Origin of the sequence: Arsukibacterium sp. (genome assembly GCF_036735525.1) — a bacterium.
GTDB lineage: Bacteria > Pseudomonadota > Gammaproteobacteria > Enterobacterales > Alteromonadaceae > Alishewanella.
Genome location: NZ_DAINOE010000005.1, coordinates 22,881 through 68,979, shown reverse-complemented (window position 1 = coordinate 68,979; position 46,099 = coordinate 22,881). Strand labels below are relative to the sequence as shown.

General features: G+C 46.4%; 49 protein-coding genes, 1 tRNA gene and 1 riboswitch. Of the genes, 24 read left to right on the top strand and 26 right to left on the bottom strand.

All coding sequences use genetic code 11. The annotated features are described in order from the left end of the window. Nucleotides 1-167: 167 nt before the first annotated feature. On the bottom strand, nt 168-869 hold the full coding sequence (locus V7D78_RS02135) for a DUF3581 family protein (protein WP_333606775.1): 702 nt from the start codon (nt 867-869) through the stop codon (nt 168-170). A 183-nt stretch (nt 870-1,052) separates the two neighbouring features. Between V7D78_RS02135 and V7D78_RS02130 the strand changes: the two genes are divergently transcribed. Together V7D78_RS02130 and V7D78_RS02125 are read left to right on the top strand one after the other, a co-directional pair. Beyond that, the gene (locus V7D78_RS02130; protein ID WP_333606774.1) at nt 1,053-1,496 is read left to right on the top strand and encodes a SulA-like leucine-rich domain-containing protein; all 444 of its coding nucleotides are present in this window, start codon (nt 1,053-1,055) and stop codon (nt 1,494-1,496) included. A gap of 88 nt (nt 1,497-1,584) precedes the next feature. Beyond that, on the top strand, nt 1,585-2,058 hold the full coding sequence (locus V7D78_RS02125) for a YchJ family protein (RefSeq protein WP_333606773.1): 474 nt from the start codon (nt 1,585-1,587) through the stop codon (nt 2,056-2,058). Nucleotides 2,059-2,086: 28 nt separating this feature from the next. Here the strand turns inward: V7D78_RS02125 and V7D78_RS02120 are convergent, their stop codons facing one another. Next, a complete protein-coding gene (locus tag V7D78_RS02120) occupies nt 2,087-2,554 on the bottom strand; it encodes a VC2046/SO_2500 family protein (protein WP_333606772.1) in 468 nt (155 codons plus the stop codon). Nucleotides 2,555-2,664: 110 nt separating this feature from the next. Between V7D78_RS02120 and V7D78_RS02115 the strand changes: the two genes are divergently transcribed. Next, nucleotides 2,665-2,749 (top strand) — tRNA-Tyr (locus V7D78_RS02115). A gap of 145 nt (nt 2,750-2,894) precedes the next feature. Then, nucleotides 2,895-4,526: a response regulator gene (locus V7D78_RS02110; protein ID WP_333606771.1), complete on the top strand. Its 1,632-nt coding sequence runs from the start codon at nt 2,895-2,897 to the stop codon at nt 4,524-4,526. A gap of 7 nt (nt 4,527-4,533) precedes the next feature. Here the strand turns inward: V7D78_RS02110 and deoC are convergent, their stop codons facing one another. Together deoC and V7D78_RS02100 are read right to left on the bottom strand one after the other, a co-directional pair. Further along, nucleotides 4,534-5,280 (bottom strand): deoxyribose-phosphate aldolase, encoded by a 747-nt coding sequence (deoC, locus tag V7D78_RS02105; protein ID WP_333606770.1) that lies wholly within the window; start codon nt 5,278-5,280, stop codon nt 4,534-4,536. 241 nt (nt 5,281-5,521) lie between these two features. Continuing rightward, nucleotides 5,522-6,217, bottom strand: a complete 696-nt coding sequence (locus tag V7D78_RS02100) for a M48 family metallopeptidase (protein ID WP_333606778.1) — start codon at nt 6,215-6,217, stop codon at nt 5,522-5,524. Nucleotides 6,218-6,318: 101 nt separating this feature from the next. Here V7D78_RS02100 and xthA point away from each other — a divergent pair, with 101 nt between their 5' ends. Beyond that, a complete protein-coding gene (gene xthA / locus V7D78_RS02095) occupies nt 6,319-7,131 on the top strand; it encodes an exodeoxyribonuclease III (RefSeq protein WP_333606769.1) in 813 nt (270 codons plus the stop codon). Here xthA and yfbV read toward each other — a convergent pair. Then, nucleotides 7,128-7,574 (bottom strand): terminus macrodomain insulation protein YfbV, encoded by a 447-nt coding sequence (gene yfbV, locus V7D78_RS02090; RefSeq protein WP_333606768.1) that lies wholly within the window; start codon nt 7,572-7,574, stop codon nt 7,128-7,130. The two genes, xthA and yfbV, sit on opposite strands and share 4 nt — an antisense overlap. A 301-nt stretch (nt 7,575-7,875) precedes the next feature. Here yfbV and V7D78_RS02085 point away from each other — a divergent pair, with 301 nt between their 5' ends. The 3 genes from V7D78_RS02085 to V7D78_RS02075 are packed head-to-tail and all read left to right on the top strand — an operon-like array spanning nt 7,876 to nt 10,082. Then, complete coding sequence (locus V7D78_RS02085) at nt 7,876-8,223, top strand: ArsC family reductase (protein ID WP_333606767.1); 348 nt, start codon at nt 7,876-7,878, stop codon at nt 8,221-8,223. Nucleotide 8,224: 1 nt separating this feature from the next. Next, nucleotides 8,225-9,394 carry a succinyl-diaminopimelate desuccinylase gene (dapE, locus tag V7D78_RS02080; protein WP_333606766.1) on the top strand — a complete coding sequence of 390 codons (1,170 nt, stop codon included), beginning with the start codon at nt 8,225-8,227 and terminating at the stop codon, nt 9,392-9,394. Further along, complete coding sequence (locus V7D78_RS02075; protein ID WP_333606765.1) at nt 9,381-10,082, top strand: M15 family metallopeptidase; 702 nt, start codon at nt 9,381-9,383, stop codon at nt 10,080-10,082. The genes dapE and V7D78_RS02075 overlap by 14 nt, the downstream gene beginning before the upstream one ends. A 129-nt stretch (nt 10,083-10,211) precedes the next feature. Here the strand turns inward: V7D78_RS02075 and yejK are convergent, their stop codons facing one another. After that, nucleotides 10,212-11,249, bottom strand: a complete 1,038-nt coding sequence (gene yejK / locus V7D78_RS02070) for a nucleoid-associated protein YejK (RefSeq protein WP_333606764.1) — start codon at nt 11,247-11,249, stop codon at nt 10,212-10,214. Between the two features lie 70 nt (nt 11,250-11,319). Between yejK and V7D78_RS02065 the strand changes: the two genes are divergently transcribed. Both V7D78_RS02065 and V7D78_RS02060 read left to right on the top strand, forming a co-directional pair. Continuing rightward, nucleotides 11,320-11,544, top strand: coding sequence for a DUF1414 domain-containing protein (locus tag V7D78_RS02065; RefSeq protein WP_333606763.1), 225 nt, complete (start codon nt 11,320-11,322; stop codon nt 11,542-11,544). A 5-nt stretch (nt 11,545-11,549) separates the two neighbouring features. Next, a complete protein-coding gene (locus tag V7D78_RS02060) occupies nt 11,550-13,052 on the top strand; it encodes a DUF3413 domain-containing protein (protein WP_333606762.1) in 1,503 nt (500 codons plus the stop codon). 2 nt (nt 13,053-13,054) lie between these two features. Here the strand turns inward: V7D78_RS02060 and V7D78_RS02055 are convergent, their stop codons facing one another. Further along, on the bottom strand, nt 13,055-13,345 hold the full coding sequence (locus V7D78_RS02055) for a hypothetical protein (RefSeq protein WP_333606761.1): 291 nt from the start codon (nt 13,343-13,345) through the stop codon (nt 13,055-13,057). A 145-nt stretch (nt 13,346-13,490) separates the two neighbouring features. Here V7D78_RS02055 and V7D78_RS02050 point away from each other — a divergent pair, with 145 nt between their 5' ends. Together V7D78_RS02050 and V7D78_RS02045 are read left to right on the top strand one after the other, a co-directional pair. Then, nucleotides 13,491-14,324, top strand: a complete 834-nt coding sequence (locus V7D78_RS02050) for a CvfB family protein (protein WP_333606760.1) — start codon at nt 13,491-13,493, stop codon at nt 14,322-14,324. Further along, nucleotides 14,314-15,450 (top strand): DUF5924 family protein, encoded by a 1,137-nt coding sequence (locus tag V7D78_RS02045; protein ID WP_333606759.1) that lies wholly within the window; start codon nt 14,314-14,316, stop codon nt 15,448-15,450. Before V7D78_RS02050 ends, V7D78_RS02045 begins: the two co-directional genes overlap by 11 nt. A 45-nt stretch (nt 15,451-15,495) precedes the next feature. Here the strand turns inward: V7D78_RS02045 and V7D78_RS02040 are convergent, their stop codons facing one another. The 14 genes from V7D78_RS02040 to dapA form a co-directional block, all read right to left on the bottom strand. Continuing rightward, the gene (locus V7D78_RS02040; protein WP_333606758.1) at nt 15,496-16,749 is read right to left on the bottom strand and encodes a cyclopropane-fatty-acyl-phospholipid synthase family protein; all 1,254 of its coding nucleotides are present in this window, start codon (nt 16,747-16,749) and stop codon (nt 15,496-15,498) included. A gap of 3 nt (nt 16,750-16,752) precedes the next feature. Further along, on the bottom strand, nt 16,753-17,496 hold the full coding sequence (locus tag V7D78_RS02035) for a DUF1365 domain-containing protein (RefSeq protein WP_333606757.1): 744 nt from the start codon (nt 17,494-17,496) through the stop codon (nt 16,753-16,755). Continuing rightward, nucleotides 17,496-18,749 (bottom strand): NAD(P)/FAD-dependent oxidoreductase, encoded by a 1,254-nt coding sequence (locus tag V7D78_RS02030; RefSeq protein ID WP_333606756.1) that lies wholly within the window; start codon nt 18,747-18,749, stop codon nt 17,496-17,498. Before V7D78_RS02030 ends, V7D78_RS02035 begins: the two co-directional genes overlap by 1 nt. A gap of 13 nt (nt 18,750-18,762) precedes the next feature. Continuing rightward, the gene (locus V7D78_RS02025) at nt 18,763-19,203 is read right to left on the bottom strand and encodes a nuclear transport factor 2 family protein (RefSeq protein ID WP_333606755.1); all 441 of its coding nucleotides are present in this window, start codon (nt 19,201-19,203) and stop codon (nt 18,763-18,765) included. 1 nt (nt 19,204) lies between these two features. Continuing rightward, entirely contained in the window at nt 19,205-20,671 is a 1,467-nt protein-coding gene (gene phrB, locus V7D78_RS02020; RefSeq protein ID WP_333606754.1) for a deoxyribodipyrimidine photo-lyase, read from the bottom strand. A gap of 1 nt (nt 20,672) precedes the next feature. After that, nucleotides 20,673-21,614: a YbgA family protein gene (locus tag V7D78_RS02015; protein ID WP_333606753.1), complete on the bottom strand. Its 942-nt coding sequence runs from the start codon at nt 21,612-21,614 to the stop codon at nt 20,673-20,675. A 224-nt stretch (nt 21,615-21,838) separates the two neighbouring features. Then, complete coding sequence (gene ihfA, locus V7D78_RS02010; protein ID WP_333606752.1) at nt 21,839-22,135, bottom strand: integration host factor subunit alpha; 297 nt, start codon at nt 22,133-22,135, stop codon at nt 21,839-21,841. A 2-nt stretch (nt 22,136-22,137) separates the two neighbouring features. Further along, complete coding sequence (gene pheT, locus V7D78_RS02005; protein ID WP_333606751.1) at nt 22,138-24,525, bottom strand: phenylalanine--tRNA ligase subunit beta; 2,388 nt, start codon at nt 24,523-24,525, stop codon at nt 22,138-22,140. A gap of 15 nt (nt 24,526-24,540) precedes the next feature. Beyond that, nucleotides 24,541-25,521, bottom strand: coding sequence for a phenylalanine--tRNA ligase subunit alpha (pheS, locus tag V7D78_RS02000; RefSeq protein ID WP_333606750.1), 981 nt, complete (start codon nt 25,519-25,521; stop codon nt 24,541-24,543). A gap of 122 nt (nt 25,522-25,643) precedes the next feature. After that, a complete protein-coding gene (gene hda, locus V7D78_RS01995) occupies nt 25,644-26,342 on the bottom strand; it encodes a DnaA inactivator Hda (protein WP_333606749.1) in 699 nt (232 codons plus the stop codon). After that, nucleotides 26,343-27,416, bottom strand: a complete 1,074-nt coding sequence (locus tag V7D78_RS01990; protein WP_333606748.1) for a DUF2066 domain-containing protein — start codon at nt 27,414-27,416, stop codon at nt 26,343-26,345. It lies immediately after the preceding gene. A 91-nt stretch (nt 27,417-27,507) separates the two neighbouring features. Then, the gene (gene purC / locus V7D78_RS01985) at nt 27,508-28,224 is read right to left on the bottom strand and encodes a phosphoribosylaminoimidazolesuccinocarboxamide synthase (protein ID WP_333606747.1); all 717 of its coding nucleotides are present in this window, start codon (nt 28,222-28,224) and stop codon (nt 27,508-27,510) included. Between the two features lie 87 nt (nt 28,225-28,311). Beyond that, a complete protein-coding gene (bamC, locus tag V7D78_RS01980; RefSeq protein WP_333606746.1) occupies nt 28,312-29,373 on the bottom strand; it encodes an outer membrane protein assembly factor BamC in 1,062 nt (353 codons plus the stop codon). Between the two features lie 5 nt (nt 29,374-29,378). Next, the gene (gene dapA, locus V7D78_RS01975; protein WP_333606745.1) at nt 29,379-30,266 is read right to left on the bottom strand and encodes a 4-hydroxy-tetrahydrodipicolinate synthase; all 888 of its coding nucleotides are present in this window, start codon (nt 30,264-30,266) and stop codon (nt 29,379-29,381) included. 199 nt (nt 30,267-30,465) lie between these two features. On the opposite strand from dapA, the gene V7D78_RS01970 reads away from it, so the two are divergent. From V7D78_RS01970 to V7D78_RS01960, 3 genes are all read left to right on the top strand, one after another. After that, nucleotides 30,466-30,987: a glycine cleavage system protein R gene (locus V7D78_RS01970; RefSeq protein WP_333606744.1), complete on the top strand. Its 522-nt coding sequence runs from the start codon at nt 30,466-30,468 to the stop codon at nt 30,985-30,987. Nucleotides 30,988-31,037: 50 nt separating this feature from the next. Continuing rightward, nucleotides 31,038-31,508: a thioredoxin-dependent thiol peroxidase gene (gene bcp, locus V7D78_RS01965; RefSeq protein WP_333606743.1), complete on the top strand. Its 471-nt coding sequence runs from the start codon at nt 31,038-31,040 to the stop codon at nt 31,506-31,508. Nucleotides 31,509-31,632: 124 nt separating this feature from the next. Further along, complete coding sequence (locus V7D78_RS01960; RefSeq protein WP_333606742.1) at nt 31,633-32,760, top strand: PQQ-dependent sugar dehydrogenase; 1,128 nt, start codon at nt 31,633-31,635, stop codon at nt 32,758-32,760. A gap of 70 nt (nt 32,761-32,830) precedes the next feature. Here V7D78_RS01960 and V7D78_RS01955 read toward each other — a convergent pair whose 3' ends face one another. Next, nucleotides 32,831-33,907 carry an AI-2E family transporter gene (locus V7D78_RS01955; RefSeq protein WP_333606741.1) on the bottom strand — a complete coding sequence of 359 codons (1,077 nt, stop codon included), beginning with the start codon at nt 33,905-33,907 and terminating at the stop codon, nt 32,831-32,833. 210 nt (nt 33,908-34,117) lie between these two features. Here V7D78_RS01955 and V7D78_RS01950 point away from each other — a divergent pair, with 210 nt between their 5' ends. From V7D78_RS01950 to V7D78_RS01935, 4 genes are read left to right on the top strand one after another with little or no spacing between them, the layout of a single operon-like run. Continuing rightward, nucleotides 34,118-35,566: a M48 family metalloprotease gene (locus V7D78_RS01950; protein WP_333606740.1), complete on the top strand. Its 1,449-nt coding sequence runs from the start codon at nt 34,118-34,120 to the stop codon at nt 35,564-35,566. Between the two features lie 15 nt (nt 35,567-35,581). Next, nucleotides 35,582-35,929: an arsenate reductase (glutaredoxin) gene (gene arsC, locus V7D78_RS01945; protein WP_333606739.1), complete on the top strand. Its 348-nt coding sequence runs from the start codon at nt 35,582-35,584 to the stop codon at nt 35,927-35,929. Then, entirely contained in the window at nt 35,926-36,519 is a 594-nt protein-coding gene (wrbA, locus tag V7D78_RS01940; protein WP_333606738.1) for an NAD(P)H:quinone oxidoreductase, read from the top strand. Before arsC ends, wrbA begins: the two co-directional genes overlap by 4 nt. 2 nt (nt 36,520-36,521) lie before the next feature. Beyond that, on the top strand, nt 36,522-36,962 hold the full coding sequence (locus V7D78_RS01935; protein ID WP_442886490.1) for a DUF2069 domain-containing protein: 441 nt from the start codon (nt 36,522-36,524) through the stop codon (nt 36,960-36,962). On the opposite strand, the gene V7D78_RS01930 is transcribed toward V7D78_RS01935, so the two are convergent. After that, nucleotides 36,940-37,728, bottom strand: a complete 789-nt coding sequence (locus V7D78_RS01930) for a substrate-binding periplasmic protein (RefSeq protein WP_333606737.1) — start codon at nt 37,726-37,728, stop codon at nt 36,940-36,942. The genes V7D78_RS01935 and V7D78_RS01930 overlap by 23 nt on opposite strands. Before the next feature lie 177 nt (nt 37,729-37,905). Here V7D78_RS01930 and V7D78_RS01925 point away from each other — a divergent pair, with 177 nt between their 5' ends. After that, nucleotides 37,906-38,487: an LON peptidase substrate-binding domain-containing protein gene (locus tag V7D78_RS01925; protein WP_333606736.1), complete on the top strand. Its 582-nt coding sequence runs from the start codon at nt 37,906-37,908 to the stop codon at nt 38,485-38,487. 20 nt (nt 38,488-38,507) lie between these two features. Here V7D78_RS01925 and queE read toward each other — a convergent pair whose 3' ends face one another. Continuing rightward, the gene (gene queE / locus V7D78_RS01920; RefSeq protein ID WP_333606735.1) at nt 38,508-39,176 is read right to left on the bottom strand and encodes a 7-carboxy-7-deazaguanine synthase QueE; all 669 of its coding nucleotides are present in this window, start codon (nt 39,174-39,176) and stop codon (nt 38,508-38,510) included. A 110-nt stretch (nt 39,177-39,286) separates the two neighbouring features. Between queE and queC the strand changes: the two genes are divergently transcribed. The 3 genes from queC to V7D78_RS01905 all read left to right on the top strand — a co-directional run bounded on the left by queC (nt 39,287) and on the right by V7D78_RS01905 (nt 43,312). Continuing rightward, nucleotides 39,287-39,949 carry a 7-cyano-7-deazaguanine synthase QueC gene (gene queC / locus V7D78_RS01915; RefSeq protein WP_333606734.1) on the top strand — a complete coding sequence of 221 codons (663 nt, stop codon included), beginning with the start codon at nt 39,287-39,289 and terminating at the stop codon, nt 39,947-39,949. A gap of 185 nt (nt 39,950-40,134) precedes the next feature. Beyond that, complete coding sequence (locus tag V7D78_RS01910) at nt 40,135-41,358, top strand: dicarboxylate/amino acid:cation symporter (protein ID WP_333606733.1); 1,224 nt, start codon at nt 40,135-40,137, stop codon at nt 41,356-41,358. 109 nt (nt 41,359-41,467) lie between these two features. Further along, entirely contained in the window at nt 41,468-43,312 is a 1,845-nt protein-coding gene (locus V7D78_RS01905) for a DUF885 domain-containing protein (protein ID WP_333606732.1), read from the top strand. A 59-nt stretch (nt 43,313-43,371) separates the two neighbouring features. Here V7D78_RS01905 and lysC read toward each other — a convergent pair whose 3' ends face one another. Further along, the gene (gene lysC / locus V7D78_RS01900) at nt 43,372-44,721 is read right to left on the bottom strand and encodes a lysine-sensitive aspartokinase 3 (protein WP_333606731.1); all 1,350 of its coding nucleotides are present in this window, start codon (nt 44,719-44,721) and stop codon (nt 43,372-43,374) included. Between the two features lie 101 nt (nt 44,722-44,822). After that, nucleotides 44,823-44,996: riboswitch (Lysine riboswitch) on the bottom strand. A gap of 195 nt (nt 44,997-45,191) precedes the next feature. Then, the gene (locus V7D78_RS01895; RefSeq protein ID WP_333606730.1) at nt 45,192-45,464 is read right to left on the bottom strand and encodes a DUF3081 family protein; all 273 of its coding nucleotides are present in this window, start codon (nt 45,462-45,464) and stop codon (nt 45,192-45,194) included. Between the two features lie 125 nt (nt 45,465-45,589). Between V7D78_RS01895 and V7D78_RS01890 the strand changes: the two genes are divergently transcribed. Beyond that, the coding region (locus tag V7D78_RS01890) for a hypothetical protein (protein WP_333606729.1) at nt 45,590-46,099 on the top strand (510 nt) is incomplete at its 3' end.

Here is a 46,099-nt window from a genome sequence, read left to right as displayed (position 1 = left end):
GCTTAGCAGACTCAACTTCGTTACCGTTGTCGCCGTCTGTGGATGCGCATTATAGGGAGATTTAAACACTGTGCAAGCGCTAATTTGCTTTTCGCAATCGACTGCCTGTTTTTTGCGCAAAACGCTTAGTAAGGATGCACGGTTAGCCAGCTGACTATAGACGAGCGCTAAATATGCCTTGCTTTACGCTGGTTATACTCGTCTACCATCTGCTGCATGATCTGCTGATCGTAAGGCTGCAGGTTACTTAAAATCATTCGTTTTTCACCGGCACCAATGGTCTGTCCTTGTTGGCTGACAATAAAATTCAATAAAACAGAACCGCGCTTACCCTCAACTTTTAATGAAGATGACGCCAGGCTAATCTGCACAGCCGCAGTAGGCAGCTGAGTAAAGTGTAATGCCATGCTTTCATAGATCACTAAGGGACGCAGCGGATTGATCATCACCTGCTGTTGCTGCATTAAGGGTTGTAATATATGAGGGAAGTTTTGCCCGGAAAATTGCACATAGTCTTTAATCAGCGGTTCGATGATATTTAAGTCTTGCGTGAGCGCGCCTGAACGCTGCAAGGTTAAATACACTTTGTCATTGCTATCACAAATTTGGATGTGTTCTGCTGTTTCGCGACAATATAAACTGACATCCGCACTGACCATGCCGGCAAAATGACAACTGATAGACGCATTCAAACCATAATGACTGAGCAAGTAGGCAAATAATAAATCGCCAGGCACGCAAAAGCGTTTAGCGTCTTCATCATGAATAGGATTAAAGTCTGTCGCAACCTGTTTGGCAAAGCGGCAAGATTGCAGTCGGCTAAAGCTAAAGGACTCTGCATTCTTAGTTATAAAATCATCTAACAACATCTGATTACTGCTCAGTTAACTGACGAACTGGCTATTCTAGCCTAATTTGCACTAAAGATGGTCTAGCCAGTGTTAAATGCTCAGCTAAAAAAACCGGCTTGCCCTTAAAAAAAGCTTGCGTAAAATCCCAACAGCAACTACTGTATATCTATACACTGTATATAAAGCCAGTTAGGAGCAAGCATGAAAGTCTCAACCAACAATAAACAACATGGTTATTCGGCTAACGCCTTAGTTAAGCGTGCTATTAAAGCAGATTTTCGGCCTGGCACTGCCTTATACCAGCTGGTACAAACTGCCGGACAAGACAGTACTGAACTGGCATTAATTAATATTCTAAAACAACATCAATACAGTACAGGCTGGATAGTACTGGTTGCGCCGCAACAGTTACCTGATAAGTTTTTAGCGGAGTCATACCAATTACCCGTGGATCGTATTCTGGTTATTCATCCAACAATAAAGCTGACTGCCGCCGATTGTGTACAACAAGCCTTAAAGGCAGATACCACTTCAGTGGTGATTTGTTTTAGCTCAGAACCACAGCCGCAGCTGACTCAGTTAGCCGAACAAACACAAACGACCTTATATCAATTGCAGCCTGCAGCGGGCAATCTGACTCACTAAGCTAACAACAAACGCGGTTAACAGATTATAATAGCCAACGAAAAACGCGGTAACTTATGTATTTACCGCCTTTATACGAGAAGCTGCTATGTCTTTAAATTGCTATTGTTGCTCTAAGCTGTCTTTTGCTGAATGTTGTGAACCTGTATTAACAGCCAAACAGTATGCTACTAGCCCACTACAGTTAATGCGTTCGCGTTATAGCGCTTATTGCCTGAAGCAGATTGATTATCTGGTACAGACACAACATGCAAGCGGGCGCACAGTAACGATAAAGGAAGAAATCACTGCTTTTGCTGAGCAGGTTCACTTTGTGGCACTGGATATCATCAAGGTTAATGAAACCAACCACACTGTCAGCTTTATTGCCCGCTATATAAGTGGCAATAAGCTAGAGACCTTAGCCGAAACGTCAAATTTTGTATTTGAGCATCGCTGGTATTACACCGCGGGAGTAACCGAATTTAGCAGTAACAAGATTAATCGTAATGACACTTGCCCCTGCGGTAGTGGTAAAAAATTTAAACAATGTCATCAGCATCTGGCCTCAGCTCAGGCCTGAATCTCCGGCAGGACCGGACTGAAAGATTTTATGCGGTCTGATGCAGTTGTTGTAATACCTCATAAAGCCCTGTGGCATCAGCCGTAGGCTTTTGCAGCGCTGGGTCCGTCAGCCTGCGCCTGGCATGATGATTTAAATTCTGCCAGACACTGTCAGACAGTTTACGTTTATTGTCCTGCATAACAACAGGCCCAGGCTGTAAATAACTCTGTAACTTTAATTGCCCAAGCCCACCGCTAATAAGTGCTTCACTATGTAATTTACTCAGCGCTATATCTGTATCTTGCCAATCAAAGCGTCGTGCTTTTGCTACCGCCAGCGCCTGATATAGATCCGCTTTCGTCTGCGATTGCTCAACCTCAAGCGTAAAAAAAGGCGCCATCTCATCGACCGCAGCTGACAACATGGCTAACCATAGCGAAAAATCTGCCCGCTGCGCTTCATTCAGGCAACGACTTAGCCGATTATCTAACTGCCATTCATTGGTTATTTGCATATATTGCTTAGTTTTTAGCACTGTTGCTGGCTTTATCGGCAGACAAACAAAAAAGTTAAGTAAAATGCTTTACATCAAAAGACAGTTTGATAATATGCGCCTGCACTTGTGGAGGGGTTCCCGAGTGGCCAAAGGGATCAGACTGTAAATCTGCCGGCACTGCCTTCGAAGGTTCGAATCCTTCCCCCTCCACCATTTCATTACTACACTTCATTTTTCAATAAATATAAAAGTTAATTAATTCTGCCCATCCTTTTATATCTCTATTTTAAACCTTGATAATCTCCAGCATATTGCCGACACTTGCACTATGTCGCTAAGTTCTTGTCAGTAAAACAAAATGGATAATAAGACACTCGAAAATCAACGGGTATTGATTGTCGATGACCAACGCGCCTTTCAGCTGATGCTCAAAGGCATTTTGTATTCTATGGGCGCGACAAATGTGGCTTTTGCTCCGAGTGGCGAGCAAGCGCTGGCCAAGTGTCACCATAACGACTTTGATATTTTATTTGTTGATTATCATCTGGGGATTGGTAAAAACGGCAAACAGTTACTCGAAGATCTGCGTGAAAAAAAACTCCTAAAACCCAGCAGTATTTTTATGATGGTGACCGGCGAAAATACTGTGCCTATGGTGGTCAGCGCCGTGGAGTTAGAGCCGGATGATTACCTGATGAAGCCTTTTTCACAAAGTGTGCTTCGCAATCGAATTGTTCGCTTGCAGAATAAAAAGTCTCACCTTAGCGCCATGTTTCAAGCGCTACATGATGAACTGCCAGAGCGTATCGTTGAATTATGCCAACAAGAACTTAGCCAAAATAGCCGCTATCAACAGTTTTGCAAGAGAGTACTGATTGAAAACTTGCTAAAGTTGCAGCGCTTTGATGAAGCGAAACAACTACTGGCTATTGAGTTAGAGCAGCGCCGCAGTGGCTGGGCACTTATCCTGCGTGCCAAAATCAGCTTATCACAACGCCATTTCACTGACTGCCTGGCGCTGTGCGAAGAAGCTATTAATGAGAATCGTTATTTTGCTGAAGCCTATGATTTAATGGCGCAATGTTATGTGGCTAAGCAAGAACCTGAGCAGGCGTTTAGCTGTATTAAAGCAGCAGCTGACATCGCTCCCTACTCTTTAAGCCGACAATATTTGATGTTGAAAATTGCCCATGCGCTGCATGATGTTCCTGCTCAAGTACAAGCCAGTAAGCAATTGTATGAAATCACCCGCCGTTCCATGCGTCAGGATATTATTCACCTGTTAAACTATATTCGCTCTGTAATTGACGCCGCCAGCCAGGCAGACGAGCCGCAGTTGCGTAATCGTTATCAACAAGAAGCCCTGCTGGCATTACAAAGAGCACGTCGCGACGAGCAATTGGTACGGGAAATTGATTTTGATGTGTTTGAATCGCTGTGTCAGGCCAGATTAGAGTCGGTCAGTGGCCAGCAGTTTCAGGCCAAAAAAAGCTATGCCGTCGTGGCAGAGCAGGCTCAAGCGCAAGCCGATACCATTCCTGATACCGTCATGTTGTTAAACCAAATCGGCGAATATGAACAAGCGTCATCGCTACAACAACTGATCAGTACTGATATGCAAAACAATCCGGTTCTAAAGCACTTGCTGACAGAGCAAAACCGCCATGCCGAGCAGCTACAACAGCGTTTTAAAGCATTAAATAAAGAAGGAATAGCCTTATATAAAACCGGACAATTCTCTGCTGCCCTGCAACGTTTTGAACTGGCCCTGGAGTTGGCGCCGATGAATACCGGCGCCGCGTTAAACTATATTCAAAGTGCACTGCAAATACTCTACAGCCAACAAAAATCACGCCCGCATGAGCTATATGAAAAGTGCAAAAAAACGTTCAGAATTGTTGATAACATGCCGTTACCAGAGCATCACCAGCAACGCTATCAGGAATTAGTACAACAGTTTGAAAAAGTGCGAAGCGGCTTTAAACGCTGAGCGCTACTCACTTCGCTCGGGCCTGACTGCTGATAGCGTCTGCCAATTCAGTTAATATCGCACTGGCACCGATACGCATCCTTTGAGCAGTAGCTTGTTTGCCGGTGACACTTTCGTATAATTCGGTCAATGCCTCAGCTTGCTGCAAAGTCCTGACGCCGCCAGATGCTTTAAAGCCCACCGGGCGCTCACTGGCGGCAATCACGGTTAAAATAATACGTGCCGCTTCCATAGTGACACCTACGGGTACCTTGCCAGTAGAGGTTTTAACAAAGTCAGCCCCCCCGTCGATCACCAGCTCGCTGGCTTTGGCAATTTGTTGTGCTGTGACTAACTCACCCGACTCAATAATAATTTTTAAGCATTTGCCGGCACAGGCCTGTCGAATATCATACAAAAAATGTTTAACAAAACCATGCTCCCCCCTCAGCAATGCCTGATAAGGTAATACACAGTCAATCTCCTGAGCACCCAGTGCTAAAGCCTGCTCAATTTGCTGCAACACCAGATCTACCGGTAGATTTCCGGAGGGGAAATTGACCACTGTTGCCAGGGCCGCAGTGAAACCCTTCTTGGTAATGTAGGATGATGTTTGCGCTAAAAACTGCGGATAAACACAATAGGCCGCTACAGACGTCGGTAGCAAGGGCAAGTCAGTCAGCCATTGTTCGACCTCAGCCGAGCTATCCTCATCCGTTAAGCGGGTAACATCAAGTAAGGATGCAATCTGTAATAATCGTGCTGGATTAGCCATCTCGCTATACTCCATAGGCGGGTCTGGTAAGACTGGTGACAACAGCGCACCAGCATATTTGGCCAGAAGCTTAAACCAGTTAGCCTTTAAATTGCAAAAACTAAAAATAAATTGAAAATAATCTATTTGTCATGGAATCTTTTCAATATATGCCGGTCAGAGTTTATAGTTGTGTTGATGTTGTGTTTCTCTCCCGTTCGAAGTCCTTGTGTGTATTGCCGGCCATTGTGCCGGCTTTTTTTTACCAATACAGCTCTGTCTGATGTTGTGTTAACCAATCACTGGCGGCTTTATGTAATGGATATAGCTGCTGTACCCACAACCAAAAAGCGGCTGAGTGATTAAGGTGCCGCAGATGAGCCAGTTCGTGCACGACAACATAGTCGGCAACCCAGGCTGGCGCTTGCAATAAACGCCAATTAAACCCCACCCGGCCTTTACTGTCACAATACCCCCATTTACGACGCCAGTTACCCAGTTGTAACTGAGTCGGTTTAACCTGCATCACCTCTTGCCAATGCTGCACACGCTCTGCAAACCAATCGGTCGCTTGTGACTCTAGCCATTGCCTTAACAATTTGGCTAAATAGGCGTCAAGTCGCTCTGCGGTAACCGTTTTTGGCACCGTGAGTTGTATATGCTGATGTTGCAGGCTTAGTCCCCCCTTAGGGGCATATTGCCAGCTTAGTGACAGCTGCTGCCCGGCAAACCAAAGCTCTGTTCGCTTTGATAACTCAGGCAGTAACTGAGCCTGTTGTCGTTGCAAGTGCTGCATCACCCAATGCTGCTTATCGGTAAGTAACGTCAGTAGTTGCTGCTGACAATACCCCTTGGGCGCCCTGACTGTGACGGCTGCTTGCTGCACACTGATTGCCACAGTGCGCCGACGCGCACTAAACACGGTTTGATAAGTAAAAGGAAGCGCCTGTTGTCGCATCAACACAATATCTCCTGTTCTCTTGGCCTGGCTGGCTTGCCCTGTTTCAGGTTTTCCATGTTATGATCCAGCCTTTAGTGGTAAATAACCGGACCAGCTTAATGAAAATTATTTCTTTTAATATTAACGGCATCCGTGCCAGGTTGCATCAGTTGCAGGCACTTCTTGACAAACATCAGCCCGATATTGTTGGCTTGCAAGAGATTAAAGTACATGACGATGAGTTCCCGTTGGCACAAGTGCAAGCTATGGGATATCAGGTGTATTACTTTGGCCAGAAAGGCCATTATGGCGTGGCTATTCTTAGCAAGCAAGCCGCCACTCAGCTGCAATATGGCTTTCCCGGCGATGCTACTGACGCGCAACGACGCATGATTATCGGCAAATTTGCACTGGCAAATGGCAGCAGTCTGACTGTACTTAACGGCTATTTCCCGCAAGGTGAAAACCGGGAGCATCCTACTAAGTTTCCTGCAAAAGCCAAATTTTATGATGATTTACAGCATTATTTGCTGCAACATCACCAGCCTGACGAGCTGTTAGCGGTGATAGGCGACATTAACATCTCCCCAGAAGATGTCGATATAGGCATCGGCGAAGCCAATGCTAAACGCTGGTTGCGTGAAGGCAAAACCTCCTTTTTGCCAGAAGAACGCGCCTGGTTAGCACGCTTAAAAGACTGGGGTTTAGTGGATACCTTTCGCAGCTTGCACCCGACAACCACAGAACGCTATAGCTGGTTTGATTACCGCTCTAAAGGCTTTGATGATAACCGCGGCCTGCGCATTGACGTGGTGTTGGCCACGAAAGCACTGGCAGCATGCTGCATAGCATCTGATATTGATTACGAACTCAGAGGCATAGAGCGACCGTCAGATCATGCTCCGGTCTGGTCAGAGTTTAACTTATCTTAAAACCACTGCCGGATAAAAGCCTTGTCAAGTTGTTGATATGCTTGTTTGAGCAGCTGCGCCAAATCCAAGTAACTTTTTGGCGCCTGCTCTGATTTAAGCTCAATACCCTGAGTCTGCATTTTTTCACGCAGTTGCTGACACCAGGTTAGTAATGCGGGCGGTAAAGGCGTACTGGCACGCACTCCCAGCCAGTACCAACCTTGTAATGGCAGGCTGATCAGAAAAAACATCATTGCCATAATAGTCCCGAGCTGCTCAGCGCCTAGCAATTTTAACTGAAACATTGCTGTAATTACCGCAAACACCGGCAAAAAGCGAAATGAAAAACGGGTGAGTTGAATGATTTTATTTTCCGGAAATAACGCATTCAGCTCAGGCTTTACCGGCCAAACCTGACTATAGTCACGCCCGGTTTGTAACACTCTAAACATATTCATTTGCATCGTTATTCCCCTGACAGCCTGATGCGCAGTTGCTTTAACTGTAGCATAGTACGCTGTTAATTACTTTGCCACAGCTGCTCAAAAACAACACCGTTAAAACAAAATCCTATATTTCAAATAATTAGATGCTTTATTCCCGCTTCTTAACAAGGTTACCCACAGCTTCTGTGGACAACCTTAAAGCTCTCTGAAACAAAACAGATTTTTGTCTGAAATGCCAGCAGCGCTATTTTAGAAACTGTCAGTCTGCGGTAGACTCTAGGGCTGTTTTTCTCAGCAATACCCGGAGTTTGCCGCCACCATGATTACGCTTTATGGCATCAAAAATTGCGACACCATTAAAAAAGCCCGTAAGTTTCTGGAGCAACACCAGGCTCCTTACCAATTTATCGATTACCGCCAGGATGGCCTATCGGCCGCATTACTGGCCAGTTTTAGTCAGCAACTTGGCTGGCAGAATTTACTTAACACCCGCGGCACCACCTTCAGAGCCCTGCCCGCTGAGCAAAAAGCTGATCTTAACGAGCAAACAGCGCTGGCATTGATGCTGCAACAACCGGCAATGATCAAACGCCCGCTGTTATTTAAAGACAGCACCTACTTGCTAGGTTTTAATGCCGAACAATATCAACAATTATTGGAACAATAACATGACCCTGTTGGACCCTCTGCACAACCCTGTTTTAGCGTTAGCCATGGACTTAATCAGCCGCCCTTCAATTTCGCCAGAAGATGCAGGTTGCCAAGCCCTGTTTGCCGGGCGTTTAGCGGCTATTGGCTTTGACATTGAAATGCTGCCATTTGAAGATACGTTAAATATGTGGGCGCGGTTTGGAAAAAACAAACCGCTATTTTGCTTTGCCGGGCACACTGATGTGGTGCCTACCGGGCCAGAAGCACAATGGCATACCCCGCCTTTTCAGCCGACTATCATTGGCGACACCTTATTTGGCCGCGGTGCGGCGGATATGAAAGGCAGCCTGGCCGCGATGTTGGTGGCCACTGAACGCTTTATCGCTCAAACACCAGAGCCGGCTTTTGATATTGCTTTTTTACTGACCAGTGATGAGGAAGGCCCCTTTATAAATGGTACTGTGCGGGTTATCGAGACGCTGGAGCAACGTCAGGAAAAAATTAACTGGTGTCTGGTTGGTGAGCCGTCTAGCGCTCAGCAAGTGGGTGATGTCATTAAAAACGGTCGTCGTGGTTCTTTAACCGGGCATTTAACGGTCAAAGGGATTCAGGGGCATGTCGCCTACCCGCATTTAGCCGATAATCCGGTGCACAAAGCCGCGCCCGCTCTGGCAGAACTGGCCGCAGAACATTGGGATAATGGCAATGCCTTTTTCCCGGCAACCAGCTTTCAAATTGCCAACATTCAGGCCGGCACCGGGGCATCAAATATCGTCCCGGGTGAACTAAAGGTCATGTTTAATTTTCGCTACAGCACTGAACTGACAGCAGAGCAATTACAGCAACGGGTCTACGCTATTTTGGATAAACATGGCCTGGACTATCAGCTCAGCTGGATTTTAAATGGCTTACCCTTCTTAACCGATAGCGGAAGCCTGGTTGAGGCTGTAGTAGGAGCAGTAGAGCAGGTGCAAGGGTTCAGCCCAAGGCTGGAAACCACCGGCGGCACCTCCGATGGCCGCTTTATTGCCCCCACGGGTGCACAAGTAGTTGAGTTAGGCCCCTGTAATGCCACTATTCATAAAATTAATGAATGCGTGTCTATTTCCGACCTAACCCTGTTAGCTGACATGTACCAGGCCTTACTGGTTAACCTGCAACAGCAACTCGTCAATGCCAACACTTAATATTACGCCACAAATGCTAACCGGGCGCAGCCAGCAGCATCTGTGCCCATTTAGCGCGCAGCACTTAGCGCATGCCCAGATGCTGGATGCCTGGCTGGCGTTATGCAAGGCCGCGATGGTGGATGGGATATCACTTCAGATTGTCTCGGCCTTTCGCAGTTTTGAGCGTCAGGCGGCCATATGGCAAGCTAAGTGTAACGGGCAGCGCCCTGTCTACAATTTACAGCAACAAATTGTGGATATCACACAGCTGAGTGGCCTCAAAAAACTAGAAGCCATCATGCTGTACTCCGCTTTGCCAGGCGCTAGCCGGCACCACTGGGGCACAGAGTTAGATTTGTATGATGCGGCGGCGGTTAGCTCAGATTATCAGCCGCAATTACTCACTACTGAATATCAAGCGGGAGGCCCTTTTGCCAGAATGGATGCCTGGTTAACTACTAACGCTGAAAACTTTGGTTTTTTCCGGCCTTATTTACGTTATCAGGGGGGGGTAGCGGCAGAACCCTGGCATCTGAGTTATGCGCCTTTATCTCAAGCCTTTTTAGCCGCGTTTTCTGTTGAAACACTGCGACAGGCTTTGCTGGCTCATCCTATTGCAGAACAGCAGTGCGTGCTAAGCGAATTACCTTACTTGTATCAGCACTACGTTGAAAATATCTGTGATCTGAGCAAGCAGAACCGATGAACTGGCCACTGACGCTAGCACTATTATTCGCTTTTGGGCTGATAATCAGTAACATATTACTACTGCTGCGGCTGGCCAATAAGCCATTTAAAGCCGCAGAAGTAAGCAACTCAACCACTACATCGAAGACTATGACGAAGACGAATCAAAAGACGAATAGCCCTGAACAAAACGTTGTAGCTGATCACGAAGATTAGGCGGCGTGCCCTTAATTACCAGCGTATCGGTTGCGGCATTATATTGCACCCGCTCACCCAGTAACTTCTCATCAAAACTTAACGACAAACCCGCGCCACTTCCATTAAATTTGACCAGTTGCTTCAGCTCTTTTACTTCAACCGGAAACTGCGCCGCTACCGCTAATTGCTGCTCCTGACAGTAATGTAAAAACCCATTTTGCTGCTCAGGATCTACTACTGCAGAGAGCTCCGTTAGCACCACTTCAAGCCCGGCTTTAGCGCGTTGTTCACAGTAATCAAATACCTCACGTCTGGCACTGGTTTTTTCAGCAGCATCAAACTCAGCAGCACTAAGATACTCTTCTACTCCTGCCAGCACTGTTTTACTGTTAGCTCTGGCATCAGTGGCTTCTTCACAACCAAGAAAGTCTAAGAAAAAATCGGCCACTTTGCGCCCGGCTCTGCCACGAATAAAGCTGATATAATGCCCCGCGGCCTGGTTAACCTGATACTCAGTTAAATCTATGCGCGCGGCCAGTTGCATGCGGGCAATGTCTAAATGTCGCGAAGTGGATAAATCTAGCTGATCGGTCAGCGCAAAGTGATCTTTACTGCCTAATAAGCAAATCAGTAAAAAATCACTGGTTAAAAAACGATAGTGCGCTAACAGTAAATAACCGCTTTCCGGAAGTTGATGCTGACTTAACTGCTGCACCAGGGCATCGGTGGCCGCTTTACTAAAGCCGGTAAAATTTGAGTTATCGCCTTGCCAGTCAGCTAAGGCGGTTACAAAGTGTTGTGGTTTTTCTGCGGTAAAAGCGGCATAGCCTTTGGCAGGTTTACCGTTATAGGCCAAATGTAACTGTTCAACTAAGGCGCCCACTTCCGGACTTAGGCTAATTAAACCATCCCGATAATGCGCTTTATGCTCACCATTGTCTGTCAGCGCTATATAGTTAATCGCCAAATGCTGCATCTGTACCGACATAATTTTTCCTGTTTATTCTGAAGTCTGTTACTATTCTACTTGTTTACTGTCGTTAATTTTCGAGTATTACATGCCAATTGTATCAAAATATTCTACTGCCCAGATCGAAAGCCTGGTGAATAAGCTGTTAGACACCCTGCATGCTAACCAGGCGACCACTGAACTTAGCCTGATGTGTCTGGGCAATGCCGTCAGCCATGTGCTTAATAGCAGTGTACCTGCAGCACAACGTCAGGCTGTCGCCAGCCATTTTAGTCAGGCCCTGCTTGACGCTGTTGATAGCAAAAGCAATTAATTACCATGGTGCTGGAGCAAAACCTTTCTTTAGTCAAAAAAGTGCACCGGCTGCTAAATTGGGGTCACTGGTTCAGTTTTTTTAATATACTGCTGGCACTGGTCGTCACCGCTGTGTACTGGTTATCTGAACCTGCGCCTGTGTCTTTTCTGGGCTGGGTCTATTTGTCACTGAACTGGTTTGGCCATACCGCATTTTTATGCTTCATGTTTTTTATCCTGACTATTTTCCCTTTGTGTCTGATTTTTCCTTATCAGCGCCATATAAGGGGCCTTGCTGCCGTGTTGGCCAGTTTGGGCCTGGTAGTACTGATATTTGATGCTTATGTCTATGCCCAGCTGGGCTACCATATTGGCAGCGCGTCTTATGATCAGACAGTGGAGTTATTACGCCAGCAAGTCGTGACCAATCTGCGAAACTTTATTGCTATTGTGCTGGTGGTAGGCGCAGTATTATTTGCAACCCAATTATTAATAGGTAATTTCTGCTGGAAAAAAATCAGCTATCTGAATCAGAGCACCTTTAAAAAACCCATATTAATATTTTTTATTGGTAGCTTTATGCTTAGTCACCTGCTGCATATCTACGCTGATGCCAACTTAAAATGGGATATTACCAAGCAAGACAATGTACTGCCCTTTTCATACCCTGCCACCGCCAAAAGTTTATTGTCGCGCTATCAACTGGTCGATTTGAGCCAGCGCGCTAAACGCCAGGCGGCATTTTTAACCCCTGACACACCACAGGCAGAATATACCGCATTACATTGTGGCCCTGCGCCTGCTGAATCCACCCTGATCCTGGTTAGTGAGCAGCTTAGCCCCTCACAAGTCACATTCTTTCGCCAGCAGGGATTTAGATTACACGATCAGCACTATGCACCAAGCAAGCCGCAAGAGGCCTTGCTAAATTTGTTGTATGGGCAGTTTTTATTAGACGAGCAGAGTCTTCAGCAGTTACAGCAAGCACCCAGTTGGTTACAACAGTTGCCTGCAAGCCTTGTCAGTATCCATACTCAAAGCAAAGCTCTGGCTTCTGAATTAAGCTGGTTAATGCCAATGCCTGCGGCGCCCTTTAGTGTGGTGTTCGATGATGAACCAGAATTACGCTTTGCTAACTATCAGCACTATCAACATATTGTACTGGTGCCGCTACACAGTAAACCGCAACAAGTGGCTCTGGCCCCGGTAACGATTCTGGTGCGTTGGCCCGCACTGACACAACAGTTAAAACAGCACGGCAGCCAACACTTAGATTGGTTACCCAGCTTGTTAGCCGCTGCGGGATGTAACAGTAGTAAACCTTTATTAGGTGATAATTTACTAGCGCCCAGCGCACTGCCCAAGTTGTTGCTTAGTCAGGGAGATATTATCAGTATTCGCAAAGACAAAATGATGCTGCTGCGCCAGGATGGCAGCCACAGCAGTTGGTCAGCCGGCACCTTAGTGCCATTAAATGAACGTTTAGATATTCCGATGCTGACTGACGCACTTAAACGACTGGATTAGCGCTACTGTAGTTGGCTGGGTGCTTTGATTCTTGGCCTTTTACCGGCCAGCTCCAGCTCGGCTAAATGAAACAAATTAGTATAAACGATGGGCGGTACCGGCTGTTGGTAACAGGCTAAAAAAGCTTGTTCTGCTTCTTTTATCACTTGCTGACTAAGCTGATCATACTGACTATAGCCGTCATATGATAAAGGCTCATCCAACTTACTCAACTCTAATTGCTGCTGGCGGCGCATAAAAAAATTCATCAGGAACTCGTACTGCTTAATATCCAGAAACTGCCGACAATCCATCTTACTACTCTCTTATTTATTGATGCTATTTATACGATGATAGGCGTAATTAGCTCAGTGTTACCAGCGGTAAAGTGGATTAATCGCGCTGCGCCGCACAAAAACAGTTACAATAGCATCGATAACATTCGCTAGTGGAGCAAACATGATCGCCTTAGGCACGCTTAATACCCTGACTGTGAAAAAACAGGTTAAATTTGGTTTTTATCTGGATGGCCTGAGCTGGGGTGAAATCCTGTTACCTAATAATGTTGCACCCGCCAATTTACAACCTGGCGACCTACTTGACGTGTTTCTGTATTTGGATTCGGAAGATCAACTGATTGCTACCACTGAAAAACCGGCCATTATGGTAGGCCAGGTGGACATGTTGCCGGTTGTTGCCAGCACTAAAGTCGGGGCTTTTTTAAACTGGGGCTTAAAAAAAGATTTGCTGGTGCCCTTTAGCGAGCAACTTATACCGTTAAAAGAAGGCCAACGCTATCTGGTGTACTGTTATGTCGACTTAAGCAACCGTATTGTTGCATCAACCAAATTAGACCGCCACCTGCATAAAACACCAGCGCAATATTCACCGGGTGATAAGGTGGATATTATTATCAGCGAAGCCACGGATCTTGGATATAAAGCCGTGATAAACCATCAACATTGGGGCGTGCTGTATAGCAATGAAGTGTTTAAGCCATTAAAACGTGGTGAGCAGATGATAGCCTATGTGGTAAAAGTGCGTGATGATGGCAAAATTGATCTACGTCTTAATTCCGCTACCTACAAGCAAGCTCAGGAGCTGACTAAGCGTATTCTCGACAAGCTAAAGCAAAATAACGGCAAGCTGGCCCTGACAGATAAAAGCTCACCAGAGTTAATATACGACATGTTTGGTGTCAGCAAAAAAGCCTATAAACAAGCCATTGGTACCCTGTATAAAGATAAAAAAATTGTGATCTTAGACGCTGGGATCATGCTCGTTGACAGTTAAATTAGCTGCGGCTGCCAGACTAGATGCCTTAAAACCTGTCGTTATCTGTCTGATTGCATTATTCCAACGCCATTCGGGCTTGATGGCAGTGTTGGCATTTGTCTCCGGCATTGCCAGTTACGTGCTGATTGATCGTAAAGAATCTATTGCCCAGATTATTGCTATTGTTATGTTGGCAAGCTGGTTGCTGCTGTTAGTAGATAGCTGGCTCAGAGCCAGTCTGTTTAAACATTTTGGCTGGAGTCTGTCGCCTGTTGTCGTGCGGTTTTTAACACAACTGGTGCATCAGGAAAGCTTATTTTTTGTACTGCCCTTTTTTCTGGTAGTCACCAGTTGGGATCATGCACAGGGCATATTCACTGGTTTATTAATTTTGTGCGCTTTAGTGTCTATAATCGACCCGCTTTATTATAAACATTTAGCCAGCAGATATGCGTTATTCGTTGCTTTTCATACATTTGCATTATTTGTAGTCTTACTGGTAGTACTACCCTTGTTATTACAATTGACCACTCAGCAAAGTTTGATAGCCGCGATTCTGGCCGCTTTAATCTTTAGCTTGCCCAGTTTAGCTAGGATATTGCCGCCAGGGCGTTGGTGGCGTTTTCCTTTGCTGGCTGGCATGCTGGCGTTAATGGCTGGCACCTTATGGCAATTACAAAACTGGATCCCGCCTGCGGGAATGCGGCTGACCACAATAATAGTGTCTCACCACGTCAATACCATTGAGCGTGAGCCAGGTGCTGCTATCACAGAACTCTCAGTTAATGAACTGCAACAAGGGCTTTTTACCTGGACTGCGGTACGGGCTCCACGTGGCTTACAAGAAAACATTTACCATGTTTGGCTGCATAATGGTCGTGAAGTTGAACGTATTATGCTAACCACTCGAGGGGGGCGGGAAGGCGGATATCGGGCATGGAGTCAAAAACGTGTATTTCCCCCTTATCCTGGTGGCAACTGGCAAGTCCAGATAGTGACTGAATCAGGCCGCTTAATAGGTTTAACGCGATTTCGTGTTACGCCAAACCCAGACGTTGATGCTGATAGCCCCTTACCGGCAGAGGCTGAATTGAGATCTGATGACATCACAGTGACGCCTGAAGTAACGCTCAATTCAAACTGACAGAATGATATAAACAAAAAGGGCCCAAAGGCCCTTAATTACTGATTAACGGTATATAGCGGCACTGCGGTTGGCGGGTTTTGACATCACCATATGCACGGCACTGGTAGCCCGCTCTAAAAAGCCACCTTCGCAGTAGCACAGATAAAAATGCCATAAACGAATAAAGTTGTCGTCGTAGCCCAATTGATGCACGGCATCACGTTGCTGCATAAAATTATCACACCAATGACGCAGTGTTTTGGCGTAATCAAAGCCAATATCATGTACCTGACGGATCACCATATCAGTTTTACTGCTAAGCGCATGCGCCATACGGCTAATCGAAGGCAAACAACCACCAGGAAACACATAGCGTTTAATAAAGTCGACTTCTTTCACGTACTGCTGGTACCTTTGGTCAACGATAGTAATGGCTTGCAATACCATTAAACCATCTGGCTTAAGTAAGCTGCTGCATTTTTCAAAATAGTTATCCAGGTAGTTATCACCTACCGCTTCAATCATTTCTATCGATACCAGCTTGTCGTACTGGCCAGTCAGATCGCGATAGTCTTCAAACAATAAAGTGATTTTATCTGCTAAGCCCAGCTCATTAACTCTGGCTTTAGCAAAGGCCAGTTGCTCAGCTGAAATGGTAGTAGTGGTGACCTTACAACCATAATGCTGGGCAGCATAAATAGCCATACCGCCCCAACCGGTGCCAATTTCCAGCAGATGATCGTCAGCCGTTAACTGTAATTTTTCACATATCTGCTGTAATTTATGTTGTTGCGCCATACTTAAGTCAGCTTGTTCATGCGGGTAAACCGCACTGGAATACATCATGCTGTTATCTAAAAACAGCTGATACATGTCATTCCCCAAATCATAATGCGCAGCAATATTTTTCTTTGCTTGCTGTTTACTGTTGGTATTTCGCCAATCTAACAACTTCAGTAGCGGCCGCCCCAGCCGGGTCCAGCTGGCATCCATACCATCGAGTAAACTGAGGTTTTTTGCAAATATCCGAACTAAACTGGTTAAATCATCGCAGCGCCAGTAGCCATGAATATAAGCTTCACCGCCGCCGACTGAGCCGGCTAACACCAGTTTTTGATAAAACGCAGGATCAAGTACAGTGATGGTGACTTTAAGCGCAGCACCCGCTTCGCCTAATTGTAACTGCTCATCCCCTTCTATCAGGGTGATATCACCATGGCGTAACTCAGCTAAAAATTTCAGACTGAACTTGCGACACAAGCGGTCGAGTAAACTCAGATTATCAAATACAGCATTATCGGTTAACGATAAACTCATAACTTAAGATCCCTTGGATTTTTGATGCGGATAATAGGGTACACCTTTTATAAACAACTTTAATGCTTGCCAATAAATTCGCCACATTACCTGTACGTTTTGCCACGGATGCCGGATCAGGATGCGACGACGGCTGGCGGCGTCCAGCGTAAAGCGCTGCAAGCTAAACCAGGCACTGAATACTGCTTGTTGCTCTTTAAAATTAGTAATACTGCAATACAGTTGCTCTGCAGGCGCGGGTATCTGCCAGCGATACTGCATATCTATGGGGTTAAATGGCGATACATGAAAAGCTTTATCATGCTGATATAGCATTAACGCGCTATCAATAGTTTGCAGGTAATAATGACGTTCATTCCAGGGCGTATTGCTGACTTCAGCCAGTAAATAACAGAATTCATCGGCCTCATCATAACAATAGTACAAGGTAAGCGGACTGAAATAATAACCCCAATTCGCCAGTGGTGTTAGTAAAAATACTTTTGACACCGCCTTCATACCACCTAACAACTTTACTTTGTCACGCACAGCCTGTGCTAAATCGGCTACCCCCGCCAGGTAATCTGTACGTCGGTAACTCAGCGCGGCAAAACGGTTACAACTAATACCATGCAACGCCAGACTACCGTTGTGTAACATAGCCGCATCCAGCCAATAGCTAGTGTAGGCATAGTCAAAACCATGCTGCTTAGGTAAAAAGCGTTTATGGCCCACCCTGCCGCAATACACTGCATGTCCTGATTGCATCAGTAACTGACACCCAGCATTGCCGCCACATCGACCGCGCTGCGGGCACCATCCTCATGAAAGCCGTTATACCAATAAGCACCGCAAAAATAGCTGTGCTGCTTGCCATTGATGCTCTCACGTTGTTTCTGTGATTCGATGGTCATCATATTGTATACCGGGTGCGCATATTGATAGATGCCAAGTATGCTATCAGGGTCAATGGCCGCAATATTATTCAGCGTCACACAAAAAGTGACTGGCGCCGTTAACTGCTGCAAAATATTCATATTGTAAGTTAAAGTGGCACGCTGGCTCTGACTATTATCCAGATTATAATTCCATGATGCCCAGGCTGCTTTACGCTTCGGTAATAAACGGGTGTCAGTGTGCAGGACCACTTCATTTTGCTGATAGGCTATACCGCCAAGTACTGCTTGCTCTTGCGCGCTGGCATCCGCCAATAAGGCTAACGCCTGATCACTGTGACAGGCAAATACCACTTTATCAAATCGCTCCGTTTGACCATCAGCAAATGTGAGTAACACGCCTTGCTCATCACGGTTAACAGCTTTGATGTTCTGCTTTAATCGCAAATTGTCAGTGCCCAGTTTAGCCAGTAAGGCCTCAACATAACGCTTAGAGCCGCCTTTAATCACCGACCATTGCGGCCGGTTATTGATATTTAATAAACCATGGTTATTAAAGAAACGCAGAAAAAACCGTACCGGAAACTGTGGCATATCGGTCAGGCCTGCAGACCAGATAGCGGCGCCCATCGGCAGTAAATAATTATCTCTTACTGCTTTACCAAACTGGTATTTACTTAAGAAAACACCTAATTCCAGATCAAGATCGGCATGATCCTGTTCAATTAAACGCTTACCCAACTTATTAAAACGGGTAATATCCAATAACATGCGATAAAAAGATGGACGCATTAGATTGCGTTTTTGCGCAAACAGGCTGGCAAAACTATTGCCATTGTATTCCAGATCAGTCAGCGTATTTTTTACCGAAAAGCTCATTTCTGTAGGCAAAGATGCTACACCAAGCTCAGCAATAAACTTGTTAAACACCGGGTAAGTCCAGTCGTTAAACACAATAAAGCCAGTATCAATAGCATAGTGTTGCCCCTGATATTGGACATCAACCGTTGCCGTATGACCGCCCAGATAATCATTCGATTCAAATAAGGTTACCAGGTATTTTTGTTGTAATAAATACCAGGCCATCATGCCAGAAATACCACCGCCAATTACTGCTATGCGCATACGTCTTTTCCCGTCAGGCCTTCGCCATTCTATGTTTAATTTTAGTTGTTACAAAGCCAAGGACTGGCAAATGTTGGTACACCAAATCCGTTAAATCATAATAATCCCGATGATAACGAATTAACCCCTGGTGCCAGCGCAGTTCAGTGCAACCAGGCACGGTTATCGTGCGGCCTTTATTAATAGCCGGATGCTGCAAGGTCATCTGCCAACTGATAAAACCACAATCGGCGGAGGCGCTGTGAGACACCAGAGTAAACTGACAAGAGGTTAATCTTTGATAGGCATGTTCAAAATACTCTTGTAGCTGCCGGCAACCCTGGATTTGGTGGACAGGATCGATAAACTCTACCTCAGCATGGTACAGTGCTGTTAAGCCATGTAAGCCCTGATGTGACAGCTGGTTATAAAATGCCAGAAAGGCCGCTAGTCTGCTGTCCATTTGTTCAGTCATGCTATTGTTTCACCTCTTTAAATAAAGCCAGGGTAATTATACGGGCAGCAGCATGATCGACGACAGGCTTAGCGTACCCTTTAGGTGTAGATACTTTGTGCGGCCAATGAATAGATTTGGCATCAAGTTTATTAAGCTCAGGAATAAAGCCTTTAATAAAATCTCCGGCAGGATCAAACCGTTCGCTTTGTGTCACCGGGTTGAATATTCGAAAATAAGGTGCTGCATCTGTACCGGTCGACGCCGCCCACTGCCAGCCGCCATTATTGGCAGCAAAGTCGCCATCGATCAATCTTGACATAAAATACTGCTCACCCAGACGCCAGTCAACGTGCAGGTCTTTAACCAGAAAACTGGCGGCAATCATCCGCAATCTGTTATGCATCCAACCGGTTTGGTTCAGCTGACGCATCGCCGCATCAACGATTGGATATCCGGTATTACCCTGACACCAGGCGTTAAAAAGCGCGGGGTCATTCGGCCAGCGGATGGCAGCGGTTTCCGCTTGAAAAGGACGATGTTTTATCAGATCCGGGAAGGCTACCAGTATATGTTTGTAAAACTCACGCCAGATAAGCTCAGATAACCACACAGCTGCACCGCTCCTTTCAATGCTCAGTTGCGTAGCCGCCTCCAACTGCAAGCGGCTGACGCACTGCTGTGCTGATAACACCCCTATCGCCAGGTAGGCAGATAACTTAGAGGTACCCGGTTTTGCCGGAAAATCACGCTGCTGCTGATAATCCGCGACCTGTTGCTGACAAAACAGGCGCATTTGCTCAAGTACTTGGTGCTCAGCCACCGGCCAATCTGCTGAGCTGTTATCCCCCGCCAGCAAAGCAGGAAAGCCAGCTGTTGCTAGCGGCTGGACTACACTTTGCTTTAGCTGCTCAGTTATTGCCGCTAATTCAGTAGTTAACTGCGGCCTTTTCAAGCAAGTGATGCCGCGTTGCTCCAACTGATGTAGCCAGTTACGCTTAAAAGGCGTGAACACCTTATACACATCACCACTTTGTGTTTTGATGCTGCCAGGCGGCATAACACAAAGCTTATCGTACCAAAAACACGCAATGCCACGCGCTGCTAATAGCGCTGTAATCTTATGATCCCGATGCTGCTCTCTAAGCTCATATTCGGTGTGGGCGTAACATGCCGCCATACCCAAGTCTGCCAGCAACTGAAACAACGGCTGCATACTGGCATAGTCTGAGGCTTCTATCGCCAGTAAAGGGATATTAAGCTGAGCCAACTCCTGCTGTAACGCCTGCACCCGTCGTCTGATAAAATCTTGCTTAATCGGCGCCATATCATGCGCTTGCCAACTGTCTTTAGTCGCAGCAAACAATACCACTAAAGGTTGCTGTAAACGCTGTGCAGCTTCAGCGGCAAAATACAGCGCAGCGTTATCATAACAACGCAAATCATTACGCAGCCACACTAACTGAAAAGGTACTCCAGGCTTAGACATATCAGGCCCTCAAACCAAGTTGTTCAGGGTAAGGCTGTAAATAGCGCTGTGAAGATAAATAGGCATTCGGATGCTGTAGTAAATGATGCTGTAACAAAGTCACCGGTGCCATTAACGGCAAAAAACCCTGACGATAACGATGAATAGTGTCTGACAGTTGCTGCTTCGAGCTGGGACTGAGTACCGTTTTAAAGAATCCCTGCAAATGTTGTAAGGTATTAGCATGATTTTTTCTGGTGGCGATATGTTGCATCGCCTGCATTAAGTCGGTGATATATCGGATAGACAACTCTTCAGCTTTGAATAAACTGGCCGATGCCACCAGGCGGCCTAACTCACGGTAAGCCACCGGGTTGTGTGACATTATTAAAAACTTATAACGACTGTGAAATTTTACCAGTTTGCCCACAGTAAAACCGTCAGCCATGGATTGCTGGTAGTCATCTAAACTAAATACCCGACAAATAAAGTTTTCGCGAAGTAGCGGGTCTTGTAAACGGCCATCTTCCTCAACAGGAAGCCACGGATAGCGCTGCATAAGTTGCTGTGTATACAAACCAACCGTTACCTTACCCAGATTTTGGCCTTGCTCATCGTATAACTTTACCCGTTCCATGCCACAGGTAGGAGACTTAGCACAAACAATATAGCCTGATAACTGAGCTAAACGGGGTAACAGTTGCTCGGTGAAGGTCAGCATTTGTCCGGTATAATCCAGTGAGGTATCTTTGGTTTGCACCAGACGGATTTGATGCTGCGCATTACGTTGCAAGCGTATCGCCGGACGTGGCACCCCTAAACCAATAGCTTGCTCGGGGCAGACAGGCACAAATTGCACCCAGTTAGCCAGTTGCTGCGTACAAAAATTTGAGGCTTTGTGACCGCCATCAAAGCGTACTTTTTCACCTAATACACAGGCGCTGATCCCGATTTTTATCGACATAGCATTACCGACACAGTACTAACAACATAGTATTCCTGAACAAAATTTTTAACATGCCCGCAAACGCTGATGTTACACAGAGCTGAATTTTTTTCTTTACAGTAAGCAGGGTTGTTTGGATCAGTTAAACAGCTTTATTCAGATGAAAAAAAAACGACAGCATCTGTACTGAATAAATTTCGTACAGTTGCTATCGTTATTCCATTTAAAGCTGTCGGCAGGGATTAAGCTTTACTGGTTCCGCTTTCTACCCGCGATTTTAATTTTTGACCAGGACGGAAAGTCACTACGCAACGGGCTGATATAGGGATATCTTCGCCGGTTTTCGGGTTGCGACCTGGCCGTTCATTTTTAACTCGCAAGTCAAAATTACCAAAACCTGACAACTTTACCTGCTCGCCTGCTTCGAGCGCTACTCGAATCTCTTCAAAAAAAGCTTCAACAATTAACTTAGCATCACGCTTGCTCACGCCAAACTTGGTAAACAACCGTTCTGCTATATCCGCTTTGGTCAGCGCCATTCTTAATCCCTCAACGTTGCATCGAACTCATCTTTAAGCACGCTAACCACTTGATTTACAACAGCTTGAATATCTTTATCTTCAAGTGTCCGTGCTCTATCCTGCAAAGTCAACGCGATAGCCAGCGACTTAAAGCCATCTGCCACGCCCTGCCCTGTGTATACGTCAAATAATCTTAGGTCAACTAGTTGATTTACGCCAACTTTTTTTATAGTAGCAACTATATCAGCAAAATGCACTGTGGATTTAACCGCCAACGCCAGATCGCGACGGTTAGCAGGATACTTCGATAACTCCTCCGCCTGCACTATTTGACGCTCACCTAGGGCAGAAAGCTCCAGTTCAAACAGCATCGCTTTACCCTTAATACCAAGTTTACGCTCGGCTTCCGGGTGTAATGCCCCCAGCATGCCGACAACTTTACCCTGACGGTAAATCGCCGCCGTTTGGCCCGGATGTAAGGCACTATGTTCAGCTGCAGCAAAGTGCACACTGTCATTGTCAGACAACAATGATAGCAAGGCTTCAACGTCTCCTTTGAGGTCAAAAAAATCAACCGGACGCTCAGCTATAGCCCAGTGTTCATTAGCTAAAGAACCAACAATAACACCACCGAGCACAGCAACCTGGCGTACACCACCTTCTGCTGCGGCATCTGGCACAAATTTAAGACCATATTCAAACAACCTTAAACGGTTTTGCTGTCTGTTTTGATTGTATTGCACTGCCTGCAATAAACCTGGCCACAAATTTAATCGCATCGCCGACATATCGGCAGATATCGGATTGGGTAAGGTTAACGCGGCATCATTCGGAAACAATACTTGTTGTACTTTAGGATCCACAAAGCTATAGGTAATCGCTTCCTGATATCCACGCGCCACCAACAGCTCGCGCATCAGCTGCACATCCAGCGCCGCCTCATTAAACTTGCGCATCTGTAATGCCGCCACTGGCGCTACGTTAGGAATGTTGTTGTAACCATAGACCCTGGCGACTTCTTCAATCAGATCTTCGGCAATACTCAAATCAAAACGGTAACCCGGCACCTGCACCTGCCAACCGTCAGCAGTGTCTGTGACTTGCAGTCCTAAACGACTAAAAATTGCGCTCACTTCAGCTTTATCGATACTGATCCCTAAAATGCGGCTTAATTTAGCATCACTCAGGCTGATGTGCGCCACCTTTGGCAAGTGCTCTTTGGCTACAGCTTCTACCACAGGCCCGGCTTCACCGCCGCAGATCTGCAGCAATAATGCGGTGGCGCGCTCCATGGCTGCATGCTGCAGTTCTGGGTCCACACCGCGTTCATAGCGATGCGAAGCATCGGTATGCAAGCCATATTGCCGCGCTTTACCCGCTATGGCTAAAGGCGCAAAAAAGGCACTTTCTAAAAACACATCTTTGGTCTGGGCTGTCACACCGCTGTGCAAACCACCAAATACCCCGGCCATTGCCAGCGCTTTGCTGTTATCAGCGATAAGCAGTGTGTTGGCGTTTAACGTCACCTCAGTCTCATCCAACAAGACCATGGTCTCGCCAGCCGTGGCCAAACGCACATTAATATCGCCGTCTATCTGGGCTAAATCAAAAGCATGCATCGGATGCCCCAACTCCAGTAACACAAAGTTGGTAATATCCACTACCGCATCAATGCTTCGCACACCACAGCGACGCAGTTTTTCGGTTAACCATAGGGGGCTTGGCGCCGACACATTCACATTACGCACCACCCGGCCCAAGTAGCGGGGGCAAGCATCAGGGGCACTCAGGGTAATGCCTTTAACATCAGTAATGGTGGCGGCAACAGCCTTGATCACAGGCTCACAGACCTGCAATTTATTTAATACCCCAACTTCCCGGGCCAAGCCTTTAATACCCAGACAATCAGCGCGGTTTGGTGTTAAATCCACTTCTATAATGCTGTCGTCTAACTGTAAATACTGTCGGATACACTGGCCCAGAGGTGCATCTGCAGGTAATTCGATAATACCATCAAAGCCATCTGCTATGCCCAACTCTGAGAACGAGCACAGCATGCCATTTGATGGCTGCCCGCGTAACTTGGCGGTTTTAATTACAAAATCGCCAGGCAATACAGCACCTACTTTGGCTACCGCCACTTTTAGCCCTTTACGGCAATTTTTAGCACCACATACAATGTCCAGCAGCTCAGCGCCGCCAATATTGACTTTGGTTACCTGTAATTTATCGGCATCCGGATGCGGGCCACACTCAACCACTTCACCTATCACCACACCGCTGAACGAACCGGCAACAGCCTCAATACCATCGACTTCCAAACCGGCCATGGATAACTGTTCAGATAAGGTGTGGGTGTCAATGGCTGGGTTTACCCACTCGCGTAACCAGGCTTCACTGAATTTCATCTAGATTAACTCCACTTATCTGAACTGTTTTAAGAAACGTACATCGTTTTCAAAGAAAGCACGCAGGTCTGTCACACCATAATGCAGCATGGTCAGACGCTCTACGCCCATACCAAAGGCAAAACCACTGTATATTTCAGGGTCAATACCTACCGAGCGTAAAACGTTCGGGTGCACCATGCCACAACCCAGTACTTCCAGCCATTTGCCATTTTTGCCCATAACATCGACTTCAGCGGAAGGTTCTGTAAAAGGGAAAAAGGAGGGACGAAAACGCACTTGTAAATCCTGCTCAAAAAAGTTCTGCAAAAAGTCATGCAAAATGCCTTTGAGCTCAGTAAAGCTGACGTTTTTATCGACCATCAAGCCTTCTACCTGATGAAACATCGGCGTATGCGTTTGATCGTAATCATTGCGGTATACCCGACCCGGCGAAATAATCCGCAACGGCGGTTGTTGTTGTTCCATAGTGCGGATTTGGACCCCTGAGGTCTGAGTACGCAACATCTGCTTAGGATTAAAATAAAAGGTATCGTGATCTGCCCGTGCCGGGTGATGCTCGGGAATATTCAGCGCATCAAAGTTGTGAAAATCATCTTCGATTTCGGGACCATGCTTGGTTTCAAAACCCAGCTCACTGAAAAAGCTTTCAATACGGGCAATAGTGCGGGTTACCGGGTGTAAGCCACCCTGCTCCAAGCTGCGTCCAGGCAGGGTAACATCAATTTTTTCTTGTGCCAGCTTGCTTAATAGCTGAGCTTGCTGCAAAGCATCACGCTTTTGATTCAGCGCATCCTGAACCTGTTGTTTCAGCTCGTTGATATGTTGGCCAGCCAGTTTACGTTGTTCTGGATCCATGGCACCAAGCGATTTTAATAATTCAGTGATATGGCCTTTTTTGCCCATAAAGGTTACACGAACCTCTTCCAGGGAGGCGATATCTGTGGCCTCGGCAACCGCTTGCAAGGCTTGGTGTAATATTGCTGTCAGGTTCATTTAATTCCTCAATCCAGCGTCGGTACTAAAAGCCGGTTATGATACACCAGATTACGCGGCAAACGCAGAGATTATCGACACTTTTTCTGCCAATCTCTGGCTAAAAAGCCAAGTTAATCAGGCTAAAACCTTAGAATTTCTTTAATAAAGGGAATGGTTAATTTTCGCTGGTGCACAATGGAGGCTTTATCCAGCTTGTCTAAAATGGCGACTAACGCACGAATATCCCGTTGCTGACGATTTAACAGAAATCGGGCCACTTCATCGGGTAAATCCATGCCGCGCAAGCGGGCTTTTTGTTGTAGCAGTTTTTGTTTGTCGTCATCTGTCAGCAAGCGCAACTGAAAACTGCTGCAGGCCTGCAAGCGTGACAATAAATCCGCCAGCTGAATGCCTAAGGCTGAGGGGGCTTCGTCACCGACAATAATTAACGCCTTGCCCTGCTCTAACATGCGGTTATACAAATCAAACACCGCAATTTGCCAACTCAGATCCCCGGCTATCGCCTGAATATTATCAAGACAAACTAAATCTAATTGCTCCAGATTATCCAGAATACGCGGACTGAGCTGATCGCTGTCTTGTAGCGCCAATAGCTGACTGGTTAAGCCCTGCTCTTGCGCCTGCACACAAGCAGCATACAAAAGATGGCTTTTACCGCTGCCAGCTGCACCAAATAAATAGATCGGGGCGGCCATAGCGGGTTGCTGAAGATAATGTTTTACACAGTTAACGACTTCGCCCTGGCCGGCGCTGTAAAAACTATCGAGCGTCTCATCCTCTGGTAGGGTAACGGCCAGGGTGTACTGCAATGGCTGCATCTAACGACCAATAAAACGATAATACAACTGCGGCGCCGGGCTCTGAGTTTGGCCTTGGTATTGGCTCTGTTCAGAGAAAAAAGCCGGCAGACGGTTTGCTTGCGCTTGCAAACGACTGTCGAATTGTAAAATTTGTTGTAACTGCTCAGCACTGATGTCAGCGCGTAGTGAAATCTGGCTGAAATCCGCTTGATAGCGGTTAACTGTGACATCAGTTACACCCAAAATCTGACTGAAACTGCGCTCTAATGCCAGCAAATCTTGCCAACTCATGCTGCCATCAATCTGTAAAGTAAGCAGCTGACTGTTTTCAGGCTTGGGTAAAACGGCATATTGTGCTGCTAACTCTGCCACTAAACTGTTGGCGTACAGAGCTAACAACTCACTGGCATCAGCCGCAGCTAACTCACCCCTTAAGGTCCTGCCTTGCTGCTGCCGTTGCCAGTTAAGTCGCCAGGGCTCCTCGACGCTGGAAGTGCGCTGCTCTAACATCAGAATAATGACTTCGTCAGGCCGGTAACGTTGGCTGGCTTGCTGAATTTGTGTCCAAAAACCGGCCCAGACATCGGTTTCATTAAGGCTTAGCAAGTCATCGATATCGTAAAGCGGTAAAGTTAGCGGCAACGCATAATCGGATAGCACTTGCTTTAATGGCTGTAATACCGGGTCCTCTGGATCACGGATGAACTGGCGCTGGCCGTCACTTTGTTGTACCAGCCAAATAAGCATATTTGGCCGATGCGCGCCCCACACCGGGATCTGCTCTGCAATCAATAACTGATTTATGCGCTCAGCATCTAACAATACTCTGATACGATTGCCATCAGCGTGTCGCACCGCTTCAAATTGCTTAACATAGCCTGCTGCCCGGCCAAGTTCAGCTCTAATCGCCGGGCGCTCTAAAATACCGGATTCACCACTGACACGGTTTAACACTTGCGCCAGAGCAGCTCGTTGCCATTCACGTTGCGGTTGGTCAGCGCTGACGTCGGCCAGGTAAATATTGGCTACTTCTGACGCTGTCACTGGCAACCACAGCAAACAGCACATCATCAAACAAGCTAGTTTTTGCAATTTCGCCCCCGCCACAACCTGAAAAATCATTAAACGCTTATTTAACCGTATTAACAGTAACAAGGCCACCCGCAGGTGGCCTTGTTACAGCTTAATCCAGCTTGACCCCTAAGCGGTTTGCCACTTCTTCGTAAGCTTCAACGACGCCGCCCAGCCCCTGACGGAAACGGTCTTTATCTAATTTTTTGCCGGTGGCTTTATCCCACAGCCGGCAGCCGTCTGGCGAAAATTCATCACCCAGCACCACCTGGCCATTAAACACACCAAATTCCAATTTAAAATCAACCAGTAACATGCCTGCTTCTTCAAACAATGCCGTTAGCACCTGATTTGCCTGAAAGGTATAGGTTTTCATTTGCGCTAGTTGTTCGGCTGTTGCCCAACCAAAAGACACAGCCAATGATTCATTGACCATAGGATCATGTAAGGCATCATTTTTCAAAAATAATTCAAAGGTCGCCGGGCTTAATTTCTGGCCTTCGGTTACGCCTAGGCGGCGTACTAATGAGCCGGCGGCGTAATTACGAACAACACATTCTACCGGGATCATAGCCAGTTTCTTGACCAAAATTTCATCATCAGCTAATAGCGCTTCTGCTTGAGTAGGTATGCCCGCTTGCTCTAACTTCTGCATAATAAAGAAGTTAAATTTGTTATTAATCATACCTTTGCGATCGAGTTGCTCAATGCGCTCGCCATCGAAGGCAGAAGTGTCATTACGAAAATGTAGAATCAGCAGATTTTCATCCGTGGTGTTATACACCGTCTTTGCTTTACCACGATACAGCTCTGTCGTTTTCTGAACCATTATTTACTCCGGTCACCACGCAAAAAATCAGGCGCAAAGTATAAAGATCTTTGGCCTGATCGCAAATCACTTTTTAATGGCTTTCTTTTATAACTCTATCCTGGCTTCACGAGCAGCTTCAGCTAAAGGCTCAACCAGGGACAACACCAAATCAGCGTCCAGCGTTTGCCCCTCTTTAGTTAACAGGCTGATGGCCGTACCCATGTTGTTACGACTTAACACAAATTGATATTGCCCATCTGCCAAAGGTAAAGTACGGGGTGGTGCCCGACGGAATAATGTCGCCCAAAAGCCACGGCTGGGTTTGGTATAACTCACATAATAAGTAAAAATAGAACGATTAAAATCAGTAACGGTCAGGTTTAGCTCTGCAAATAACAATTCCAGTTGCGTCCAGGTGACATCAATCGGCTGGCTGCTGACCATAGCTGGCTCACCCGCACTGTTCATGCCTGGCTGAAGCGATACTTCAGTTTCACGAGAACGATTAGCGCGTACAATCTGAAATTCAGTTACCGCAACCTGGTTAATCAGTTGATTTAACAAATTAACTTCTTCACGTTTTATGGCAAGGGCATTTAACTGGTTTCCTCGCTCAAAATAACGATGCTCCAGTAATTTTGTCGTTAAACTGAGCGAACGGCCATGCGGACGAGGCTCAACGGTTAATGCAAAACGGGCTTCATCTTTCGCCTCGCTGGATTTCCAGAACCAAAACCCTTTATCCTGATAACGTGTCATCCAGCCAGTTTCAAGTTGCAATCCCCCGGCATCGACTGCCGTTAGTGAGACATTTTGACTGGCAAAAAAATCTCGCAACTGTTGTTGTACGAAAGGCAAAATATCACCAGTGTTGTCATTGCGTTCAAACCAGACTCTGGCCAGTTTCTCTTCTTCATCAACACGGCTGCTTGGCGCTGTGGCTAGCACTAAAGACGGCGGCAAACGTTCATCTACCGTTGACGCTGTTGCTGCAGATGCAGCCTGAGGGATATCAAACTGAGATGGCCGGTTTGGCGAGCTCATGCTGGCAGGAAGCTGTAACTCAACCCGATCTGGCAATGTTTTCTCTGCCTGATCACTTTTAAACATCGAACAGCCGCTTAATAGCACGCTGAACGCCAGACAACTTTTAACCCAATAATGCACCTGTACTACTCCTGATATGAAATTCCGGCGTGTTGCAATGCCTGTTCGATTGTTTGGTAATGAATTGGTTCCAGCACCGTCAGCGGTAATCGCATACTATCTGACGGAATAATGCCCATTTTACGTAATGCCCACTTGGTTGGGATAGGATTAGACTCTATAAACAAATCCCGGTGTAAAGGTTGCAGTGTGGCATCCACTTGCTGTGCCAAGAGCTGTTGACCTGTTGTGGCCAACTGACATAGCTGCGCTATCGACTTAGGCGCAACATTTGCCGTAACTGAAATCACACCATGGCCACCTTGTAACATAAAATCGCAGGCCGTGGCATCATCGCCGCTAAGTAAAATAAAATCTGTTGGACAACGCTGTTGTAACTCAGCCAACCGGCTTAAACTTCCCGTCGCCTCTTTTATACCCACAATATTACTGATCAAGGCCAGCTCGGCCACTGTAGCTGGTAATAAGTCAACGCCAGTCCGTCCTGGCACGTTGTATAGTAATATTGGTTTAGCCGTGGCAGCAGCCACCGCGGTAAAATGAGCCAGCATACCATGCTGGGTAGGCTTATTGTAAAAAGGTGTTACTGTTAAAAAACCGGCAATAGGTAAGGTTGATAAGCGCTGGGTTCGGCTCACGGCCTCGGCCGTATTATTACTGCCATTGCCCGCTAACACCGGAATACGGCCAGCAACCTGTTGACATACCCGCTCTATTACCTGCATTTGCTCTTCAAAGCTCAGGGTTACTGCTTCACCGGTAGTGCCCATAATCACTAAACCGTCACTGCCTTGCTGCAGATGAAATTCCACCAGCTGCTTTAAAGCAGGGTAATCTACCGCGCCGTCATTTTGCATAGGGGTGATCAGTGCAACAATACTTCCTTTGAACATTGAGAGCTCCACTTAATAATAAAGGCGCCTATGTTAAAGAGAGCCAGCCGTAAACACAAGAATAGGTTCTGAATAAGCTAACCTTAGACAACGGATGAATTTTTTATCGCCTGTGCTACACTGCCAGCCAGATTTTCTGGCCTGAATGCCAAAAAGCCAGGCAATCGCCATCTCTCCCAACGAATTCATAGGTCAGGTTATGCCTCAACAACTAGTAGTAACAGCTATTGGTGCCGACAGAACTGGCATTGTCAGTAAATTGGCACGACTAGTCACAGAGTGTAATTGCAATATTATTGACAGTCGTATGGCAATTTTTGGCAACGAATTTACCTTTATAATGCTGTTGGATGGCGATCAGGTTGCACTGAGCCGTATTGAGCATTTATTGCCGGCGCTTGGCCTTGAGCTTGATCTGACTACCATGACAAAACGTACCAGTGCCCGGCCCCGCAACACCGTTGTTGCTCATTATGTATTGGACTATGCCGGCCCGGATAAAGTGGGCACCCTTGGCGCTATCACAGGCCTGCTGGCGGGTTTTAATATTTATATTGGCTCTTTGCAATCCGCCAGTACTGCCACAGACAAAGGGAATTGGATGCATACGCAAATGACGCTGGAACTCGCTCAAGGCACAGATCCACAAGCCGTTGAGCAGGCGGTACAGCAATTATTGCAACAACTGGGATTGCAAGGGCATTTACAGGCACAAATTTAATGCATCTGCTTTGCAGCACATTTTTCAGAACTCAATAAGGACAGTCTATTATGAATACCTTAACCGCAGGTCAGACAGCCCCTGGCTTTACTCTTACCGATCAACATCAGCAAGCCATTGCCTTATCTGATTTGCTGCAACAAGGCAGGGTATTAGTGTATTTCTACCCTAAAGCGATGACACCAGGTTGCACCGTGCAAGCCTGTGAGCTGCGTGATCATCTTGCTGAGCTATCATCACAGGGTGTCACCGTGGTTGGCATTAGTACCGACAGCCCGCAACGGTTAGCCAAATTTGCAGAACGTGATGCGCTGAATTTCACACTGCTGGCCGATGAAGATCATAGCGTGGCAGAGGCCTTTGGGGTTTGGGGCACAAAAAAATTTATGGGTAAGGTGTATGATGGTTTGCATCGAATCAGCTTTTTAATTAACCAGGATGGCAGCATTGCCAAAGTGTTTGACAGTTTTAAAACCAAAGATCACCATCAGGTGGTATTAGATTATCTGGCTCAGGCTTAATTTAGCCGGGATATGCAACGCTTTAGCCTCCATTTGTCTTACCGAACCGGCTATTGAACCCAGACTAGTGTTAATTCAGGCTTAGCCCAGTAGCATAACAAAAAACAGAAATTCGGAGTTCATGATGAAATCACGCTTCAAAATGTCACCTATTTCCATATCTTTAGTCAGTTTATGTTTGTTGTTACCCGCTGCTGTCTCAGCCCAATTGCTTAACACAGAAAAGGCGGCCATCAAGATCACTAAAGTGGCTGATGGCCTGGAACACCCCTGGGGCCTGGCGTTTTTACCTGATGGCCGATATCTGGTCACTGAGCGCACGGCAAACATCCGTATCATTAGCCCCGACGGTAGCAAGTCAGCCCCACTAAAAGGCCTGCCGGATATTTTGGTTAATGGTCAGGGCGGTTTACTCGATGTGGTGCTGGATCCAAACTTTAGTGAAAATAAATTAGTTTATATCAGCTATACCGAACCGGGTGGCGATGGCAGCAGCACCGCTGTAGCCAGAGCGACCTTAACTGAAAGCAGTTTAGAAAACTTAACCGTTATATTTAGTGCTCAGCCAAAAATCGAGAGCCGCCACCACTTTGGCAGCCGTTTGGTTTTCGCTGGTGATAAACATTTATTTATTACGCTGGGCGATCGGGGTTCGCGTCGCAACGACGCACAAACCCTGGATAATCACCACGGCAAGGTAATCCGTATTCATACCGATGGTACTATTCCCAGCGACAACCCCTATGTGAAAGATCCGGCCGTACTGGATGATATCTGGTCTTATGGTCATCGCAATATCCAAGGTGCCGCATTACATCCAACTAGCGGCCAGCTGTGGACACATGAACACGGCCCACAGGGCGGTGATGAAATTAATATCGCGCAAGCGACCAAAAATTATGGCTGGCCGGTGATTACCTATGGCGAGGAATATGGTGGCGGTCGAATCGGGCAAACGGCCAAAGCAGGTTTAGAGCAGCCATTGCACTATTGGACCCCTTCCATCGCGCCAAGTGGCATGACGTTTTACCAGGCCGACGCCTTTAGTGGTTGGCAAAATAATTTATTGGTCGGCTCATTACGTTTTGGACAATTGGTGCGTCTGGAGCTGGATGACAACAAAGTCACTCATGAAGAGCGCATTATGATTGGCCAACGTATACGGGATGTACGTCAGGGGCCAGATGGCGCCGTCTACTTACTGACTGATCAAAAAGACGGCCAACTATTAAAATTAACCCCTGCGCCATAAATAGTGCCGAAGACCAAAAAAATCGCTGCCATTGCAGCGATTTTTTATTGCTGGCAGTTAAGAAAAAGTATTAATGCTCGTCATTAAAGCGCTCAGGATGCAGCCGTGTTGACCAGGCTTTAACCGTCGCTTTGACTAAGGATGCTAGTGGGATAGCGAAAAATATTCCCCAAAAACCAAATAAACCACCAAAAAACAACACAGCTATAATGATGAATACCGGATTTAAATCAACCACTTCTGAGAATAATAGCGGAACCAGTACATTTCCATCTAACGCCTGGATTACAGCGTAAGACAACATAAGATAACCAAACTCTGGCGTTAATCCCCATTGAAAGAGCGCTACCAAGGCTACTGGTAAGGTAGCGACAGCTGCACCAATATAAGGAATAAGCACCGAAAAACCGACAATCACAGCCAACAACAACGCATAATTCAGACCAAACAAACTAAAGACGCCGTAGCTTACCGCGCCAACAATTAAAATCTCCAAAATTTTACCGCGAATGTAGTTCATGATCTGCAGGTTCATTTCCTGCCATACCTGTGAAATTAACTTTCGCTCATCTGGTAGCAGTTGTACAAAAGCATCCAACAAGGCCTGCTTATCTTTTAGCATGAAAAACACCATTACCGGTACTAAGACCAGATAAATCAACAGTGCCACTAAATCGACAATTGAGGCCAGAGATAATGACAAAATTTCCAGGCTAAAAGCTCTTATCCGCTCATCAACAGAATGGATTAACACTAATATCTGCTCTTCACTCACTACTCCGGGGAAAGCTTCCGGCAATTCCACTAAATAGGTCCGGCCCAGATCAATCATTTGCGGCAAATCACGCAATAAGGTTCGTCCCTGATACCACACTATAGGTACTATCCACATCACGACCAGCGTAATCAGCCCGATAAAACCTATTACTACAAGGCTGGTACTGAGAGTACGCCCCATCCCCAATCGGGACAAGCGGGTCACAGGCCATTCCAGTAAGTAAGCAAAAGCAATGGCCGCCAAAACCGGTGCAAGTATGCCACTTAGCCAGTACAGGGCTAAAAAACCAATTAATAACATCAGAAACAAGGTAACAACTTGTGGATCTGAAAACTTATTGGTATACCATTTTTTTAACCAGTCCAGCATGTTAGCTCCAGCTTGCCTTGCTTGTTTACTGCAAAAACCCAGTATAACCAGGTTAACATTAAATTTGTCGCTTATCTGCTTCCTAGCCAATAATTATGATAGATTATTGCTACAGCATTTATCATAACAGACTGAACTAAGCCGCTTCAAAACAGACAAAGCTAACAATAGTGCGGCTTAATGTCATTAATGAGTCAGGTCAACTCCCCTATGCGATTAAAGGTAGTAAAAACAGTTCTGTTTTCCGGCTTACTCAGTATTAGCCTGCTTAGCCTAACGTTGTTGGCGCAAACAGCGCTACCTGATATCGGCGGAAATGCGTTTTCTACTATAACCCCTGAAAAAGAAAAACAGCTCGGGGATGTGTTGATGCGCCAAACACGTGGCCAGCTACCTATGGTATATGACCCTTTGCTCGACGAATACATTAATGCATTAGGAAACCGGCTGGTTGCCCGCGCTAATGATGTCAAGTTTCCGTTTAAATTTTATTGGGTCAATAACCGTCATATTAATGCTTTTGCCACCTTAGGCGGGAATATCGCCTCACATACCGGCACTCTGGCCGTATCAGATACCGAGAGTGAATTTGCCTCAGTTATTGCTCACGAAATTGCGCACGTGACGCAGCGCCATATTGCCCGTTTTGTGGAAGCTCAAAACCAAAAAGCGCCGTTATCACTGGCGGCTTTACTGGGTGCTATCGTGCTGGCAACAGTAAATCCTGAGGCAGGTATGGCGGCAATTTATGCCACGCAGGGTGCTTCAGCACAAAGTGCTATCAATTTTACCCGCTCAAATGAGCAAGAAGCCGATCGGATTGGCATGAATATTCTGGTTGAAGCCGGCTTTGACCCGGCAGCCGTACCACAGTTTTTTACCAAGCTTAGTGAACAGTACCGTTTTGCCAATCAGCAACTGGCCTTTTTACAAACTCACCCACTATCAGCGGCAAGGGTTACCGATACCCGCCTCAGAGCTCAGCAATTCCCACAACGTTTTGTGCCTGACAGCATGGATTACACGCTGAGTAAAGCCAGAGTATTGGCCCGTTATCAGCATAGTAATCAAGATGCTTTATTAATTTTTCAACGTAAATTGGCTGAGCCAGGCGGTAATACCCGGGCAAACCGTTACGGCCTGGCTATTGCGCAGTTAGATAACAAAGCCTATGAAGACGCATTACAAACCATTGAACCGCTACTGCAACAGGATCAACATAACCTGTACTATGTTGATGTATTAACCGATGTATTATTGGGGCTTGGCCAATATCAGCGGGCATTGGAGATGTTAGAGCAGGAGTATTTATTACGTCCTAATAATCAGGTGGTAACACTTAATTATGCCAATGCTGCACTAAGAAGTGGCAGCCATAGATTAGCCATTCATTTATTACGTAACCTGTTGTATTACAAAGATGATAATATATTAGCTTATGACTTATTGGCCGAAGCCTACAAACAACTCGAAGATTTTGCCAAGTATTATGAAGCTCGGGCTGATTTACAGTATCAATTAGCGAATTACCCAAGAGCTATTGACGATTTAAATGAAGCTCTAAATCACCTACCTAATGAAGCCAAATTAGAAAATCGCCGTATAGAAGCCAAGAAACGTCAGTTACAGGCTGAATTTGCCCGTTTGCAGCGGATGTAACGCTAAGGATTAAAGATGTTAACCTTATTTCATAACCCGCGCTGCTCAAAAAGCCGCGAAGCATTAACTTTACTTGAGCAACAAAGCATACCTTTTCAAGTGGTTGATTATATTAAACAACCCCTTTCAGAAACTCAGCTTAGCCATCTGCTGAAAGCGCTTGGCATGAATGCGCGGCAATTATTAAGAACCAAAGAAAGTGCTTACACTGAACTTAATTTAGCCAATACAGCCTTAACGGAAGCAGAGTTAATTGCAGCGATGATTAGCCAGCCAAGTTTAATGGAAAGACCCATACTGCTGCGCGGCGACAACGCAGCGATTGGCCGCCCTCTTGCCAATCTACAAGCCTTACTGCAATGACAACTCAAGTATTAGTATTGTATTACTCCAGACACGGCGCTGTGGCTGCGCTGGCCGAAAAAATTGCAGTGGGCATTCATCAGGGGGGGGCTGAAGCTGTGATACGTTGTATAGCGCCGCTACAAGCAACCGCTAACGCCATTGCTGCTTCTCGTCATCCCATTATTCAACTCGATGAGCTGAAAAAATGTGACGGTCTGGCCTTTGGCAGCCCGGTGCGTTTTGGTAATATGGCTGCTGAAGCTAAAGCTTTTTGGGATAGCACCACCAGCTGCTGGCTTAAAGGCGAATTGATTGATAAAGCCGCCGGCGTGTTTACCTCTTCTGGCAGTATGCATGGTGGCAACGAAGCCAATCTGCTCAGTATGATGTTGCCGTTACTGCATCATGGCATGGTGTTAATGGGCATCCCGTACAGTGAACCAGAATTACATAAAACGCAAAGTGGTGGTACCCCCTATGGGCCTAGCCATGTTAGTGGCATGAATGGTGATAGCCAACTAAGTGTTGCCGAACAACGACTTGCCATCGCTTTTGGTAAGCGTCTGGCATTATTAAGTAGCGCCCTTAAACAACAAAGGTTTGATTAACTATGAAGGCAGCACAAGACGTTTCCATGTCGCCCCTGACGCGTCGATATTTATTACTGGCCCGGATGGGTTACTGGGGGCTTTGGTTACTGATCCCGCTATGGTTGTTGTGGTTAGCCCCAGCCAGTTATGGCGATGATCAGGCGTTAAGCGGGAATAAATACCTCTCATTATTATTATTGTGGTTACCTCTATGGGCGCCAATGCTGGGTATCATTAAAGGCCATGCTTATACTTTTGCCTGGGCCAATTTTATTGTGATGATTTATTTTTTACACAGCCTGACCAATCTCTATGTCAGCAGTGGAAGTTATCTGTTTTTTTCAATTGTAGAGTTAATGCTGGCCTGCATGATGTTTATTGGCTGCACTTACTATGCCAGGCACCGTGGCATGGAGCTAGGCTTGAAAATCCCCCGCCTTAAGGATGATCCAAGGCCTTAACGTCATCGGCCGCAGCCGTGTAAAAATTAACCCGCTGTTGAATAAAGCCGGACGTTACCAAATGCTTAAGGCGTTGATGTAACGCCTTAGCGCGCTTGGCATTATGGCTACTTAGTGCGCAAAATACTGCTGGCGCCTCGGTCCAGATAGGATCTGCTACGATATCGGCATCCTGTAATGTTTGCTGATAAAAGTAATAAGATAAATCAACACTCATCACAACATCGAGCCGCCCCTGTTTTAAGCGCTGAATATTACTCTGCAACGAGTGTGCATCATCACGTACGACATCACCCAAGCTAAACACTTGCTCTAATTCCGGATAAGTAAAGCCCCGGGTTGTCCCAACCCTTTTTCCTGCCAGATCAGCAAGATTCGACACAGCAGGGCTGCCAGCAAGGCGCAAAAATAATTGGCGGGTGACAAAGAGTGGCGGACTCCACAACAGCTTATCAGGCTGCTCTACCCAGTCAGGGTTTAAAAAACAGGCAATATCAGCTTCACCACTGTGCAGCCATTGTTCAACCCGGGCACGAGGCAAATCCAAATAGACTACTTCACTTTGCGTTAAGCCAGCCAGCTCATCAAGAATATCTTTACTAAGACCACCAGCTAACTGTTGATATTGATTAAAAATGGCATAGGGAGGCGTATTGGTGTCACTAACAATGGCTCTTAATGCCGGTTCACTCGCAAAAACTGACGTCACACAGCCGGCAAGCAGCATAAAACCACCAGCATTAAGCTCGTACAAATAATCTCTCATTAATATTAAGCCACCACGATAAGACTCAATTTTAAGTATAGTACAAAGTTATATTGTGGCGAGTATTCAGACTAAAATGCCGGCAATAGCAGGCAGCCACAGCATTATTCCCCACGTAAATCCATTTCTTACCAGCGGGCGTATAATCTTATATTCAAACTGTTAAACCTAAGAGTTATGAGCGAACAACTGGCACTGTTTCCGTTAAATCAATTTTTAATGCCCGCAGGTAAGATGAAACTACGGGTGTTTGAACCCCGCTATGTGCGCTTGGTACGGGAAGCCGCGGCTGGAAAGCGGCCTTTTGCCATTGCCCTGTTGAACCCCTTTGTTAATCAGCAACACCCAGACAGAATTTTATCCTTGGTCACCAGGGCTAACATTGATGATTTCGAGCAATTGCCTGATGGCTTATTAGGTATCACCATTAGCGGTGTTCAAAGAATGAAGATAATAAGTCGCTGGCAAGAGCAAGATAAGCTACATGTTGCTGATTGTCAGCCGTTGCCTGGTTGGTCAGCTGCAGAGGTGCCGGCAGATTGTCAGGCATTGGCTGAGTCTATGCAAAAATTACTACTCAGCTACCCGCAATTACAGCAGTTTTACCCTCAGCCGAAGCTTGATGATGCGTCCTGGTTGGCAGGTCGCTGGTTGGAACTGATGCCGATGCAACCGGCATTAAAACAACAATTGGCTGCAACTACTGAGCCCGAGCAATGTCTTGCAGGATTAAAAAGCTGGTTTGAACATAACGCCTGAGCCTATTTAATCCCCACACCTTATTCTATACCCAGATATTTGTGCACCTGCACACTGAGCCGCCAATTATGTTTTTTACAGTAAGCAATGGCCAGTTGTGTGGCTTTAGTTTGCTGGCTAATCGGCTGCAGATACACCAACTTACCAGTTAAATCCGTACTGCTCAGCAAATCTAGTAACTGCTCAATATGCTTGTCCATCGCTACCGGGTGTTTAATTTCGTTGGCGCGATCAAGGGCGCTTTGTAATACCTTATAGCCGCCTTTCATGCCAATTTTAGGGGATACGGTGACCCAGCTTTTTGCCGGCACCTGAATATCAAAGGTACCACTGGTTTCAATTTGGGTTTGGTAACCCTTATCATGTAACGCCTGACATAAGGGCCGAAGATCATACATACAAGGCTCACCGCCGGTAATCACCACATGCCGCGCCTGATAGCCCTGCGCCTGAAATAATACCAGTAATTGTGCTGCGTCTACCGCAGACCATTGTTCGGTTTCAGCCGATTTAGCCAGCACACCATCAAGGCTCAGCTCTAACTCAGGGTGTACACTCCAGGTGTGTTTGGTGTCACACCAACTGCAGCCTACCGGGCAACCTTGCAAGCGGATAAAAATAGCCGGCTGCCCGGTAAAGCTCCCCTCGCCCTGGATAGTTTCAAAAACTTCGTTAACCTTATATAACAAGCCGCGGGCTCCTTTCATTTGACGGATGTGGCAAGCAGGGTGATTTGACGGCCAGCTTAAAGTACAATGCGCGGCCGATTTATTCGCTATTATACAAGAGAGAGACAGTGATGAGCCAAAAAGTTGTGGTTATTTATTCAGGTGGTATGGATTCTTTTACTGTACTGCATAAAGCCGTTGCGGCTGGCCACGATGTTTATGCGCTGTCTTTTAATTATGGCCAGCGTCATGTTAAAGAACTAATTTGTGCGGCAAATGTATGTAAAGAGCTGAATATAAAACATAAAATTGTCGACATCTCGGCGATAAACCAGCTTATATCCGGCTCGTCGCTGACCAGCGATATCGACGTACCTGAAGGCCACTATGCGGCAGACAATATGAAATCGACCATAGTGCCAAACCGCAACATGATATTGTTATCACTTGCCGTAGGCTATGCCGACTCTATTGGCGCTCGCGCTGTCTATTATGGTGCCCACTCTGGCGATCATTTTATCTATCCGGATTGCCGGCCAGAATTTGTGCAAAAAATGCACGATGTTTGCCAAATCGCCAATTACCAGCCGGTGGATATTGTCAGCCCCTATTTGTACCAGACCAAAATTGACATTTTAGCCGATGGGCTAGCCATGGGGCTGGATTATGGCAAAACCTGGACCTGCTATAACGGCCGCGAGTTAGCCTGCGGCAAATGTGGCGCCTGTCAGGAGCGACTGGAAGCCTTTACCCTAAATAACGCCACTGATCCACTGCCCTACGAAGCAGCGTAAAACTCAGCAGTTAACGTCACTAACCAGTTATATCATATAGAAAAGCGGCCTTGTAACGGCCGCTTTTCACTTTATACTGTGCGGTAATACTAGTTTTACCATGGGGGGTCAGGCCTTGCTTTTTGCATTTGTTAACAAATGCAAAAAGCAAGGCCTGACCCCAAAGGTTTTATTTGGGGATATCTATGTTTGCATTTTGGTTTGCCATTCCGTTTTGGCAACGGGTATTAGGGGCATTAATTCTGGGGGTACTGGCAGGTGTTGCGCTGGGCGAAAGTGCCACTGTATTCAGGCCTTTGGGTACTTTATTTATTAATGCGATTCGCATGCTGGTGGTGCCTCTAGTGTTCTTTGCGCTGATCACCAGTATTACCTCGCTGGGTGATACCCATAAAATGCAACGGCTGGCCTTTAAAACCATTGGCCTGTTTTTATTTACGGCCTTTATCGCCAGTCTGATTGGCTTAAGTGTCGGCAGCCTGATGAACTGGGGTGATGCGCTGCAATTAACCGCCACTGAGGTACGTCAACGCGATATTCCACCTGTAGCAGATGTAATCACCGGTTTAATCCCAACAAATCCTATCGCCGCTATGGTAAACGGCAATATATTGCAAATCATTGTTTTTGCTACACTAGTAGGCATTGCCATCAATGTGGTTGGCGAAAAAGCCCGGCCAATGCAACAAGTGGTACAAGCAGGCGCTGATATTATGTATCAAATCACTCGTATGGTCATGCAACTAACACCCTTTGGTGTCTTTGGTTTAATGGCCTGGGCCGTTGGCAACTTTGGCCTGGCCACCCTGCTGCCACTTAGCCAATTTATTATTGCTATTTATATTGCTTGTTTTATTCATATCTTTTTTGTGTATGGTGGCTTGGTCAAATTGTTTGGTGGCATGGGGGTCCGGCAGTTTTTCAAAGCCGTGCTTCCTGCACAGCTGGTGGCGTACAGCAGTGCCAGCAGCTATGGCACCCTGCCGGTAACACATAAAGTGGTCACTGAAGATTTAAAAGTATCCAGTAACTATGCCAGCTTTGTATTACCGCTGGGAGCGACCATAAATATGGATGGCTGTGGTGGTATTTTTCCGGCGATAGCGGCGATTTTCATTGCCCATATTTACGGTATTGATTTAAGCGCGCTGGATTATGTATTGATTGCCGGCACCGCTACGCTGGCGTCTGTGGGCACAGCAGGCGTACCCGGCACGGCTATGGTAATGCTTACTGTGACGCTAAGTGTTGTCGGCTTACCGATTGAGGGCATTGCTTTTATTGCTGCAGTCGACAGGATTATCGATATGATGCGCACCGCTACTAATGTCACTGGTGATACCATGGTAGCGCTAGTGGTAGGACGCTCCGAAGGTTTAGTCGACGTTACACCACCAGCAAGCAACTAGGCTTTATTAGCTCGTTACATCGTTGATATGCTTGCAATTGTCTTAATTCGGTTGCAAGTCAGTCTGACTTTACGTACAAAGTTATGTCAGCGCATATTAAGGGTTAACCATGCTAAAAGCTCACTTTATTCAACTTTGCGTGTTAAGCGCCTGCCTGGTAATACCCCTTACTGAGGCCAAAGTTAGCGACATCACGCCTAAGCTGGCGGTGGCGCAAACAGAAAGTCAGAAATTAAATCGCTGGTTTGAAGATATTTACCAGCAACAATTGTTACGAAGCCCGATGCAACTTACACGCTCGGGCAGCAAACTGCACTACGACAAGTTAGACGACTTTAGGGATCAGGCACTGGTTGAACAGCAACAATGGCTAAACGCTGTAACTGCGCAAATGGTTGCAACCATAAATCCTGAATACCTTGATAGCGAAACCAAAACCTCTTACCAGCTTTGGCTGTATCAGCTAAACATTGCTGAACAGGGCCATCGTTTCAGACATTATGATTATATTTTTAATCAAATGTTCTCACTGCACGCGTCACTACCGCAATTTATTATTAACTCTCACCAGGTTGAGACTGAACAAGATATGCGGGATTATATTAGCCGTCTGTCACACCTGGGCAGAGCCATAACTCAGCTTACTGAGCGGGCAAAAGCTGGCACTGAATATGGCGTTATTTATCCGGCTTTTGCTGTTAAAGCCATAGCACGGCAAAGCCAAAATCTGTTAACCGGCCAGCCGTTCTCGCCCGGTAGCCCCTCACCATTATGGCAAGATGGCTTAACTAAAATCGGTTATTTACAACAGCAAAGACTTATCTCTGAGCAACAAGCCAGTGCCTTAAAAGCACAGGTTCAGCAGGCACTGTTTACGCAGGTAGCACCAGCCTACCAGCAATTAATTGCCTGGAGTAACGCCAGTGTCTCTTTATCGCCCGAGGTAAATACTGGTATCTGGCAAAGGCCAAATGGTAAAGAGTATTACGCCTATCAGTTGGCGTTTCATACCACCACATCAATGACGGCAGCTGAAATCCACGAACTTGGATTAACTGAAGTTAGTCGCCTAACGGCAGAGATGAAACAGCTAAAGCAACAGCTGAAATTTGACGGTGATTTACCAGCTTTTTTTAACTTTATTCGCCATGATGAACGTTTTTTCTACCCTAATACTGACGAAGGCAGGCAAGCATATATGGATGATTCCAGTGCATATCTGGCAAAAATTGCACAGCAATTACCATTATTTTTTGGCTTACTCCCCAATACTCCGCTGGAAGTCAAAAGGGTTGAAGCATACAGAGAGCAGGCTGGTGCCGCCCAACATTACATGGCTGGCAGCCCTGATGGCTCACGGCCTGGTGTTTACTATGCACATCTAGCGGATATGGCGGCCATGCCCAAACCAGAAATGGAAGCCATCGCTTACCATGAGGGGCTCCCCGGCCATCACTTACAAATATCCGTCGCCCAGCAACTGCGCCATTTACCAACGTTCAGGCGAACAGCCCGCTCGACCGTTTATACTGAAGGGTGGGCGCTCTATGCTGAGTATCTGGCTAAAGAAATGGGTGCCTATGAAGATCCCTATAGTGAGTTTGGCCGTTTGATGACAGAAATATGGCGTGCTGTGCGCCTGGTAGTAGATACAGGCTTACATGACAAACAATGGACAGAGCAGCAAGCTATTGACTATTTTCGTCAGCATACGCCAATAAATGACAATGCGATTATTGCCGAGGTGCAGCGGTATCTAATGTTCCCGGGGCAGGCGACCGCATTTAAAATTGGCATGAATGAGATCCTAAGATTGCGCCATCAAGCTGAAGCTCACTTTCAACAGCAGTTTGATATCATCCAGTTTCACGACAAAGTATTAGATAGTGCCGCGCTACCGCTGCATTTATTGCAACAACGTATTGACGATTGGATCGCAAACGACACCCCCTAACCTTGATAAACAATACAGCAGTAGCGCTTAAATGATAGCTACTGCTTTATTATCAGGTTTCAAACACTAAACAAACGGGAGTGCAGCTGCTTCACTACCGCAGGCGCATCGGCATCCTGTACTAAAAAGCACAGATTATGCTTAGAGGCGCCATGACAAATAAGCCGCATATTGATGCGTTCTAGTGTTTGAAACAAGTCACCGGTCACCCCTTTACTGCTATGCAAGTGATTGCCAATAACCGCCACCAGGCTTAGCCCCTGCTCTACCACGACATCGCAAAATGCCCGTAACTCGACTAAGGCTGGTTCAAATGCCTGACTAAAGGCGCTGGTCATGCCGCCTTCGTCCAGTGTCAGCGCGACACTGATTTCAGAGGTAGTGACGAGATCTACCGAAATCTGATGGCGACTTAAAATATCAAACACCCTGGCTAAAAAGCCGGCAGCATGTAACATAGCCGGGCTTTTAACGGTAATAAGTGTTTGGGATTTACGCAAGGCAATAGCGCGATATGGTGGCCGCTGCTGTACTTCTTTCGCAATCCAGGTACCACCGGCGTCTGGTTCACGGCTAGAGCCCACAAAGACACCAATATTGCGGCGCATGGCTGGAATCAGGGTTGCCGGATGCAGCACTTTGGCGCCAAAGGTCGCCATTTCAGCCGCTTCATCAAAACTTATTTCCGGAATACAGCGTGCCTGATCGGTTAAACGCGGATCTGTAGTAAAAATGCCGACCACATCGGTCCAGATTTGTACCGTGGTGGCAGCCAGGGCTTCAGCCAATAAAGCGGCACTATAATCAGAGCCACCGCGACCGAGCGTCGTGGTTTGCTCAAACTCATCCTGGCCAATAAAGCCCTGAGTTACAATACGTTGTTCAGCCAGTAACGGCTGCAAATGCACCTCAGCTAAATCGGCCAACGCCTCTATATTTGGCTCAGCGCGGCCAAAGCGACTATCCGTTCGCATAACTCTTCTGACATCAAAGCAACTGGCAGCAGCGCCACGCTCTCTAAGTACCTGTGCAAATAATACAGAACTTAAACGCTCACCAAAAGATTGAATTAAATCCTTGTGGGCACTACTGTATACCGCACCACCATTTTCAATTAATGCTTTTAATTCAACCAATAATAGTTCAATACTGCCAGCCACTACCGCAGGCTGCTGTAATTGGTTCAGCACAGCTAAGGTAATACGCTCAATACCAGCATAGGCATCATAACGCTCAGTCACATCAGTGGTTTTGGTAATTTCTACTAATAAATTGGTAACACCAGAACTGGCGCTCACGACCACCACGCGAATGGCGTCATCAGACAGCACGATATCCGCACAACGGGACATCGCAGCAAAATCGGCAACACTAGTGCCGCCGAATTTGGCAATAATAAGTTTGGACAAGGGGGTCTCTCCTTACAAAAAAATAAGCAGAGCATGGCATTTGCTAAAAAGGCAAAACGAGGATGGCTACTAAAGTTGCGTAAAACCCGTTGCTAATAACAAAGGCCAGAAGCTCTCCACCGAATTAACAGGTGACAGTCGCAGGGATTCAACCCTGGCAACCGAACAAACAACCGCTATAGGTTGATTGTTCTCGGCGTTAATCCCCCTCTCCAACGCTACGAGTTATAGCACTCTGACGCTGGATACCTGGTTAACGCACCTCTTCTGGTCTATCTGATATGATTGACGCCTGGCACTCTACCCTGATCGTCAGCGAATAGCAATAGCCTTGTAGCCGTCTATGTGTAAATGCGCACGCTTTGCTGAGCTGCCGCCAGCATTTAGCGCGCTATACTAGCAATAATTACTGAACCTGTGCTGATTAAGTTACGCTAAATTAACGAAGAATCGCCTGCAAGGGTTGAGTTTTAACCATATTGGTGACGAATAGCGCTCAGCAAGCTGATAAAGTCATCCATTTCCTGCTCATTTTTGGCATCGGCATGCCATTTGTTGTGAAACCCCAACGTCAACTGCACTTTATTGCTAAATAAATACACATCATAGCCATCAAAGCCCGGCGCAACCGTCAGGCCTTGCAACGTAAAACCATTACCAAAGGGTGTGGCTGCTGGCTCGCCGTGCTTCTCTACCAAGGCGTATACATTCAATAAAAATTTTCCATCTAATTCGGTTTGCATCGCTCATACTCCTGTTTTCGTTTTGCCTGTTGCGCTTGTGCCCATGAAACTGGCTTTCTGTCTGAGTCTGTTTGAACCAGATACGCAATAACGGTATAGTGCGGTTGTCTTATAAGGAGAAAAAAATGAACAAGACTGTTATTACTGCTTCTCTCGCCCTGTGTTTCAGCTACTCTGTAGCAGCTAAGGTGGTACAGGATGCGCCTCTGGTATCCATCCCCACTCATGATGCTTACTTTAACCACTTAAAAGCCCTATGTGGTAAAGCTTTTGCCGGTAAGGTTACGGTTGATAACCCGGTGGCCGGCGGCTTTGAAGGCCCGCTCATTATGCATGTTCGCAAGTGCACTGATCACCAGTTGCACATTCCTTTTCATGTCGGCGACAATCACTCACGTACCTGGATACTAACAAAAACCGGCTCAGGTATCAGTTTAAAGCATGATCACAGATTAAAAGATGGTAATCATGATCCCGTGACGATGTATGGCGGCCACACTGTTGATGCCGGCTTTGACCGGGTACAGTCTTTTCCGGTTGACCAATATTCAAAAGAATTATTTGTCGCTGATGGTATTCCTGCATCAAATACCAACGTCTGGCAGATGTATATTTACCCGGAGCGTTTTACCTAC

Excerpts from the sequence above, each read along its gene's own strand:
- V7D78_RS02135 (WP_333606775.1), bottom strand. The coding sequence starts at position 869 with ATGTTGTTAGATGATTTTATAACTAAGAATGCAGAGTCCTTTAGCTTT.
- V7D78_RS02130 (WP_333606774.1), top strand. The coding sequence starts at position 1,053 with ATGAAAGTCTCAACCAACAATAAACAACATGGTTATTCGGCTAACGCC.
- V7D78_RS02125 (WP_333606773.1), top strand. The coding sequence starts at position 1,585 with ATGTCTTTAAATTGCTATTGTTGCTCTAAGCTGTCTTTTGCTGAATGT.
- V7D78_RS02120 (WP_333606772.1), bottom strand. The coding sequence starts at position 2,554 with ATGCAAATAACCAATGAATGGCAGTTAGATAATCGGCTAAGTCGTTGC.
- V7D78_RS02110 (WP_333606771.1), top strand. The coding sequence starts at position 2,895 with ATGGATAATAAGACACTCGAAAATCAACGGGTATTGATTGTCGATGAC.
- deoC (WP_333606770.1), bottom strand. The coding sequence starts at position 5,280 with ATGGCTAATCCAGCACGATTATTACAGATTGCATCCTTACTTGATGTT.
- V7D78_RS02100 (WP_333606778.1), bottom strand. The coding sequence starts at position 6,217 with ATGCGACAACAGGCGCTTCCTTTTACTTATCAAACCGTGTTTAGTGCG.
- xthA (WP_333606769.1), top strand. The coding sequence starts at position 6,319 with ATGAAAATTATTTCTTTTAATATTAACGGCATCCGTGCCAGGTTGCAT.
- yfbV (WP_333606768.1), bottom strand. The coding sequence starts at position 7,574 with ATGCAAATGAATATGTTTAGAGTGTTACAAACCGGGCGTGACTATAGT.
- V7D78_RS02085 (WP_333606767.1), top strand. The coding sequence starts at position 7,876 with ATGATTACGCTTTATGGCATCAAAAATTGCGACACCATTAAAAAAGCC.
- dapE (WP_333606766.1), top strand. The coding sequence starts at position 8,225 with ATGACCCTGTTGGACCCTCTGCACAACCCTGTTTTAGCGTTAGCCATG.
- V7D78_RS02075 (WP_333606765.1), top strand. The coding sequence starts at position 9,381 with ATGCCAACACTTAATATTACGCCACAAATGCTAACCGGGCGCAGCCAG.
- yejK (WP_333606764.1), bottom strand. The coding sequence starts at position 11,249 with ATGTCGGTACAGATGCAGCATTTGGCGATTAACTATATAGCGCTGACA.
- V7D78_RS02065 (WP_333606763.1), top strand. The coding sequence starts at position 11,320 with ATGCCAATTGTATCAAAATATTCTACTGCCCAGATCGAAAGCCTGGTG.
- V7D78_RS02060 (WP_333606762.1), top strand. The coding sequence starts at position 11,550 with ATGGTGCTGGAGCAAAACCTTTCTTTAGTCAAAAAAGTGCACCGGCTG.
- V7D78_RS02055 (WP_333606761.1), bottom strand. The coding sequence starts at position 13,345 with ATGGATTGTCGGCAGTTTCTGGATATTAAGCAGTACGAGTTCCTGATG.
- V7D78_RS02050 (WP_333606760.1), top strand. The coding sequence starts at position 13,491 with ATGATCGCCTTAGGCACGCTTAATACCCTGACTGTGAAAAAACAGGTT.
- V7D78_RS02040 (WP_333606758.1), bottom strand. The coding sequence starts at position 16,749 with ATGAGTTTATCGTTAACCGATAATGCTGTATTTGATAATCTGAGTTTA.
- V7D78_RS02035 (WP_333606757.1), bottom strand. The coding sequence starts at position 17,496 with ATGCAATCAGGACATGCAGTGTATTGCGGCAGGGTGGGCCATAAACGC.
- V7D78_RS02030 (WP_333606756.1), bottom strand. The coding sequence starts at position 18,749 with ATGCGCATAGCAGTAATTGGCGGTGGTATTTCTGGCATGATGGCCTGG.
- V7D78_RS02025 (WP_333606755.1), bottom strand. The coding sequence starts at position 19,203 with ATGACTGAACAAATGGACAGCAGACTAGCGGCCTTTCTGGCATTTTAT.
- phrB (WP_333606754.1), bottom strand. The coding sequence starts at position 20,671 with ATGTCTAAGCCTGGAGTACCTTTTCAGTTAGTGTGGCTGCGTAATGAT.
- V7D78_RS02015 (WP_333606753.1), bottom strand. The coding sequence starts at position 21,614 with ATGTCGATAAAAATCGGGATCAGCGCCTGTGTATTAGGTGAAAAAGTA.
- ihfA (WP_333606752.1), bottom strand. The coding sequence starts at position 22,135 with ATGGCGCTGACCAAAGCGGATATAGCAGAACGGTTGTTTACCAAGTTT.
- pheT (WP_333606751.1), bottom strand. The coding sequence starts at position 24,525 with ATGAAATTCAGTGAAGCCTGGTTACGCGAGTGGGTAAACCCAGCCATT.
- pheS (WP_333606750.1), bottom strand. The coding sequence starts at position 25,521 with ATGAACCTGACAGCAATATTACACCAAGCCTTGCAAGCGGTTGCCGAG.
- hda (WP_333606749.1), bottom strand. The coding sequence starts at position 26,342 with ATGCAGCCATTGCAGTACACCCTGGCCGTTACCCTACCAGAGGATGAG.
- purC (WP_333606747.1), bottom strand. The coding sequence starts at position 28,224 with ATGGTTCAGAAAACGACAGAGCTGTATCGTGGTAAAGCAAAGACGGTG.
- dapA (WP_333606745.1), bottom strand. The coding sequence starts at position 30,266 with ATGTTCAAAGGAAGTATTGTTGCACTGATCACCCCTATGCAAAATGAC.
- V7D78_RS01970 (WP_333606744.1), top strand. The coding sequence starts at position 30,466 with ATGCCTCAACAACTAGTAGTAACAGCTATTGGTGCCGACAGAACTGGC.
- bcp (WP_333606743.1), top strand. The coding sequence starts at position 31,038 with ATGAATACCTTAACCGCAGGTCAGACAGCCCCTGGCTTTACTCTTACC.
- V7D78_RS01960 (WP_333606742.1), top strand. The coding sequence starts at position 31,633 with ATGAAATCACGCTTCAAAATGTCACCTATTTCCATATCTTTAGTCAGT.
- V7D78_RS01955 (WP_333606741.1), bottom strand. The coding sequence starts at position 33,907 with ATGCTGGACTGGTTAAAAAAATGGTATACCAATAAGTTTTCAGATCCA.
- V7D78_RS01950 (WP_333606740.1), top strand. The coding sequence starts at position 34,118 with ATGCGATTAAAGGTAGTAAAAACAGTTCTGTTTTCCGGCTTACTCAGT.
- arsC (WP_333606739.1), top strand. The coding sequence starts at position 35,582 with ATGTTAACCTTATTTCATAACCCGCGCTGCTCAAAAAGCCGCGAAGCA.
- wrbA (WP_333606738.1), top strand. The coding sequence starts at position 35,926 with ATGACAACTCAAGTATTAGTATTGTATTACTCCAGACACGGCGCTGTG.
- V7D78_RS01935 (WP_442886490.1), top strand. The coding sequence starts at position 36,522 with ATGAAGGCAGCACAAGACGTTTCCATGTCGCCCCTGACGCGTCGATAT.
- V7D78_RS01930 (WP_333606737.1), bottom strand. The coding sequence starts at position 37,728 with ATGAGAGATTATTTGTACGAGCTTAATGCTGGTGGTTTTATGCTGCTT.
- V7D78_RS01925 (WP_333606736.1), top strand. The coding sequence starts at position 37,906 with ATGAGCGAACAACTGGCACTGTTTCCGTTAAATCAATTTTTAATGCCC.
- queC (WP_333606734.1), top strand. The coding sequence starts at position 39,287 with ATGAGCCAAAAAGTTGTGGTTATTTATTCAGGTGGTATGGATTCTTTT.
- V7D78_RS01910 (WP_333606733.1), top strand. The coding sequence starts at position 40,135 with ATGTTTGCATTTTGGTTTGCCATTCCGTTTTGGCAACGGGTATTAGGG.
- V7D78_RS01905 (WP_333606732.1), top strand. The coding sequence starts at position 41,468 with ATGCTAAAAGCTCACTTTATTCAACTTTGCGTGTTAAGCGCCTGCCTG.
- V7D78_RS01895 (WP_333606730.1), bottom strand. The coding sequence starts at position 45,464 with ATGCAAACCGAATTAGATGGAAAATTTTTATTGAATGTATACGCCTTG.